Genomic DNA, 56,386 nt, shown 5'->3' on the forward strand with positions numbered 1-56,386 from the left:
CAATATTGCGGACACGCATATGGCGATAGTGGACGCGATAGCGGCGCGTGACAGCCTTTCCGCTCATAAGGCGATGGAATTTGTGATCATCGATGGGCGTCAGCATGTCCTCGAAGCTTTCGAGGCTCTCGCCGAGGCCTAAAGGTCGCCTTGAATTTCGCCGTAGTTCATCGCTCGACTTGTTGATATGAGGGGAGTCGCTCGGCCTGTGCCGACGCCTGACCGTATATCTCGGAGCCTGAAATGGAACGCAGCTGCCTCGCCATCATCCTCGCCGCCGGTGACAGTACCCGCATGAAGTCATCGATGTCGAAGGTCCTGCATCCGATTGCCGGGCGCCCGATGATTGCCCATGTCATGGATGCGATCTCCAAGACCGGGATTTCGGCGGCGGCGCTGGTTGTCGGGCGCAATGCGGATGAGGTCAGCGCGGCAGCGTCGATCGGCGGCATCACCATCGAATCTTATCTTCAGAAGGAACGTCTCGGCACGGGTCATGCCGTGCTGGCGGCGCGCGAGGCGATTGCCCGTGGATATGACGACATTATTGTTGCCTACGGAGACGTCCCTCTGCTGACCGATGTGCCGCTCCGTGCCGCCCGCGAGGGACTGGCCGATGGTAACGACATCGTCGTCATCGGATTTCATACGGAACATCCCAACGCCTATGGCCGGTTGCTGGTCAAGGATGGCGAGCTGATTGCCATTCGAGAAGCCAAGGATGCAACCGATGCCGAACTGGCGATAAAATGGTGCAATAGCGGACTGATGGCGATCAACGGCCGCAAGGCGCTGGAGCTTCTCGACCGCATCGGCAACAACAATGCCAACGGCGAATATTACCTCACCGATCTCGTCGAGATCGCCCGCTCGCTTGGCGGACGCGCCGTTGCCGTCGATGCGCCCGAAGTCGAGATGACCGGCTGCAACAACCGCGCCGAACTTGCCTTCATCGAGCGCCTCTGGCAGGAGCGCCGCCGGCATGAGGTGATGCTGTCGGGCGTGACCATGATAGCGCCGGAAACCGTTTTCCTCGCCTATGACACCGTGATCGGCCAGGATGCGCTGATCGAGCCGAATGTTGTCTTCGGGCCGGGCGCGGTCATCGAGGGAGGCGCAGTCATTCATGCCTTCTCGCACATTGAGGGCGCCCATGTCAGCGCTGGAGCGACAGTCGGACCTTTTGCACGGCTGCGCCCGGGCGCCGATCTCGCCGGTGGCGCCAAGGTCGGCAATTTCTGCGAAGTCAAGAACGGCAAGATCGGCGAGGGCGCCAAGGTCAATCATCTGACCTATATCGGTGATGCGACGATCGGAGCCGGCAGCAATATCGGCGCGGGTACGATCACTTGCAATTATGATGGCGTCAACAAGCATGAAACGTATATCGGCGCCAATGCTTTCGTCGGTTCCAATTCGTCGCTGGTTGCGCCCATCCGCATCGGCGACGGCGCATATATTGCTTCCGGCAGTGTCATCACCGAGGATGTTCCGGCCGATGCGCTGGCCTTCGGCCGGGCTCGCCAGGAAATAAAGCCGGAGCGGGCCAAGGTGATCCGCGAGCGAGCCCTTGCCATCAAGGCAGCGAAAAAGGGCGGCCACTAAGACTCGTGCGTTGACGTAACGGTCCGAAATCGAAAGTGACCGTGGTTGCAATTGAGAAAATTGCAGGAATGATTAGGACTTGCCTTCATATCTGAGGCCAGACGGAGAGCTGTATGTGCGGTATTGTTGGGATCGTCGGAACGAAGCCTGTGGCGGAGCGTTTGGTGGACGCGCTGCGGCGGCTCGAGTACCGCGGCTATGATTCGGCTGGAGTCGCGACGATCCATGACGGCGTGATGGATCGCCGCCGCGCGGAAGGAAAGCTCTTCAATCTGGAGAAGCGGCTGGAGACGGATCCTCTGCCAGGCACGACGGGCATTGCACACACACGCTGGGCAACCCACGGTGTTCCGAATGAAACCAATGCCCACCCGCATTTCGTGGAAGGCGTTGCCGTCGTCCATAACGGGATCATCGAAAACTTCTCCGAGCTGCGCGAAGAGCTGAAGGCCGAAGGGCAGGAATTTGCCTCGCAGACGGATACGGAAGTCGTCGCCCATCTTCTGGCCAAATATGTCCGCGAGGGCTTGGACGCACGTACAGCCACGCTGAAAATGCTGAACCGCGTGACCGGCGCCTACGCATTGGCCGTGATGTTCCAGAATGATCCCGGCACGCTGATTGCGGCGCGTTCCGGTCCGCCGCTTGCCGTCGGTTACGGCAAGGGCGAAATGTTCCTCGGCTCGGATGCGATCGCGCTTGCGCCTTTCACCAACGAAATCACCTATCTTGTCGATGGTGACTGCGCCATCGTCACCCATGCCGGCGCGACCATTCTCGATTTCAGCGGCGAGGAAGTGAGCCGACCGCGGCAGATCTCACAGGCGACGGCTTATGTGGTGGACAAGGGTAATCACCGCCACTTCATGGAAAAGGAAATCTACGAGCAGCCGGAAGTCATTTCCCACGCGCTCAGTCACTATGTCGATTTCGCCAGCTATCGCGTGCGCCCGGATGTCTCTGCCATCGATTTCGGGGGGGGTTCCGGCCTTGCGATATCAGCCTGCGGCACCGCCTATCTCGCCGGCTTGGTGGGTAAATATTGGTTCGAGCGCTATGCGCGGCTGCCGGTCGAAATCGATGTTGCCTCCGAGTTCCGCTATCGCGAAATGCCACTGTCGCCGTCGCAGGCCGCGCTGTTTATCTCGCAGTCCGGCGAGACCGCGGATACCTTGGCTTCGCTGCGCTACTGCCGGGACAACGGCCTGAAAATCGGTGCTGTCGTCAATGTGAGGGAATCGACCATCGCGCGCGAATCCGATGCCGTGTTTCCGATCCTGGCTGGCCCGGAAATCGGTGTCGCCTCGACGAAGGCTTTCACCTGCCAGCTTGCCGTTCTCGCCTCGCTGGCGATTGGAGCAGGCGTCGCTCGAGGTACCATCAGTGCCGAAAATGAACAGGAAATGGTGCGCCATCTCGTCGAGATGCCGCGTATCATGGCGAATGTTCTGAATATCATCCAGCCGCAGATGGAAAGCCTGTCGCGCGAGATCTCGAAGTTCAAGGATGTGCTCTATCTCGGCCGCGGCACCAGCTTCCCGCTTGCCATGGAAGGCGCGCTGAAGCTCAAGGAGATTTCCTACATCCACGCAGAGGGCTATGCGGCCGGCGAATTGAAGCATGGGCCGATTGCGTTGATCGACGAGAACATGCCCGTTATCGTCATCGCCCCGCATGACCGCTTCTTCGATAAGACCGTTTCCAACATGCAGGAAGTTGCGGCTCGTGGCGGTCGAATCATCTTCATCACCGATGAAATTGGCGCTGCCGCATCGACATTGCCGACCATGGCGACCATTACCTTGCCCATCGTGGACGAGATCATCGCGCCGATCATCTTTTCGCTGCCGATTCAATTGCTTGCCTATCATACGGCCGTGTTCATGGGCACGGATGTCGATCAGCCCCGCAATCTCGCCAAGTCGGTCACCGTGGAATAGGATTCCTTCCGCCGCGCATTTGCCGTCACGTCCTCGTGAGTCGATCGCTTGTTCGGCTCGCAGACGCGGCTGCCGGGTTGTATGCCGCGCCAATTTCTGGCACGATTCGCCCACGGAGATGGTGGGGAGGGTTTGCCGGGAAGCGGTAGCGACGGGACGGAGTTTTCGAGCGGCGAATGACTGAAAAACTCATCAAAATGTCCGTGACGACGCGGATCAGAAACAATTTCCTGGCCGGCCTGATTATCTGTGCCCCGATCGCCATTACGCTATGGCTGACCTGGTCCGTCGTCCATTGGGCCGATAGCTGGGTTCGCCCCTATATTCCCGCGCGGTACGATCCCGAGAGCTATCTGAACTTCGCTGTGCCCGGTACGGGCCTAGTGATTGCGATGATCTTCATCACGATTGTCGGCTTTCTGGCCAAGAACCTGATCGGTCAGAGCATCGTCCGCTTCGGTGAGTCGATCGTCAATCGCGTGCCGCTGGTGCGAACCATTTACAAGAGCGTCAAGCAGATCTTCGAGACTGTGCTGAAGGAGCAGGGCACATCCTTCAAGAAGGTGGGGCTGATCGAATATCCAAGCCCCGGCCTCTGGTCCATGGTCTTCATATCGACGGATGCCAAGGGCGAGATCGCCTCGAAATTCAATGCCATGGGTCAGGACATGGTGGCGGTCTTCCTGCCGCCGACGCCGGTGCCGACGGCCGGCTTCCTTGTCTTCGTTCCGCGCGAGAAGATCACGGTGCTCGATATGAGCCCTGAAGATGGCGCCAAGCTGCTGATCTCAGGCGGCCTTGTGTCGCCGGAATACAAGGAACTGGTCGCAGCCAAGAAACTGCAGCAGCCGGTTCCGATGAACTCCTTGAGCTAGAATTGCTCATCTTCCAATGGTTGGATCAATAGCTTCGCGTTTTGCGCGAATTGTCATGCCTCTATCATATTGACACCTTAGATCGTCAGTCGGGGCAGATAATCGCATGTATCTCAGCATCGAATGTTCGGGGCACCGGCGCCGGACTGCAGTTCTTAGCGCGGCCCGAAAACGCGCCGGAGATAAATGCCATTGTCTCCGCAAATGTTTTCATCAGGAGGATATTGTCTTGAGCTATATGCGTTCGAAGAGCTTGCCGCTGCTGTCGGCGGCGCTTGCCACATTTGTTTTCACGGCTCCGATGCCGGCGCTGGCGGATAATTCCGTCACGGTCGAAGGCGTGACGCTCGTCAACAAGGGCCGCGTCGCGGTCGGCCGCATCCCGGCCAATTTGCGCGATAAGTTCGGCGAGACCTTCGGTTCCGGTTCGGGCATGTCGATCGATACCAAGAGCTGGGTTCGCAATGCCGATGGCACCTACAACGGCTCGCTATGGCTGCTGCCGGACCGCGGCTATAATGTCGCCGGAACCACGGATTACCGCGGGCGTCTCAACACCATCGATATCAAGCTGACGCCGGTTGCCCCCGGTGCAACACCTCCAGCCGGCCAGGAACAGTCGGGCCTCGAAGCCAAGCTCGTGGATACGCTGCTGTTGAAAGACAACAAAGGCAACGAAACCACTGGCCTTGATCCAGCCAACAGCGTTCGCCAGGCGGAAGGCGGCATGCCGCTTTTGCCGCAGGCACCGAACGGCAAGATCTCGCTCGATAACGAAGCCATTGCCCGGCTGCCCGATGGTTCGATGTTCATCAGCGATGAATACGGTCCCTATATCTACCGCTTCTCGGCGGATGGGCTGATGATCTCGGCCACGGCACCGCCGGCCGCATTTCTGCCTATGCGCGAGGGCGTTGTGAATTTTTCCTCGAACAACCCAGGTCCCGGCGAAACCGCGCCCGATCCGAAGGATCCGACCAGCGGGCGCCAGAACAACCAAGGCTTCGAGGGCATGTCTCTGACCCCGGACGGCAAGTTCCTGATCGTGGTGCTCCAGTCCGCAACCCGCCAGGATGGCGGCGATTCCAGCTCCACGCGCCAGAATACCCGCGCGCTGGTTTATGATGCCGCCGACCCTGCAAATCTGAAGCTGGTGCACGAATATGTTGTGCCGCTGCCGGTCTTCACCAATGACAAGGGCAAGACGGCCGTTGCCGCCCAAAGCGAAATCGTGGCGCTCTCATCGACAAGCTTCCTGATGCTCGCGCGCGACAGCAACAATGGCTATGGCCAGAAGGGCGATAAATCGCTCTATCGCAGCGTTGTGGCTGTCGATGTTTCCGCTGCCACCGATATTGCCGGCGGCAAGTTCGACAGCGATACAGCGGTCGCGCCGAAGGGCGTTCTTGATCCTTCGGTAAAGCCGGCGGCAGTCAGCAATTTCATCGATATCAACGACAGCGCCGATCTAGCGCGCTTCGGTCTGCATAACGGCGCGCCGAACGACCGCAACAACCTCTCGGAAAAGTGGGAGGCCATGTCGATCGTCAGCGTTCAGGATCCAAAGCTGCCGGACGATTACTTCCTGTTCGTCGCCAACGACAACGACTTCATCACCCAGGATGGTTTCCAGGTCGGCGCTGCCTACAAGGATGATAGCGGCGCCGATGTCGACACCATGTTCCAGGTATTCCAGGTTACCATTCCCGGTCTCGCCGCAAAGTGATCTGATGAAACGCGGATGGATGCGGCTAACGCGTCCATCCGCCTACCCAGCTCGCAGGAAGCGGATCGCCTCATCGCGGCGGAAGAGATAGAGCAGGGTGCGTACCGCACTGCCACGCTCACTGGTCAGTTCCGGATCGCGCTCGATGAGATAGGCGGCATCCTTGCGAGCGATCTCGAGAAGATCGGCATGAGCCTCGAGGCTGGCGATACGGAAGCCCGGTGTGCCGGACTGGCGTGTCCCCAGAAGCTCACCTTCGCCACGCAGCTTCAAGTCCTCCTCGGCAATGCGGAAGCCATCTTCGGTCTCTCGCATGATCGACAGCCGGGCATGCCCGGTTTCGCCGAGCGGGCCTTTGTAGAGCAGGATGCAGGTCGAGGCTTCGTCGCCGCGACCGACGCGCCCGCGCAACTGGTGAAGCTGCGCCAGGCCGAAACGCTCGGCGTGTTCGATGACCATGATCGTCGCATCTGGCACGTCGACGCCCACTTCGACGACTGTCGTAGCCACCAACAGACGGATCTCGCCATTCTTGAACGCCATCATCACGGCATCTTTTTCGGGGCCGCTCATGCGGCCATGGATTAAGCCGATGCCGGGGCCGAGCGCCTTGGTCAGTGTCTCATGCCGCTCCTCCACCGACATTAAATCTGATTCTTCGGATTCCTCCACAAGTGGGCATATCCAATAGGCTTTTTTGCCTTCCGCTAGCGCACTCCTTAGGCGCGCGACGATGTCGCCGGTTCGTTCATTCGGAATGGTGATCGTCTGGATCGGCTTTCGGCCCGCCGGCTTCTCGGTGAGCTTGGAAACATCCATGTCGCCAAAGGCGGCCAGCACTAGCGTCCGTGGGATCGGCGTTGCGGTCATGACGAGCATGTGGGGAGAGATACCCTTTGCGGTCAGGCGCAGGCGCTGGTGGACGCCGAAGCGGTGCTGCTCGTCGACCACAGCCAGCATCAGATTGGCATAGGCGACGCTGTCCTGAAACAAAGCATGCGTGCCGATGATGATCTGCGCCTCGCCGGAAGCAATGCGCTCCAGGATTGCATCCCGTTCCCGGCCCTTCGTGCGGCCTGTGAGAACTTCGACAGAAAGGCTTGCACTTGCTGCGAATTTTGAAATCGTGGCGAAGTGCTGTCGGGCGAGGATTTCAGTCGGCGCCATGAGCACTGCCTGGCCACCGCTTTCGATCACGGCGGCAATCGCCATCAACGCCACCAGCGTCTTGCCCGCGCCGACATCGCCCTGCAGCAGCCGGAGCATGCGCTCGGTGCCTGCCATATCCTTGAGAATATCCGCAACCGCATCACGCTGGCTATTCGTCATAGAGAAAGGAAGAGATTCCAGTATCTTGCCGCTGATTTCTCCAGTAGCCTGCACAGGCTGCCCCGCAACCTTGCGCAGCCTTTGGCGCACCAGCGAAAGCGATAATTGCCCCGCCAGGAATTCGTCATAGGCCAGCCGGCGGCGCGCGGGAGATTGCGGATCGATATCGGCCGCATCCCTAGGCGCATGCAGCATGTGGAAGGCATCGGAGATCGAGGGAAAGCCATGCTTCTGCGTGAGAGCAATATCATCCCACTCGGGCAGCTGCGGGATGCGCGGCAATGCTGCCTCTATCGTCTTGCGCAGGAACTTCGGCGTAAGCCCGGCGGTTAGCGGATAGACCGGTTCGACCAGCGGCAGGTTTTCCGCCTCGCTCTCGCGCATAATATAATCCGGATGCACCATCGACGGTCGGCCGTTGAACCAGTCGACCTTGCCGCTGACGGTAACGGTTTCATCGATCGGCAGCTGCTTTTCGAGCCATTGCGCCTTGCCGCGAAAAAAGACCAGCGCTAGTTCGCCTGTTTCGTCGTGCAGATAGACGCGATAGGGCACGTTGCTGCGCGGGTTGGGCGGCGGCTGGTGGCGATCGACGCGGCCGGTGATGGTGACGATGGCGCCCTGCGGCGCTCGGGCGATGCCCGGTTGTTCTCGCCGGTCGATGATCGAATGCGGCGCGTGGAAAATCAGGTCGATGACGCGGCAATCGTCGATGGTTTCCCGATCCAGCAGCTTTACCAGCAACTCGGATACCTTCGGCCCGACGCCTGATAGCGAAGAAATAGAGGCAAATAGCGGGTCGAGGATAGCGGGACGCATGGCAGGCAAAATGCGACGGGCAGGGCGCATTTGGCAAGGGGCAGCGAAGAACTCGATCCGTTTGAGCTCCACACTCCCCGGAAAATTGCATCGCAGGTGCTTTTTTCTGAAAAACCGGTTCCCACCTTTGAGCGCTGGTTTTATAGAGACGCATCAACATAAAGGTATTTTTGATGACTGGGCTGACCCTCAGCAGTGCCGATCTCGATCCTCGCCGCCGGCGCATCCTTTTCCGTTGCTGGCATCGCGGCATCCGTGAGATGGATCTCGTCTTCGGCCAGTTTGCCGATAATGAACTGCCGGGCCTCCCTGAAGCCGATCTTGATGAGCTGGAGCGCATCATGGCCGAAGAGGACAACGATCTTCTTAAATGGATCCTCGGTAGTGAGCCAACGCCGCAGCATCTGCAGACGCCGCTCTTTGAGCGCCTGGCCTCCTATAAGCCCGATTTTGAAGAGATCGCCGAAAGGTTCGGATTAACGAAATGATCCCCGGTTTCGACGCGAAGAAGCTGCTCGCCGCAAGCGAGCCGATGACGATCGGTCATGTTCCGGCCGGTCTGGAGCCGTTCCTGATTGCCGAAATGGCAAAGGCCGGCCAGCCGGTTGCCTATGTCATGTCCGACGGCCAGCACATGGCCGATGTCGAACAGATGCTCGGCTTCATCGCGCCTGAAATTCCGGTACTCACCCTGCCGGCCTGGGATTGTCTTCCCTATGACCGTGTTTCCCCAAGCTCTGACACCTCGGCCCGGCGCCTTGCGGCTCTGTCCGGCCTGATCGCGCATCATCGCAAGCCGCATGCAGCCATTGTGCTGGTGACCGTCAACGCCATGCTGCAGAAGGTCGCCCCGCAGGATATCATCGAAAGCCTGGCGTTCTCGGCACGTCCCGGGAACCAGGTCCGGATGGACGATATCGCGGCTCGCCTCGAGCGCAACGGCTTCGAGCGCGTGGCGACCGTGCGCGAGGTCGGCGAATATGCCGTGCGCGGCGGCATTCTCGACGTCTTCGTTCCGGGCACGGAAGAGCCGGTGCGTCTGGACTTCTTCGGCGATACTCTGGAGAGCATCCGCAGCTTCGATCCGGCCAGCCAGCGCACGACTGGGCAGGTACGCTCGCTCGATCTCAATCCGATGAGCGAAGTGACGTTGACGCCGGATACGATCAGCCGCTTCCGCAAGAACTATCTCTCCGCCTTCGGCGCCGCCACGCGCGATGACGCTCTCTATCTCGCCGTGTCCGAAGGTCGGCGATACGCCGGCATGGAACATTGGCTGCCGCTCTTCTACGAGAAGCTCGAGACGGTTTTCGATTACCTTAAAGGCTTTCGCTTGGTCACGGATCACACCGTGCGCGAAGCGGCAGAGGAGCGCTCCAAGCTCGTCTTCGACTATTACGACGCCCGCCTTCAATCCGGCCAGCAGGCCAAGGGGCAGATGGCACAGGGCACGCCCTATAAGCCAGTAACGCCCGGCCAGCTCTATCTCGATGGCAAGGCATTCGGCAATGCGCTTGACGCCTTCGGCGCTATCCGTATTTCGCCCTTCAACGAGCATGAGGGCGAGGCGCGTCGCGTCATCGAGCTTGATGCCCGCCAGGGGCCGCGCTGGGCGCGGGCAGCGACCGACACAACCGATAGCGAGCGCGTCAACGTCTTCGATGCAGTCGTCAAGCATATCGCCGACAAGCGGGCTTCGGGCGGTAAGGTGCTGATTTCGGCCTGGACGGAAGGCTCGCTCGATCGCCTCCTGCAGGTGCTATCCGAACATGGGCTGGCGCGCGTCAAGACGATCGAGGCCTTCAAGGACCTTGGCGGCCTGGCGAAGGGCGAGGCTGCTGCCGCCGTGCTGAGCCTCGAAGCCGGTTTCGAAGCGGGCGATCTGATCGTTATCGGCGAGCAGGATATTCTCGGCGACCGGATGGTGCGCCGTTCCAAGCGGCGCAAGCGCGCCGCCGATTTCATCTCGGAAGTAGCAGGCCTCGATGAAGGCTCGATCGTCGTTCATGCCGAGCACGGTATCGGCCGTTTCGTCGGCCTCAGGACCATCGAGGCAGCCGGCGCACCGCACGCCTGCCTCGAGCTGCAATATGCCGACGATGCCAAGCTGTTCCTGCCGGTCGAAAACATCGATCTGCTCTCGCGCTATGGCGGCGAGGGCACCGAGGCGCAGCTGGATAAGCTCGGCGGCGGCGCCTGGCAGATGCGCAAGGCCAAGCTCAAGAAGCGCCTGCTCGATATGGCCGGCGCCTTGATCCGCGTCGCGGCCGAACGCCTGACGCGGCATGCGCCTGTACTCAGCACGCCGGACGGATTGTATGACGAATTTGCCGCGCGCTTCCCGTATGACGAGACCGACGACCAGATGAACGCCATTGAGGCGGTGCGCGAGGATCTCGGCGCCGGCCGGCCGATGGATCGCCTCGTGTGCGGCGATGTCGGCTTCGGCAAGACGGAAGTGGCGCTGCGCGCAGCCTTCGTCGCTGCCATGAATGGCGTGCAGGTCGCCGTCGTCGTGCCGACGACGCTGCTTTCGCGCCAGCATTTCAAGACCTTCTCCGAGCGCTTCCGTGGGTTGCCGATCCGCATACAGCAGGCATCTCGTCTGGTCGGTTCCAAGGAACTGGCGCTGACCAAGAAGGAAGTCGCCGAAGGCAAGACCGATATCGTTGTCGGCACCCACGCGCTGCTCGGCGCCGGCATCCAGTTCGCCAATCTCGGCCTGCTTGTCATCGACGAGGAGCAGCACTTCGGCGTCAAGCACAAGGAGCGCCTGAAGGAACTGAAGAGCGACGTGCATGTGCTGACGCTGTCGGCGACGCCGATCCCACGCACCTTGCAGCTCGCGATGACTGGTGTGCGTGAACTGTCGCTCATCACCACGCCGCCGGTCGACCGCATGGCGGTGCGCACCTTCATCTCGCCCTTCGATTCGCTGGTCATCCGCGAAACGCTGATGCGTGAGCATTATCGTGGCGGCCAGAGCTTCTATGTCTGTCCGCGCCTCGCCGATCTCGCCGATATCCATGCCTTCCTTCAATCGGATGTGCCGGAGCTGAAGGTGGCGGTCGCCCATGGCCAGATGCCCGCCGGTGAGCTGGAAGACATCATGAATGCCTTCTACGAGGGGCGTTATGACGTGCTGCTGTCGACGACCATCGTTGAATCCGGCCTCGATGTGCCGACGGCCAATACGCTCATCGTTCACCGCGCCGACATGTTCGGCCTTGCTCAGCTCTACCAGCTCCGTGGCCGCGTCGGCCGCTCCAAGGTGCGCGCCTTTGCGCTCTTCACGCTGCCCGTCAACAAGGTGCTGACCACGACGGCGGAGCGCCGGCTCAAGGTGCTGCAGTCGCTGGATACGCTCGGCGCCGGCTTCCAGCTGGCGAGCCACGATCTCGATATCCGCGGCGCCGGCAATCTGCTGGGCGAAGAACAGTCAGGCCATATCAAGGAAGTTGGCTTCGAGCTCTACCAGCAGATGCTCGAAGAGGCCGTCGCCGAGGTCAAGGGCGTCGACGAGATCCAGGATACCGGCTGGTCGCCGCAGATCTCCGTCGGCACGCCGGTCATGATCCCCGACGATTACGTGCCCGATCTGCATCTGCGCATGGCGCTCTACCGCCGCCTCGGCGAGATCACCGAGCTGAAGGAGATTGACAGCTTCGGAGCCGAGATGATCGATCGCTTCGGTCCCTTGCCGATTGAGGTGCAGCATCTCCTCAAGATCGTCTATATCAAGTCGCTCTGCCGCATCGCCAACGTCGAGAAGCTGGATGCTGGCCCGAAGGGTGTCGTCGTACAGTTCCGCAACAAGGAATTCCCGAACCCTGCCAACCTCGTCGGCTATATCGCCAAGCAGGGCACGATGGCCAAGATCCGCCCCGACCAGAGCGTGTTCCTGACGCGAGACCTGCCGACGCCGGAAAAGCGGCTGCAGGGGGCGGCTGTGGTCATGACGCAGCTGGCGGAGCTGGCAAGATAGAAGGTGGGCGCTCAGCCAGCGGCTTTGCGCCTGATGAAGAACCCGGTATCCGGCCCGCCGCAACCTATTTTCGGCGGCAGGCCGAGATCGGATATTTCCTCAAGCCGCCTGCGGCTCGCGCATCTCCGCAACATCCGGAATGCGCGCGATGACCTTGATTTCGAAATCGAAGCCCGCCAGCCAATTGACGCCGATCGCCGTCCAGTTCGGGTAGGGTTTTTCGGTGAAGATCCGGTTCTTGACGGTCATGATAGCGCCGAACTGCCGCTCGGGATCTGTGTGGAACGTGGTGACATCGATGATGTCATCGAAGGTGCAGCCTGCCGCTTCCAAAGTTGCCTGCAGATTGTCGAAGGCGAGCTGGACCTGCTTTTCGAAATCCGGCTCAGGGCTTCCATCCGCGCGGCTGCCGACCTGGCCGGAGACGAACAGCAGATCGCCGGAGCGGATTGCGGCGGAATAGCCGTGCTCCTCGTAAAGCGCATGCCTGTTCTTCGGGAAGATTGCGGTACGTGTCGTCATAATGTCTGGCTTTCGTTGATGTGAAAAGATCGGAAGGACGCAAGCTCACGCGAGACTTCCAAACTGCCGCTTCGTTTGATATACGGTGTGTATGTGAAATATGCATATGCGCGACGTATGTCAATATTTCAAATACGAAACGTATGTGAAATTTGAGAGTGATATGGCAAAGCGCCTGGAAACCATGGAAGAAAATCGGAGCAAGCTGATTGCCGCCGCGCGGAAAGCCTTCGCGGAGAAAGGATTTGCGGCGGCCTCAATGGATGAGTTGACGGCGGATGTCGGCCTGACTAGAGGCGCCCTCTATCATAATTTCGGCGACAAGCGCGGATTGCTCGCCGCCGTCGTCGATCAGATCGACAACGAACTGGCGCTACGGGCGAAGGAGATCGGCGCACAGGCGGATGGGGACTGGCAAGGTCTGCTTGCCGAGGGGGAGGCCTATATCAAAATGGCTCTCGATCCGGAGGTCCAGCGCATCGTCTTGCTCGACGGTCCGGCCGTTCTGGGCGACCCCTCGAAATGGCCCAGCCAAAACAGCTGTCTCGCCGGCACCCGGCAGACGGTTTCAAAGCTTCTGAAACAAGAGGTAGTCAAGCCGGTCGATCCCGAGGCTGCAGCCCGGCTCATTTCCGGCGCAGCGCTGAATGCTGCGCTCTGGGTTGCTGCCAGCGATAATCCGGCGGAAGTGCTGCCCAAGGCGATAGAGGCCTTCCGGGCGATGGCTTCGGGATTACTGGCAAAGACCTAATGCCGGTATGACGCGGCTACTTCCGCGAATCGCAGATCGCGGAAGCTCTTGCAGCTATGATCGAAAAAGCGGAATCCCGCTTAATTCATCCCCGCCCGTGCTTCCGCTTTCATCTTGGCGATGTCGCGCAAGGCCTCGGCGAGCACATCCGGCGTCTGCGCGCCGCTGACGGCATACTGCTGGTCGAAGATGAAGAAGGGAACGCCGTTGACGCCGATCTTCTGGGCGGCGTCGATCTCGCCGATGATGAGATCGCGGTCGGCGTCGGAGGCAAGCAGGGTTGCTATGACGGAGCGGTCGAGGCCGGCCTTTTCGGCAATATCGAGCAGTACGGCATGATCGCCGACATTGAGGCCCTCTTCGAAATTGGCCTTGAAGAGCGCATCGACCACCTTGTCCTGCTTTTCGCGGCTTTCGGTGACGGACCAGTGGATGAGGCGATGGGCATCGAGCGTGTTCGGGCCGATCTTGATGGCGTCAAAATCGAACTTGATTCCCACTTCGCGGCCGAGCTCGGTTAGCATCTTGTGCCCCTCGGCGACACGCTCCGCGCCGCCGAGCTTTTGCTCCAGCGCCTTTTTCTGGTCGACGCCTTCGGGCGGATAGTCGGGATTGAGCCGATAGGGTCGCCAGTTGAGGTCGACGCCTACTTCGTCCTGCACCTCGGCAATGGCGAGCTCCAGGCGGGCCTTGCCGAGATAGCACCATGGGCAGACGACATCCGAGACGATGTCGATCGTGATGCGTTCCATGGTTTCATCCTTTCGGTTTTTCGGGCTGTTCTCCTCCATCTAGGCCTTTGTGCCGATGGCTTCAACCGGTTACCGAAAGGGAACCGGCCGAGATTACTGCGCGGAAGCGTCCCACCACGCAGGTAGATAGTACCCGTAAAGCGGCAGAACGCCGGGATGATTGACACGGCTGCGCCGCGCCGCCCATTGCTGGTCGATATGGTAGAGCGGCACTAGATAATATCCAGAAATCAGCATCCGATCGAAAGAACGCACGGCGTCGCGGAAATCCTCGGCCGAACGCGCCATCAAAAAATGTGATATCAGCGTATCGACATCGGGGTCTGCGACGCCGACGAAATTAAGGCTGCCTTCGGTCTTGGCGGCAGAGGAGCTCCAGCGCCCCACTTGCTCGATGCCCGGCGATAGCGACGAAGGGTAGGACTTGATGATCATGTCGTAGTCGTAGTTGATCGTCCGGAGCTGATATTGCGAATCATCGACCGTGCGAATCGTTACGGCAATGCCGAGCAATTCCAGAGACCGGCGATAGGGGATCGCCATGCGTTCCTGATCTGCATTTTGGGTCAATATTTCGAAGCTGAGCTGTCGGCCGTTCTTATCGACCATCTTCTCGCCGCGGATTGCATAGCCACCCTCCTTGAGCAGGGCTACCGCCTCGCGCAGGATCTTGCGGTCACGCCCGGAACCGTCGCTGACGGGCAGCTTGTAGGTGCCATCGAGCACGTCCGGATCGATGCGGTCCTTGATCGGTCCCAGCATGGCGAGCTCGTGCGGATCCGCGGGAATGCCGAACGACGAAAGATCTGAATTTTGCCAATAGCTCTCCGTGCGCTTATAGGCGCCCGAATAGAGATTTCGGTTTAGCCATTCGAAGTCGAAGGCGAGGGTCAGTCCCTTGCGCACATTCTTGTCGGCAAACATCGGCCGCCGCGTATTGAAGACGAAACCGAGCATCCCGCTTGGTATTTTTGGCCTAAAGGTCTCCTTGATGATGGCGCCGGAAGTCACCGCAGGAAAATTGTAAGCCTGCTGCCAATGGCCTGGACTGCCGTCGGGGTAAATATCGACATCGCCTTTCTTGAAAGCTTCGAACAGCGTCGTGTCCTGCAGGAAGTAATTGACGGTGATTTCATCATAATTGTCGATGCCGACCTTCGACGGGAGGTTCTTGCCCCAGTAGTCAGAACGGCGCTCGAAGACGATGCGCTGGCCGGGGTCGATGCTCTTGATCCTGTAGGGGGCGGAACCGATCGGAATGCGCAGGGAGGTCTGATCGAAGCTATCCGTGTCGATCGCATGCTTCGGCAGAACCGGCAGCGAAGAGGCGATGATGAGCGGCGTTTCGCGATTGGCTTTCTCGTTGAAGCGGATCATCACGCTGTGCTCACCAACCTTCTCCATGCTGGCGATGGTCTCAAGCCACGATGAAAACGGGACGCGGCCTTTGTCGCGAAGAAGCTGGAACGTGAAGATCACATCTTCCGGCGTTACGGGCTGCCCGTCCGACCATTTGGCGTCGGGATTGAGGTTGAACTGAATATAGCTTCGGCTCTCGTCCCATTCGACCGTCTGCGCCAGAAGCCCATACAACGTAAAAGGCTCGTCGCGAGAGCGCACCATCAGCGGTTCATAAACGAGATTGCCGTATTCCGGGTCCCACATGCCCCGCGCCGTCGTGCGCATGCTCTTCAGAATGAAGGGGTTGAGATTGTCGAAAGTGCCGACGACGCCATAGCTGACGCGGCCGCCCTTTTTGACATCCGGATTAACGTAAGGGAAATGCTTGAAGTCCGCCGGCAGCGCCGGATCTCCATGCATGGCGATGCCGTAAAGCGGCTGAGCTGCCGCGGCATTGCACAAGGTTGCGAAGAACAGGAAGGCAGCGATCCGGAGCGCTTGCATGGCATCCTTTCCGGGAAGGGTATGATTCGGCCGAACATTATCATGAGCGTGCCGAATTCAACACGCGACTGCGGAAATCTTAGGACTTGGCAGAAAAGACCAAAGAAAAGCTGGATATCCGTGCCAGTGCGATGTAACAGGGGTGCCGGGTTTCTCGGGTCATGTATTTGCCTTATTCATTCGACAGGTGGACGACGGTTTGACCCGAATTGCATGGGACGGCGCGCTGTCGTCCCGCAGCGGATTTCAGGAGGCGGTTTCGCTATGATGTTCAAGACTGACAACAAAATGCGGGCAGGTCTTTCTGCTCTGGCTCTCATGATTGGCGCGGCCATGCCGGCTGCCGCTTTCGCGCAGGATGCGTCCAACGCAGCTCCGGCCGATGGCGGTGGTGATCCCAACCAGCCGCGTCTGGGCTGGTACAAGACCTGCACCAAACAGGACGATGCCGACATCTGCATCGTGCAGAACCTGATCATGGCAAACAACGGCCAGCTCGTTACGGCTGTTGGCCTCATCTCCGTCGACGGCAAGGTAAACCGCAAGATCCTGCAGATCTCCGTTCCGACGGCCCGCCTCATTCCGCCGGGCATCACCATGCAGGTCGATGGCGGCAAGGGTCAGAAGCTCGATTACGCCGTCTGCCTTCCGGACAAGTGCACCGCGGAAGTCCCCGTGACGGACGCGATGATTGCTTCGCTGAAGAAGGGCACCGACGTCACCTTCACGTCTGTGAATTTCCGTCGCGCTCCGAACCCGATCAAGATCTCGCTGACCGGCTTCGGCGCAGCTTTTGACGGCCCGGCGATCTCCGATAGCAAGCTTGCCGAAAGCCAGAAGAGCCTGCAGGACAGCATGCAGAAAAAGGCCGAGGAAGCTCGCAAGAAGCTCGAAGACGCGCAGAAGGCCGCCAAGCAGCAGTAAGCTGACGACAGGTCTCCTTTCATGAGAAAAAGCCCGGAGCGATCCGGGCTTTTTCTTTGCGCAGAGGACGGCATGCGATGCTCGGAAGCCAAATAAAAAGGGAAGGCGTTGGGAGCGCCTTCCCTTTGGAATAGGATATATTTTACCCGCGCTTAATGGGCGAAGCTCATCTTGGGCTTGAGCTGCCCGGTCGGGGCTTGGTCGAAGATCTGAGCGACTTGCGGATTGCGCAAGGGAAGCCCGCTCTCATCGTTGATGAGGTTCTGTTCCGATACGTATGCGACATATTCCGTCTCGTCGTTTTCGGCGAGAAGGTGATAGAAGGGCTGGTCCTTATCGGGACGCACTTCCGCGGGAATGGAATTCCACCATTCCTCTGTATTTGCGAATTCCGGATCGACATCGAAGATGACACCGCGGAAGGGGAACATCCGGTGTCGAACCACGTCGCCAATATTGAATTTTGCGTTTCGTTGTTTCATGGCACGACTTCCTTTCAAGCAATCATGTGGTGACTTTCACCACTGATATCAAGGATTTTGCCCCCATTCCTTCATTGAACTGTCACATTCGGCTCGGGTCTGCTCCGAGCAGCAGCTCAATGTGAAGACGATATTTGGAGGGACGCCCGCCACCGGCTTCCTCATAATGAGGAAAGCCCCGGCAAGGCCGGGGCTTTCGCAATTTTTTATTAGACCGAATAGTACATGTCGTATTCGACCGGATGCGGGGTCATTTCGAAGCGCATGACTTCCTGCATCTTCAGTTCGATGAAGGCATCGATCTGATCATCGTCGAAAACGCCACCGGCGGTCAGGAACTTGCGGTCCTTGTCCAGGCTTTCCAGAGCTTCACGTAGCGAGCCGGAGACCGTCGGGATCTTCTTCAGTTCCTTCGGCGGCAGGTCGTAGAGATCCTTGTCCATGGCCTTGCCGGGATGGATCTTGTTCTTGATGCCGTCGAGGCCGGCCATCAGCATGGCGGCGAAACCGAGATAGGGATTGGCCGTCGGGTCAGGGAAGCGAACTTCGACGCGCTTTGCCTTCGGGTTCGAGCCGAACGGGATACGGCAGGAAGCCGAACGGTTGCGAGCCGAATAGGCGAGCAGAACCGGAGCTTCGTAACCCGGAACGAGACGCTTGTAGGAGTTCGTCGACGGGTTGGTGAAGGCATTGATCGCCTTGGCATGCTTGATGATGCCGCCGATGTAATAGAGGCAGGTTTCGGAAAGGCCTGCATATTCGTCGCCGGCAAACGTCGGCTTACCACCCTTCCAGACCGACTGGTGAACGTGCATGCCCGAACCGTTGTCGCCGAAGATCGGCTTCGGCATGAAGGTTGCCGTCTTACCATAAGCATTGGCGACCTGGTGGACGACATACTTGTAGATCTGCATGCCGTCGGCGCTGCGTACCAGCGTGTCGAACTTGATGCCGAGTTCGTGCTGGGCGGCTGCGACTTCATGGTGATGCTTTTCGACGGTAACGCCCATTTCGGTCAGAACCGTCAGCATCTCCGAACGCATGTCCTGGCAGCTGTCGATCGGCGGGACCGGGAAGTAACCGCCCTTGACGCGCGGACGGTGGCCGAGATTGCCGGTTTCATAATCGGTGTCGTCGTTGGACGGCAGTTCGCTCGAATCGAGCTTGAAACCGGTATTGTAGGGATCGGCCTTGTACTTGACGTCATCGAAGACGAAGAATTCGGCTTCCGGGCCGAAGAAGGCGGTGTCGCCGATACCCGAGGCCTTGAGATAGGCTTCGGCTTTCTTGGCAGTGCCGCGCGGATCGCGGTTATAGGATTCGCCAGAGATCGGGTCGAGGATGTCGCAGAGAATGACCATCGTCGACTGCGCGAAGAATGGATCCATGTGGACCGTATCCGGATCGGGCATCAGCACCATGTCGGATTCGTTGATGGCCTTCCAGCCCGCAATCGAGGAGCCGTCGAACATGACACCATCGGCGAACATATCTTCGTCGACACAGACCACATCCATGGTGAGATGCTGCAGCTTGCCCTTCGGATCGGTGAAGCGCAGGTCGACGAACTTGACGTCGTTGTCCTTGATTTGCTTCAAAATTTCGCTTGCAGTCGTCATGAAATTACTTCCCTTGACATAGATGACGATTGAACGAGCCGCGGCCCGAAGGGCCGGGCGGATTAGATGGCGTCGATGCCCGTTTCGCCGGTACGAATTCGGATGACTTCTTCCACGTTGGAAACGAAAATCTTTCCGTCGCCGATGCGCCCTGTTTGCGCGGCCTTGCGGATGGCCTCGATCACCGCCTCCGCATTTTCGTCCGCCAATACAACTTCGACCTTCACCTTCGGCAGGAAGTCGACGACGTATTCGGCGCCACGGTAAAGCTCCGTGTGGCCCTTCTGACGACCGAAGCCCTTCGCTTCCGTGACGGTGATGCCCTGCAGGCCGACTTCCTGAAGGGCTTCCTTCACTTCGTCGAGTTTGAAGGGCTTAATGATCGCTTCGATCTTTTTCATGAGAAAATGTCTCTCCGCTTCTCCTGTTACAGCAGGCCTATTTCCCGCTCGGCCAACGTGATGCACTTATCATGCCAATTGAAAACAAGCCGCCGTAAAAATTCCCGGCGATTTCGCACCGAGACGATGAATTGATGAGGATTTTTCGGGAAAATGGAAGCGATTTCGCGTCGAAATGCGTTGGATAAGCAAAATTTCGCAAAAAAGTGCCGTGCCCGTCATGTTTGTGCTTCAGCAAGGCCTTGAATGTTATCGGCTAATTGTTGTGCAAATGCATATTTATAAACCAAGATGGCCCCCGCAATAGCGGTTGTTTTTGAGGCAGATTTCGCATCTATAATATCCGCCATGATGTTGCCGCTCGCCGATCTGCTTCTCACCCCTGACGCCATGTCTCGCGTTGACCGCGCTGCGGCCGCATCTGGCATTAGCTCTTATGGGCTTATGGAGAAGGCAGGGCAGGCGGTTGCTGCCGCGGCACTTCGGCACTTTCCCGGAGCGCTGCGTTATGTCGTCCTTTGCGGGCCTGGCAATAATGGCGGGGACGGGTACGTGGCGGCGCTGGCACTGCAACAGGCCGGAGCCGACGTACAGCTCTTTCATCTGGGCGATCCGCAGCGGCTCAAGGGGGATGCCGCCCGCGCTTTCGCCGAGTGTTCCATCGATGGCGCCGCAGTCAGTGGTTACGTCCCGATGACTGGAGATGTGGTGATCGACGCAATCTTTGGCGCTGGACTCTCCCGTCCCGTTTCGGATGATGTGGCGGCCATTATTGCACGGGTCAATGAGACCGGCATTCCGGTGATTGCCGTTGACCTGCCCTCAGGCCTCGATGGGCGCAGCGGCCAGATTCTCGGCGCTGCCTTCCGCGCTGTGCGAACGGTGACCTTCATGACGCGCAAGCCGGGACATCTTCTCCTTCCCGGTCGTGACCTTTGCGGCGAGCTTGAGGTTTTCGACATCGGCATTCCCGACCGTATCGTCCGCGCCAATGCCGACCACTCGCTCGCCGAAAACAAGCCGGCACAGTGGCAGGCGGCCATACCCTCGGCAGGCGTCGAGACGCACAAATACAAGCGAGGTCATCTCGTCGTTTTCTCGGGCGGGCCGAACGCGACAGGTGCCGCGCGCATGTCGGCAATGGCGGGCCTGAGGGCTGGGGCAGGGCTCGTCACTATCGCATCGCCCTCGGAGGCTCTGGGGGTTAACGCCAGTTTGTTGACCTCAATCATGCTGCGTGCAGTCGACGACGAAGCTGCTTTACGGAAATGGCTTACCGATCAGCGTCTTTCGACCTTTATTCTCGGGCCGGGCTTCGGCGCCGGCGAGAAGGCACGGCAATTCTGCCTCGCACTTGCGGATCGCCATCTGGTATTGGACGCAGACGGCATCACCTCGTTTCGCGACGAGCCGCAGCGATTGTTCGATGCTTTTGCCGAAGGGCCGACCCGATTGGTGCTGACGCCGCATGAGGGGGAGTTTGGCCGCCTCTTTCCCGATATTGCCGCCGACGAGACATTGAGCAAGATCGACAAGGCGAGGGCAGCAGCAGAGAAAGCCCATGCCGCGATCATCTATAAGGGCGCCGATAGCGTGATCGCCGCCCCCGATGGCAGGGCCTTGATAAATGCGAACGCGCCGCCCTGGCTGGCGACCGCGGGTTCGGGCGATGTGCTTGCCGGCATTGTCGGCGGCCTCATAGCGCGGGGAGCGCCTGCATTCGAAGCCGCCGCGGCCGGCGTCTGGCTGCATGGTCTGGCAGGCCAGCATGCCGGAAAAGGACTGACGGCTGAAGATCTCGTAGCGGTCATCAAGCCGCTATAGAAGCTATTTTGCCACTTCTCGCTGCAATGCGATTGCGCCCGGAGGGGCGTTCACCTTGCCCTCATGGATCATGAAGGCAAAGACATCACGCGGCTCGGCTTTGATTTTGCGCTTAGCATCGATCAGCGGCAGGTCATCCGGCACCTTGCCCGTGGCCCAGGTTTTCAGGCGATCCGCCCAGGCTTTCAGGTCCTTCGGCGGATAGCAGGTCTTGATGTCATCCGAGCCTTTCTGCAGTCGGGCATATACGAAGTCCGCTGTCACGTCGGCGATCATCGGATATTCGAAATGCTCGGCACAGACTGGCGCCACATTATACTTCTCAAGCAGTGCAATGAATTCCGGCACTTTGAAGGAATCGTGCCTGACTTCGACCACATGCCTGAGAGCAAGCCCATCCTGCTTGGCCGGCAGCAGCTTCAGGAAAGCCTCGAAATCATCCGGATCGAATTTCTTCGTCGGTGCGAACTGCCACAGCAGCGGGCCGAGGTGATCGCCGAGCTCGCTGATGCCGGATTCCAGAAACTTCTGCATGGATTCGCCGGATTCGGAGAGGACACGGCGGTTGGTGACGAAACGGGTCGCCTTCAGGGAGAAAATAAAGCCGTCGGGGACATCGGCGGCCCATTTGGCAAACACTTCAGGCTTCTGCGTGCTGTAATAGGTGCCGTTGACCTCGATCACCCTAAGCTGGCGGCTGGCGTAGTTCAGCTCGTCCTTCTGCTTCAGCGTGTCGGGATAGAAAGTCCCGCGCCACGGTTCGAAGGTCCATCCGCCGATACCTGTGCGGATTTCTCCCGCTTTAGTCATTCTCTCCTCCTTGGCCATTCGGCCGGGTCAATCTCACTCCGCCGCCGCAACCTTCTTCACCGGCCGCCGCTCCAGCAACTCTTTCAGGAATTGCCCCGTATAGGAGCGTTTCTCCTTCACGATCGCCTCCGGCGTGCCGACAGCCACGATCTCGCCGCCGCCATCACCGCCTTCAGGACCGAAATCGAGGATCCAGTCGGCAGTCTTGATGACTTCGAGATTGTGCTCGATGACCACGACGGAATTGCCCTGATTGACCAGTTCGTGCAGCATTTCCAGAAGCTTGGCGACATCGTGGAAGTGCAATCCGGTTGTGGGTTCGTCGAGAATGTAGAGCGTGCGGCCCGTCGATCGCTTCGACAATTCCTTGGCTAGCTTGACGCGCTGTGCCTCGCCACCCGATAGCGTATTTGCCTGCTGTCCCACCTTGATATAGCCGAGGCCGACATCCTTCAGGCTCTGCAGCTTGTCTCGCACGGCGGGAACGGCCGCAAAGAAATCGACGCCCTCCTCGACCGTCATGTCGAGCACGTCGGCGATCGACTTGGTCTTGAATGTGACATCGAGCGTCTCGCGATTGTAACGCTTGCCGTGGCAGACGTCGCAGGTGACGTAGACGTCGGGTAGGAAGTGCATCTCGATCTTGATGACGCCATCGCCCTGGCACGCCTCGCAGCGACCGCCCTTGACGTTGAAGGAGAAGCGGCCCGGCTGATAGCCGCGTGCCTTGGCTTCCGGTAAGCCAGCGAACCAGTCGCGGATCGGTGTGAAGGCGCCGGTATAGGTCGCCGGGTTCGAGCGCGGCGTGCGGCCGATCGGTGACTGGTCGATGTCGATCACCTTGTCGATATGCTCGAAACCGTCGATGCGGTCATGATCGGCGGGGATTTCACGGGCGCCCATGACACGCCGCGCCGCCGATTTATACAGCGTCTCGATCAGGAAAGTAGACTTGCCGCCGCCGGACACGCCAGTCACTGCAGTGAAGACACCGAGCGGAATGGACGCCGTGACGTTCTTGAGATTGTTGCCCCTTGCGCCGACGACCTTGATTTCCTTGCCCTTCTTAGGCTTGCGTCGCTCGTCCGGAACCGGCACGCCGAGCTCGCCGGAAAGATATTTACCGGTCAGTGACTTCGGGTTCGCCATGATCTCCTGCGGCGTGCCATGCGCCACCACCTGGCCGCCATGCACGCCGGCCGCGGGGCCGATATCGACAACATCGTCGGCTGTGAGGATCGCGTCCTCGTCGTGCTCGACGACGATGACGGTGTTGCCGATATCCCGCAGATGCTTCAGCGTCTCCAGAAGGCGTGCATTGTCGCGCTGATGCAGGCCGATCGAGGGCTCGTCAAGGACATAGAGAACGCCGGTCAGGCCCGACCCGATCTGTGACGCGAGCCGGATGCGCTGGCTTTCGCCGCCGGACAGCGTGCCGGAATTACGCGACAGGCTCAAATATTCGAGGCCGACATCATTGAGGAAGCGGAGGCGATCGCGGATCTCCTTGAGGATGCGCACCGCGATTTCGTTCTGCTTGTCGGTGAACGTGCCCGGCAGCGCATCGAACCAGTCGCGAGCAACGCGGATCGACATCTCCGCCACCTGGCTGATGTGCAGCTTGTCGATCTTGACCGCCAGAGCCTCCGGCTTCAGGCGATAGCCGTTGCAGGCCGGGCAGGGGGCGGCCGACATGAAGCGTTCGATCTCCTCGCGTGCCCAGGCGGAATCCGTTTCCTTCCAGCGGCGCTCGAGGTTCGGCACGATGCCTTCGAAATTCTTATGCGTGGTGTAGGAACGCGCCCCATCGGCATAGTGGAATTCGATCTTGTCTTCCGTGCCGTTCAGGATCACGTCCTTGGCCTTGTCGGACAGCTCGTTCCAGCGATTGCCGAGCTTGAAGCCGTAATGCTTGCCGAGCGCTTCCAGCGTCTGGTTGTAATAAGGCGAGGTCGACTTGGCCCAGGGAGCGATCGCGCCATCGCGTAGCGTACGTTCCGGCTCCGGCACGATCAGTTCCGGATCGATCTTCTGCTGCGAGCCCAGGCCGTCGCAGGACGGGCAGGCGCCGAAGGGATTGTTGAAGGAGAACAGGCGTGGTTCGATTTCCGGAATGGTGAAGCCGGAAACCGGACAGGCGAACTTCTCCGAGAAGAGCACGCGCTCATGCGTCTCGTTCAGCGACTTATTGGCGGAACCGCCGGCAGCAGTCTCCTCCGGCGGCAGCGGCTTGTCGGCAAATTCCGCGACCGCGAGCCCGTCGGCAAGACGCAGCGATGTCTCGAAGCTGTCGGCGAGACGCGCCGCCATGTCCGGACGCACGACGATACGGTCGACGACCACGTCGATGTCGTGCTTGTATTTCTTGTCGAGCGCCGGCACATCGGCGATCTCGTAGAACTGGCCATCGACCTTGACGCGCTGGAAGCCCTTTTTCATGAGCTCCGCCAGTTCCTTCTTGTATTCGCCCTTACGCCCGCGCACGAGCGGCGCGAGAATATAGAGCCTCGTGCCTTCCTCATAGGCGAGCACGCGGTCGACCATCTGGCTGACGGTTTGGCTCTCGATCGGCAGGCCCGTGACTGGCGAATAGGGAACGCCGACGCGGGCAAACAGCAGACGCATATAGTCGTAGATTTCCGTGACCGTGCCGACCGTCGAGCGCGGATTGCGCGAGGTCGTCTTCTGCTCGATCGAAATCGCCGGCGAGAGGCCGTCGATCTGGTCGACATCAGGCTTCTGCATCATTTCGAGGAACTGCCGCGCATAGGCCGAAAGGCTTTCGACATAGCGGCGCTGGCCCTCGGCATAGATGGTGTCGAAGGCGAGCGACGACTTGCCGGAGCCGGAAAGGCCGGTCATGACGATCAGCTTGTTGCGTGGCAGATCAAGATCGATGCCCTTGAGATTGTGCTCGCGCGCACCACGTATCGAAATAGTCTTCAGTTCGCTCATCGTCGTATGCAGGTCCTTTGGAGTCTGCCTTTATTTAGTGATGTCAGCCCGCGAGTCGAGGCTGAAATGAAGGGATGGAGCCGGGTTTTCGATTCCGTTGACATCATCATAGGGATAAATTAGAACAAATAAAGAACAAAATTATCGCGGCGATTTCTTTGTGGATGAACGGAACCGAGGAGGCCGCATAAATAGCACCTGACGCCTGCTATGGGTTAAGGTGCTCCCCATAGAATTTCAAAGCCGTCGATGGGCGGCAAGCAGGGTGGTATCATGGCCGGTAGTGTGAACAAGGTAATTCTGGTTGGAAATCTCGGGGCGGACCCGGAAATCCGCCGCACGCAGGACGGCCGCCCGATCGCCAACCTCAATATTGCCACGTCGGAAACCTGGCGCGACCGCAATTCCGGCGAGCGCAAGGAAAAGACCGAATGGCACCGCGTCGTCATCTTCAATGAAGGCCTCTGCAAGGTGGCTGAGCAATATCTGAAGAAGGGTGCCAAGGTTTACATCGAGGGCGCGCTGCAAACGCGCAAATGGCAGGATCAGAACGGTCAGGACCGCTACTCGACCGAAGTCGTGCTGCAGGGCTTCAATTCGACCCTGACCATGCTCGATGGCCGCGGCGAGGGCGGCGGTTCCATCGAAGGTGGAAGTCGTGGTGGCCGCGGCGGCGGTGATTTTGGCGGCGACTACGGTGGCGACGACTACGGCCAGTCCCCATCGCAAGGCTCCTCCCGTGGCGGCGGCGGTGGCAACCGTGGTGGCAGCAGCCAGGGCGGCGGCGGCAACTTCTCGCGCGATCTGGATGATGACATCCCGTTCTGAGATAGGCGCAGCTGCTTGATCTTTAAAAGCCCGCTCGTTTGCGGGCTTTTTCATGAAAGCGTGAGCGCTGCCTTTGCCCCATCCACGACGAACTGCGCGGCAAGCGCGGCAAGAATAACCCCGAGCAGCCGGGTGAGAATGGCGCGGCCGGTAGCGCCGAGCATTCGATCGAGCCGGTCTGAAATGGCAAGGGCTGCAAAGACCAGGGCCAGATTGATGGCGATGACGCCGATCAGCTGCGCGCGGTCGAGTGTCGTCTGCAGCGAGCCGGCCAACAGAATGGTGGCCGAGATGGCGCCGGGACCGGCGATCAGGGGCAGGGCGAGGGGAAAGACCGCAATATTGCGGATGTGATCCTTGGTAATGGCGACTTCCGTCGTCTTCTCTTTCCGGTCCTGCCGCCGCTCGAACACCATTTCGAAGGCGATCCAGAACAGCAGCAAGCCGCCGGCAATGCGGAACGCACCGATGGAGATGCCAAGCACACCAAGCACGCTCGCGCCGAACAAAGCGAAGGCCGCCAGGATGAAGAAGGCGATCAGCGAGCCGCGCAGCGCCACCTGCTTGCGCTCCGAACGATTCATGCCTGCCGTAAGTCCGATGAAAAGCGGCGCGAGCCCCGGCGGATCGACAGTGACGAGCAGCGTCGTGAAGGCATTGATCAGCGTATCCGCGCTCGCCATATAGTCCCCGAAGCTTGTTTTATCGCTGTTAGCGAGCATTGTTATGCGAGGAACGGGCTTTCGCAAAGGGTCATGCGCTGGTGTTGATCAGTTTCGCCATGGAAATGTTCGATTCCATGGCTTAAAGGGGCAAAACCTGTTCAAAAACACCGGCCAAAATTGGCGCTCGCCAGGCCTTTCGGCTATAAATTTCGCAGTGATTCTAAAAGAGATCGTGATCTGTTTTGACTGAGCAAACACCACCCGGCGGCGGGAAGCTCCCGCCAGGCATCGAGCCGATTTCCATCATCGAGGAAATGCAGCGGTCGTATCTCGATTACGCCATGAGCGTTATCGTCAGCCGCGCGCTTCCCGACGTTCGCGATGGTTTGAAGCCCGTTCATCGGCGCATTCTCTATGCGGCGCATCAGAGCGGCTATCACTGGAACCGCAAATATGTGAAGTCGGCCCGTCCCGTCGCCGACGTCATGGGTAGCTATCACCCACACGGCGACGCTTCGATCTATGACGCCTTGGTCCGCATGGCGCAGGATTGGTCGATGCGTGTGCCGCTTATCGACGGGCAGGGCAATTTCGGTTCGATTGACGGCGATCCGCCGGCGGCGATGCGCTACACGGAATCCCGCCTGACGAAGGTCGCCCACGAGCTTCTTGAGGATATCGACAAGGAAACGGTCGATTTCCAGGAAAACTATGACGCGACGACGGAAGAACCCAAGGTTCTGCCGGCACGCTTCCCGAACCTGCTCGTCAACGGCTCCGGCGGCATCGCCGTCGGTATGGCGACGAACATTCCGCCGCACAACCTCTCCGAAGTCATCAACGGCTGTATTGCGCTGATCGACAATCCGGCGATCGAGCTGCCTGAGATGATGGAGATCATCCCCGGTCCGGATTTCCCGACCGGCGCGAAGATCCTCGGCCGCGCCGGCATCCGTTCCGCTTATGAGACGGGCCGCGGCTCCGTCGTCATGCGCGGTGTCGCGACCATCGAGCCGATGCGCGGCGATCGCGAGCAGATCATCATCACCGAGGTTCCCTATCAGGTGAACAAGGCGTCGATGATCGAAAAGATGGCCGAACTGGTGCGCGAGAAGCGCATCGAGGGCATCTCGGACCTGCGCGATGAGTCCGACCGCCAGGGCTATCGCGTCGTCGTAGAGCTGAAGCGCGACGCCAATGCCGACGTCATCCTGAACCAGCTTTACCGCTATACGCCGCTGCAGACCTCCTTCGGCTGCAATATGGTGGCGCTGAACGGCGGCAAGCCCGAGCTGATGAACCTGATGGACATGCTGCGCGCTTTCGTGGCTTTCCGCGAGGAAGTCATCAGCCGCCGCACGAAGTATCTGCTGCGCAAGGCGCGCGATCGCGCTCACGTCTTGGTCGGTCTGGCGATTGCCGTCGCCAATATCGATGAAGTCATCCGCGTCATTCGCCAGGCGCCGGATCCGCAATCGGCCCGAGAAGAGCTGATGACGCGCCGCTGGAATGCGGCGGACGTCGAATCTCTTATCCGGCTAATCGACGACCCCCGCCATCGCATCAACGAAGACGGCACCTACAACCTCTCCGAAGAGCAGGCGCGCGCCATTCTCGAACTGCGTCTGGCACGCCTGACCGCTCTCGGCCGTGACGAAATCGATGAAGAGCTCAATCAGATCGGTGCGGAAATCAAGGACTATCTTGATATTCTCTCGTCACGTGCCCGCATCCAAACCATTGTAAAAGAAGAGCTTGCCGCGGTTCGCGACGAGTTCGGAACGCCGCGCCGCACCGAGATCGTCGATGGCGGTCTCGAGATGGACGATGAGGATCTCATCGCCCGCGAGGATATGGTCGTCACCGTTTCTCATCTCGGCTACATCAAGCGCGTGCCGCTGACCACCTACCGTGCGCAGCGCCGCGGCGGCAAGGGCCGCTCGGGAATGACCACCCGTGATGAGGATTTCGTTACCCGGCTATTCGTTCTCAATACACATACGCCGGTCCTGTTCTTCTCGTCTCGCGGTATCGTCTACAAGGAAAAGGTCTGGCGTCTCCCGATCGGCACTCCGACATCGCGCGGCAAGGCACTGATCAACATGCTGCCGCTGGAGCCCGGCGAACGCATCACCACGATCATGCCGTTGCCGGAAGACGAGAGCACCTGGGACAATCTCGACGTCATGTTCACGACGACGCGCGGAACCGTGCGCCGCAACAAGCTGTCGGATTTCGTGCAGGTGAACCGCAACGGCAAGATCGCCATGAAGCTGGAGGAGGAGGGCGATGAAATCCTCTCCGTCGAGACCTGCACCGAACATGACGACGTGCTGATGACGACGGCGCTCGGCCAGTGCATCCGCTTCTCCGTATCGGATGTGCGTGTCTTTGCCGGCCGCAATTCGATCGGCGTTCGCGGTATCACGCTTGCACCAGGGGATCGCATCATTTCGATGACGATCGTCCGGCATGTGGATGCCGAGCCGTGGGAGCGCGCAGCCTATCTCAAGCGCTCCGTCAGCGAGCGCCGCTCCGCGACGGGTGACGACGAGGAGATTGCACTGGTCGGTGAAGAAGTCACCGAAGAGGGACAGCTCGGCGACGAGCGCTACGAAGAACTCAAGGCGCTCGAGCAGTTCATCCTGACGGTTTCGGAAAAGGGCTTCGGCAAGCGGTCGTCCTCTTACGATTTCCGCATCTCCGGCCGCGGCGGCAAGGGTATCCGCGCCACCGACACGTCGAAGACGGGCGAGATCGGCGAACTCGTGGCCGCCTTCCCGGTCGAGGATGGCGATCAGATCATGCTCGTCTCGGATGGCGGTCAGCTGATCCGTGTGCCAGTCGGCGGCATCCGCGTCGCCAGCCGCGCCACTAAGGGCGTCACCATCTTCTCTACTGCAAAGGACGAGAAAGTCGTATCCGTCGAGCGTATCAGCGAGCCGGAAGGCGACGAGGATGATGCTTCGGCAGCCGAAGACGATGCTGTTGGCGGTGATGCCGGAGATGCCGGCAACGAGGGTGGCAGCGAAGAATAGTCTTCGCTGTGCCCGCTTGGAGAGCAGTGGGGCTGGGCTGGCCTATCTGCACGCTGAAGGTTTTCGATCGCCTGAGCTTGGCAACAAGCTCAGGCGATTGTCATTTGGAGCAGAGCGCACAGGATCTGGCGGCCGCTTCCTAACCCTTTATTCCGGGCGTTCGTTATTTTGCGAAAAAGCCGGAAGAACCTCCAGGCTTTCCCGCTCAAGCTGTGCGAAAACCTCGTCATAACCAAAGCGGAAATGCCAGCCGAGGACCGCGCCAGCAGATTTCGATGCGTAGATGCGATCGATTCTGTCAGGCAGCGGCCAGTTTCGTTGTGCAAATTTCGCGGCAAGGGCGGGGGCGCGCAGTTGGATGATGGAGGCGGCATCGGTCGCGAGCGCTTCGCAGTCTTCTGGTTTAAATAGCGTGCCGGCGGAAACGATATGTCGTTGAAAATCTTTGCCGCCGTTGGTCAGCGCTGCGACATGGGCATCCGCAGCATCGCGGATATCGACGCCGCGATGCAGGCGATGAACAGCCATCACATTGGCTGCTTCTGGAAAACTTCGAGACATGCGTAAAACGCGGACCTGCAAATCCGGGCCAGTCATGCCTTTAAGGAGCTGTTCGGCTTCCAGTTTCGTGCGGTGATAGATGCTTTTCGGTTGCGGTGCGGCGTCTTCATCGACCCATGTGCAATGACCGGGAACGACCGCCCGACCATAAAGTGCGGTCGTACTGGTAAACACCAGTCGTTTCACGCCGGCAGCCAGCGCCGCTTCCGCCAGCCGCCGTGTCCCGTCCACATTGATGCGGCGAAATTCGTCCTCGGAAACCGCGCCGACATGAGGTGCGTGCAGGGCCGCGCAATGAATGACCGCATCCGCGCCCGTCAGCGCCTGGCGTAGCAACGCCGCATCGGTAAAATCTCCGAGGAGATGCGTCGTCGAAAACGGCGAACGATCGATGCCTATCACCCTATGGCTTGGCGCCAGCGCATTAAAGATCGCCCGGCCAAGTCGCCCGGAGCTGCCTGTCAGGACAATGCGCATCTTGATCCCTCGATGAACCACGATCACCATAGCATGATTGAAGCAGCTGGCGCGCTTCCTCTTCCAAAATCATGCTTTTGCGTCTTGGCAGCAGGGCCTAGGGGAAGCGCCGGGACCATAAGGGCAATAAAAAAACCGGACGCTGGCGGGGAAAGCGTCCGGTTCAGGGTCCATCCGAGCATATGTGGCGGGGAGGCGCTCGGTACGCGGAGATCAGAGCGTCTTGTGACGCTTATGCAGCCTCTTGCTCTCTTCGCTTTCGCGATGAAGCGCCGAAATGGTGGATGCGACTGACACGACAAACATGATGCTGATGAAAATTGTAAGCAGCGTCAAAATTGTGAACATGATCGCTCCCTCCTTAGGTGGGACTAGCGTTCAGATCCCTTAGTACTGGCTCGAGGCAACGAAGGGACGAGCCGAAGCAAAGGGACCGTAGATCTTCGACTGGTCGGGTTTCTGATCGTAAAGTGCAACGGTTGCTGCAAGCATTCCCGAAATCATGGCCATCCAAACAACGTTAATAAGGGTGATCTTGTCGGGCATACTCTTCTTCCTTCTTGCCGCAATGTGCAATCTGAGTTTCGGACTGTTAACGCGGCGTTTTCCAAATGGTTCCGCCGATATTGAGAGCTATCTAGCAATGCGTGCCTGAAGCGACCTTGAATGCCTTGTTCATCTGGCGTTCAGATTCGCGATGCGTCTTGCGCATGGCAGTGGCGATTTCTTGGGCAAAATTGATATCTTTGCCGTTTTCCGAGGCGGAATCCCATTCGATCTCATAATTGTCGGAGAAAACATGAACGAGGTATTCGACGAAAAATGAACCGATGATGGCGCCTGCGATGATGAAGACGAGCATGGCATGATGTCCCTGAAACCGAGATCGGCGAGCCGTTGAACCAGGCCCGTTTCGATGTTGATGCCAGTAAATCATTGTCGAGCTGAAACAGGCTTGAACGGCGTATTCATCTGCAGTTCAGAGGCTGCCGCCGGGTTGCAAATCACTTGCGATACGGCCTCATCCATGACAAAAGGCGTCGAAACAACGAGCCGGCTTGATAATGACGACAGCCTTCTATCCAGGGTCCTTCGACCCGATGACCAACGGACATCTGGATGTCCTCGTGCAGGCGTTGAATGTCGCCGCCAAGGTGATCGTCGCGATCGGCATTCATCCGGGCAAGAAGCCGCTTTTCTCTTTCGAGGAGCGGGCGGAGCTGATCCGCAGATCGCTCGGTGAGGCTCTGCCGCAGAAGGCAGGCGATATTTCCATCGTCGCTTTCGACAATCTGGTCGTCGATGCCGCCCGCGCCCATGGCGCCACCTTGCTGGTGCGTGGCCTGCGCGACGGCACCGATCTTGACTATGAAATGCAGATGGCCGGCATGAACAGGCAGATGGCGCCGGATATCCAGACGCTGTTTCTGCCCGCCGGCACAGCCTCGCGGCCTATAACCGCCACATTGGTGCGGCAGATCGCATCCATGGGCGGCGATGTCAGCGCCTTCGTGCCGTCGGCGGTTCTGGAAGCGCTGAACGGCAAACTCAAAAATAAGGCCAGCGGCAACAGCTGAGCCGAAATCCAATCCCGAACGGAGCATCCATGAAACTCTTTCATATTGCATTGGCAGGATTCCTGAGCCTTGCCGCCTTCGCAGGCAGCGCGTTCTCGGCCGCAGCCGCAGATCTTTTGACCATCCAGCTCAAGGACGGCCCGGTGGTTATCCAGCTGATGCCGGAAGTTGCTCCGAAGCACGTCGCGCAGATCGAAGCGCTGGCGAAGAAGGGCGCTTACGACAACGTCGTGTTCCATCGCGTCATCGATGGCTTCATGGCTCAGACGGGCGACGTTCAGTATGGTAACGCCTCTAAGGGCTTTGATCCGAACAAGGCCGGCACCGGCGGTTCCGATCTGCCGAACCTTCCGGCCGAATTCTCCAAGGTTCCGTTCACGCGCGGCGTTGTCGGTATGGCGCGTGCCCAAGACCCGAACTCCGCCAACTCGCAGTTCTTCATCATGTTCGCCGACGGCGCTTTCCTGAACGGCCAGTACACGGTCGTCGGCAAGGTCATCTCGGGCATGGAGCTCGTCGACAAGATCAAACGTGGCGAAGGCCAGAACGGCGAAGTGAGCAATCCAGACAAGATGGTCAAGGTTACCGTCACAAAGAAATAATTCCAAAGCAAACAGAGAGAACAAGGAAACGAACATGGCTGAGATCAAGGATCCAGAAAACACCCTCATCCTGGAAACCACCAAGGGCCAGGTTGTCATTCAGCTTCTGCCGCAGGTCGCTCCGGAGCATGTTGCCCGCATCAAGGAATTGGCGCGCGAAAAGGCTTATGACAACGTTGTTTTCCATCGCGTCATCGACGGGTTCATGGCTCAGACCGGTGATGTCGAGCATGGCAAGGTTGGCGGCAACACCGCCCGCGCCGGCACCGGCGGCTCGTCCAAGCCTGACCTGAAGGCTGAGTTCTCCGCAACTCCGCACGTTCGCGGTACGTGCTCGATGGCTCGTTCGCAGAACCCGAACTCGGCCAACTCGCAGTTCTTCATCTGCTTCACCGATGCACCTTGGCTGAACAAGCAGTACTCCGTTTGGGGTCAGGTCATCTCAGGCATGGAATTTGTTGACCAGATCAAGCGCGGCGAGCCGGTAAAGGATCCGGATTCGATCGTCTCCGCGCGGGTTGCCGCCGACGTCTGATCGTGATTATTCCTGAAACCCGCCTCTTGCGCCTTTGGCGTGAGGGGCGGGTTTCGCTTTGCCTGGATGAGCTGCCTGGACCAATTGAATGCGTGTTGACCTTTTCGATTTCGATCTGCCGGAGGAGCGTATCGCGCTCAGGCCTGCCGAGCCGCGCGACAGCGCGCGTCTGCTTGTCGTCGATCCGAACAATGGCTCGCATACGCTGAGCGACTATCAGATACGGGATCTGCCATCCTTCCTGCGCCCAGGCGACGCTGTGGTCTTCAACGATACCAAGGTGATCCCGGCACAGCTGGAAGGCATTCGTCACCGCGAAGGTGCGCCCGGCCAGCAGGTCTCAGCGACCTTGCATATGCGCGCGGCGCCCGATCGCTGGAAGGCGTTTGCCAAGCCCGGCAAGCGTATCAAGATCGGCGATCGCATCCAGTTCGGTCACGGCGAAAATGTCTGCGCGCTCGGTTCGCTCGACGCCACTGTCGAGGAAAAGGGCGAGGGCGGCGAGATTACCCTGCGGTTCGATCTATCCGGTCCCGCTCTCGATGAGGCGATTGCCAGCGTTGGGCATATTCCGCTGCCACCTTACATCGCGGCGAAGCGCCCCGAAGACGAGCGTGATCGCGCCGACTATCAGACGATTTATGCGCGTGAAGAGGGCGCGGTCGCAGCGCCCACCGCCGGCCTGCACTTCACGCCATCCTTATTTGCCGCGCTCGATGCCATGGGCGTCGAGCGGCATTTTGTGACGCTGCATGTCGGCGCCGGCACCTTCCTGCCGGTCAAGGCCGACGATACCGATGACCACAAGATGCATTTCGAGATCGGCTATGTCGATGCCGCCACCGCCGAGAAGCTCAACGCCGTCAAGGCGAGGGGTGGGCGCATCGTCTGCGTCGGCACCACCTCGCTGCGACTGATCGAAAGCGCCGCCGCTGACGACGGCATCATCCAGCCCTGGCAAGGCGCTACCGGCATTTTCATTACGCCCGGCTACCGCTTCAAGGCCGTTGATATGCTGATGACCAATTTCCACTTGCCGCGCTCGACCCTGTTCATGCTCGTATCGGCCTTTGCCGGCCTCGATACGATGCGCGCGGCCTATACCCATGCTATCGAGACGGGCTATCGCTTCTATTCCTATGGCGATGGCAGCCTGCTCCACCGGAAAGACTAGGACGAAATGAGCGAGAGCTTTCAGTTTCAATTGAAGAAGACCGATGGCGGCGCCCGCCTCGGCGAAGTTTCCATGCCGCGCGGGACCATCCGCACGCCGGCCTTCATGCCCGTCGGCACGGTCGGCACGGTCAAGGCGATGTATCTCGACCAGGTGCGCGAGACGGGCGCCGACATCATCCTCGGCAATACTTATCACCTGATGCTGCGCCCGACGGCCGAGCGCGTCGCCCGCCTCGGCGGTCTGCATCAGTTGATCCGCTGGCCGCATCCGATCCTGACCGATTCCGGCGGCTTCCAGGTGATGTCGCTATCCGGTCTGCGTAAACTCGATGAGCAGGGCGTCACCTTCAAATCGCATGTCGACGGCAGCTTGCATCACATGTCGCCGGAGCGATCGATCGAGATCCAGGGATTGCTCGGCTCCGATATCCAGATGCAGCTCGACGAATGCGTCGCTCTGCCGGCAACGCCGAAAGAAATCGAGCGCGCCATGGAAATGTCGCTGCGTTGGGCGGAGCGTTGCAAGGTTGCCTTCGGCAACCAGCCCGGGAAGGCGATGTTCGGCATCGTCCAGGGTGGCGACGTGCCGGAGCTGCGCGTCCGCTCCGCACAGGCGTTGAGCGGTATGGACCTGAAGGGCTATGCGGTCGGCGGCCTTGCCGTCGGCGAGCCGCAGGAAGTCATGCTGCGCATGCTTGAGATCACCTTGCCGGAACTGCCGACGGAGAAGCCACGCTACCTGATGGGCGTCGGCACGCCCGACGACATCCTGAAGTCCGTCGCCCGCGGCATCGACATGTTCGATTGCGTGATGCCGACCCGTTCGGGTCGTCATGGATTGGCCTTTACGCGCCGCGGCAAGGTGAATATCCGCAATGCCCGCCACGCTGAAGACATGCGGCCGCTGGACGAACAGTCCAATTGCCCGGCTTCGCGCGATTATTCCCGCGCCTATCTGCATCACCTCGTCCGTGCTAACGAAGCGCTCGGCGGCATGCTGCTCTCCTGGCACAATCTTGCCTACTATCAGGAATTGATGCAGGGCATTCGCCAGGCGATCGCCGAAGGCCGCTTTGCCGATTTCATGGCCGAGACGCAGGAAAACTGGGCGAGGGGTGATCTCGAGCCCGTTTGATTCAGCGACGACGAGGATGCGCCACGCGATCTTGCTCCAGTGGCGGTTTCGCGCTAACAGAAGCGTGTCGAAAAAGGCAGGGTTGGTTTCGGTAGGCCCAACCCCTTCCGGTTTGGAAGTTCTGCTCCTAGCCATTGGCGATGAGAGCCCGCGACGCGGAACTTGACCATTGTGGTCGAGTGTCTCGCGTTGGCGTGGGCCGGGATCGACCGACATGTCTCCGCGGGAATGCCTTTTGGAGCTGTCATGAGACTGAACCACCTAGATCTGCATGTTCCCGATGTCGCCGCGACTCGGGAATTTTTTGTTTCGGTATTCGGCCTGACGGAGGTGGAAACGCGGGGCGCAAATGGCCTTGCCATCCTTCGCGACGACGCCGGACTTGAACTTGTCATCAGCCGGCCTGTCGAGAAATTCGGTGGTGCCGATAGCGTCTCCATCGGTCGCAACACCTATCACATCGGCTTCATGCAGCCGTCTCGAGAGGCGGTCGATCTTCTGTTCGAGCGAGCAAAGTCGAGCGGCTGCGAGATTTGGAAGCCACCGTCGGCCATACGTGGCAATTGGTCGTTTTATTGTTTCGCACCGGGGCGAATCCTCGTCGAAGTCGGCTGGCGCATGGACCTTGCGCTGTTGGTAAATCATTTATTATCGATTGATTGCTATCCTTAACGAACATCATTTTGAGCCGGCTGGAACGGGCTTGCCTTGGGCAATTTCCGTTTCCAGTCGTGTTTCAGAATGAGCTTGGCAACAATAAAGCATTGGGAAAAATAGCGAATCGGAATAAACGGTCCATCCGCCTTTGAAAAACGTCATTGGCAGATTTGATTGCGTGGCCGCTTGGAATTTTGAAAAAATCCGGCTAAAACGCATTCTCTTAATCGATAAGGGCTGTACTACCGAAAATAGGAGGCACTTGCCGTTGAGGGCGCAACGCAAATTCGGGGCATGTCTTTCGGGACTATTGGTTGTCGGTTTGGCCGCTACGAGCTGCACGACGACGCAGAAGACAACCCCCACCCCCAGCAATACCACCAAGCCCATTCGTGGCGCTAAAGTAACGTACAATTACACGACGAAGGACAAGGACTGTCTTGAACGTGCAATGTACTTCGAATCAGAGCGTTCCGACCCGAGCGGTTACATGGCTGTCGGTACGGTCGTAATGAACCGGCTGACCTCCGGTGCTTATCCGCCCACGATCTGCGGCGTCGTTGCCCAGGAAAAGCAGTTCGCTCCGGGCGTGATGACCAGGGAAGTCAAGGATCAGGCAAAGCCAGATCTCGAAGTTGCTGCCGCGAAGATCCTGCGCGGCGAACGGCATCCCCAGGTGAAGGACGCGATGTTCTTTCATACCGAAGGCCTGAGATTTCCATACGATAATATGCACTACGTCGCTTATGCCGGTGGCAACGCGTTCTATGAGAAGCGTGGTCGCGATGGCGAATTGCAGACGCCTGCACCGCTTCCGGCCTATGAGGTTGCGATGAATTACGTGCCTGCGCAGGGCGCGCCGCAATCTCCGTTCGTCCTGCCGGAAACGCAGCCTGCGTCCATGACGTCTGCCGTAGCGGCTTTCACGCCGGTCTCGAATCCGACGGTGACCATGCCGCAGAGTGCCATCGTCATCCCGACTGCGGTTCCGATCCCGACGCCCGCACCTACGGACATGGCAATTTCAGGACCGCTCTCGAGCGGCGAGACCACATACACGAATACGCCTATGCCGGCTTCGACAGTTGTGATTCCGCAGCCTCGGCCGGAATTCGAAGGCAACGCGCCCGCAGGAAATTCGCTTAGAGTTCGCGGTTAATAAGATCGGACTCATGCTTTATGACAGCGCGTCTCTTGTTTAGAGATGCGCTGTTTGCATTTTGTAGCCAGCGATCACTTAGAGCGGTTCCAGCAAAAGTGCGAAGCGGTTTTGCGTCCGGAACTGCGTAAAAACAAGAAGATAGAGCATTTTCGCGATTCGAAGAAAAGCGGAAATGCTTTAAATGCCCTCACTTGCCGTTTTTGCAAGAATCTGCACACCGTTGATCTTATAACTGCCGTCCGGCTGACGAGTTATCTGGTAGATCGCCGTCCAGTCCTTGTCATCGGTCCCTGTGATCAATACCTCCTGATAGACGACTGCGCCATTGTCGATCGCGCGACTTTTGCCGAAGGCATAGTTGCCGGGATGATAGACCGGCAGGTAGTTCTTCCTCACCATGGCGAAGAAGCTGTCCTTGTCGGGAAAGAGCGCCTTGATGCCAGGTGCGGCGAAGGAATAGGCCGTCGCCGCATCATCATGCAGGAAAGCTTCGATCTGCTGCTCAATAAGGCTCTGTGCCGTTTGCACCGGATCTTCCGCGTAAGCGACCGGTGCAGAGGCAACGCAGCAGAGAAAAACGGCGAAAGAAAAAGCGCGCATGTCGTCCCCAGCCATATGGAGAAAGCTTAGCGCGCTTTGATTGCAAGCAGAAGCGATTACTGCCAGCGGCGGAAGAGGGCGCTGGCGTTGACGCCGCCGAAACCGAAACCATTGGAGATTGCGTAGTCCATGGCCATCGGTCGCGCCGTGCCACCGACAATATCGATGCCCTCGGCCGCCGGATCCGGATCCTGCAGATTGCGCGTCGGCGGCGCGATCTGGTCCCGCAGCGCCATGATGGTGAAGATCGCTTCCATGCCGCCGGCCGCGCCGAGAAGGTGGCCAGTCGCCGCCTTCGTGCCACTGACGGCGATCGCGCCGTCGCGGCCGAAGACAGTCTTGATCGCTTCCATCTCGCCGCGGTCACCGACTTGGGTGGATGTTGCATGCGCATTCAGGTGCTTGACCTCGGCCGGCGAAATCCGTGCCTGGGCGAGGGCGGCGAGCATAGCGCGCCGCGCGCCGTCTCCATCTTCCGGCCCTGCCGTCATGTGATAGGCATCGGCGGCAGTGCCATAGCCGACAAGCTCGGCAAGCGGCGCGGCACCACGCGCAAGTGCATGCTCCAACGTCTCGATGACAAGCATGCCGGCGCCTTCACCCATGACGAAGCCGTCACGGCCACTGTCGAAGGGACGGGAGGCCTCCTCGGGACGATTGCTGAAGCCTGTCGAAAGCGCACGCGCCGCAGCAAAGCCGCCAAGGCTGACCTTGTCGATGCAGGCCTCCGCTCCGCCGCAGATGGCAACATCGGCCTCTCCGGACCGGATCAGCCGCGCCGCATCGCCGATTGCCTGCACGCTAGCCGCACAGGCGGTGACCGGTGCGCCGAGTGGCCCCTTGTATCCGTAACGAATACTCACCTGGCCGGCGGCGAGGTTGACGAGGAAGGAGGGGATGGTGAAGGGCGACAAACGCCGCACGCCCTTCGTTTCGGCTGTGCGCACAGCGTCGGCGATGGCGGGAAAGCCACCGACGCCCGATGCAATGATCGTGGCCGTCCGCTCCAGAGCGCCGACGTCAGTCGGTTGCCAGCCGGCCTGCAGGATCGCTTCCTCGGCGGCAGCCATGGCGAAGAGGATGAAGCGATCCATCTTCTTCTGGTCTTTGACGGGCACATAGCGATCGGCATCGAAGCCCGCCTCGGGATCTTCGGCGCTATCGGGAACGACGCCGCCGATCTTCGCCCCGAGATCGCCCACCATCTCCTCGGGCAACAGCCTCAGGCCTGAGCGCCCCTCGACAAGCCTCTTCCAGCTTGCATTGACACCTACGCCCAGGGGCGAAACCAGCCCCATGCCGGTGACGACGATACGATCCATCTTTTGCTCCTATTGTGTCAGGCGTCGAAGCCCAGAAACCATGCTTTCATCTGGGCGATGCGTTCGTGAACCGCGTCGTCGGCGGCCGGTCCCGGCACGAGGATCGTGTCTTCGGGCTGAAAGGCGCGGCCGGTGACGCGGTCGATGAGAAGCGGGTCGCGATCTTCACCGGTGCTAGCGTCGGCTAGCCGCACGGCGACTTCTTCGGCAGGCAAGTGCCGATTGCCCCAAGTGAAGAGCGCCATCAGCACAGGGAAGAAATCTCGGCCCTTGTCAGTCAAGACATATTCGTAGCGTGGCGGTCGCTCTTGATAGAGCCGTCGCTCAAACAGGCCTTCATCGGTCAGATGCTTGAGCCGGCGCGTCAGAATATTGGGTGCAATTCCAAGGCTTTTCTGGAATTCATCAAACCGCCTCAACCCCTGAAGGGCATCACGCAGGATCAAGATACTCCACCAGTCGCCGACACTTTCGAGCGCACGGGCGGCTGGGCATTTGAAACTGCTGAAGTTGGTTCTCTGCATGTGGAGGCAGATAGCACGAGTAACTATCATAATGCAAGTTACTAAACTGGCGCAGCATCTGTGGGGATTTGCATCAGGGTATCAGCAATAAAATGGAGCGAACCGGAATCCGTTTGCGATAATTTCAATCCAGGTGTTCAGCTTCTTATAGGATTGATATTCAGAGAGAATCCCACTGGCGTAGCGATATGATAACAACCCCATATTTCATCACGGAGCGGTTACACCTACGCGAAATTCTTACCTCCGACGTCTCGTTCATCGGAGAGTTGATCAGCCATGACGAGGTGCGGCGCTTTCTCGGCGGCCCTGTTCCGACTGTTCAGCGCGAAGCGGCGATATCTGATTATCTCTCGTTCGCCGAGGGGAAGTTGGTTTGGCTGGTGGAAACCAGAGGAGTGCGACATCGTCTTGGCTTGATTAGCATTTCACGCCACACAGACGGCGAGGATTATGAACTATCTTATCAGCTTCATCCTGAGGCGTGGGGCTTCGGTTATGCAACCGAAGCAGCAATGCGTGTCACCGAATTTGCTCTGAATGATCTACGGCTCAAGCGGCTGATAGCGGAAACCCAGTCTGCCAACACCGCGTCCCGCCGTCTGCTCGAAAGGCTAGGAATGAAGGAGTTACGACGATTGCAGCGGTTTGGAGCCGAACAAGTCATCTATACGAGCTAGTTGTTCATCGCAAAGAGGTTTCAATAGGGAGGTGGCTTGCGGGCACGCTGCTGTTTTGCTGCCTCGGTCCACCAGGCGAGGTCCTCGGCAAAGCGGGGAAACGCCTTCGCAAGGGCATCGCCTCCGTTCCCGATAGGTTTGCCGTCAGCGTCCAAGGCGGCCGAGATATTGGCGACTGCGAGGGTGCTTGAGATGACCACCATTCCCATCTCGGAAAGGGTGCCATGCCAGGAGACCGCCGCGTGGGCGCCGGAAAGGCGGCCGCCGGAATAGCTGGCAATGGCCGCCGGTCGCCAAAACCACTCCTCAAGGTAATGGTCGGCCAGGTTTTTCAGGCCGGGTTGCATGCCCCAATTATATTCGCCTGTGACGAAGACGAAGGCATCGGCAGTCCGAATTTTCTCGGCAAGCTGCTCCATGGCCGAGGGAGCGGAGCCTCTGGGATATTCCTTATACATCCGGTCCAGCATCGGCAGGCCAACTGTCTTGGCGTCGATGAGCTCCACATCGTTTCCGCGCTGACGCAGGCTGGTTACGAGATAATTCGCGAGACGGATGCCGAGGCGATCCGAGCGGTAGGAACCGTAGAGAACCAGAATACTGTCGGTCATTGTTGATTATGCCCCCACAGTTTTTTGTGACCTTACTCTAGGTCTGCGACTCCGCAGGCACTGAAGCAGACGCCTCTTCCTCCGGAATGTCGTCGAAGGACGCATAATTGAGGTTATAGAGCTTTGAGTAAAGCTTGCCGTTTGCCATCAGCTGATTGTGGTTGCCGCTTTCAAGCAGTTGACCGTTTTGTAGCACGATGATGCGATCGGCTTCGCGGATGGTAGCAAGCCGATGGGCAATGACGAGACCCGTGCGGCCTTCGAGCAGCTTCACCAATGCTTTCTGGATCAGCATTTCGGTGTAGCTGTCGATATTCGCCGTCGCTTCGTCGAGTACGAGGATCTTGGCATCGGCCACGAGAGCGCGGGCGAAGCTGACGAGCTGGCGCTGGCCAAGCGAAAGACCGCCGCCGCGCTCGCCGAGAACGGAATCGTAGCCATCCGGAAGGCGCATGATGAACTCATGCGCGCCGACTGCCTTGGCGGCCTCGATGACCTCTTCGCGCGTCGCTTCCGCCTTGTTATAGCGGATATTCTCCAGCACCGTGCCGGTGAAGAGGAACGGCTCCTGCAGCACCATGGCGATCTGGCGGCCGAGCGAATCCTGGGTGAGGGAGCGCACGTCGTGACCGCCGACCAGTACCTGGCCCTGCTGCACGTCATAGAAGCGATGGATAAGCGCCATCGAACTGGATTTGCCCGAGCCCGTCGGCCCGATCAGCGCCACCGTTTCTCCTGGATTGACCCTGAAGCTGACATTCTTCAGCACAGGGTGCTTTGGATCATAGCCGAAGATCACATCGCGAAATTCCACCGAGCCGTCCATGTCCGGCGACAGCTCGATCGCATCCGGCGCATCTTTGATGTCGACCGGAACGTCGAGCACTTCGGTCAACCGCTGGCCGGAGGCCATGGCGCGCTGCATGACCGAATATTGCATGGTGAGCGAGCGGATCGGATCGAAGAAGCGCTGGATGTAGAACAGGAAGGCGACCATGATGCCGACATCGAGCCTGTGGTTCAGAACCATCGAGCCGCCAACAATGATGACGATCGCCATCGCCATACCGGTTAGCGTATCGACGATCGGCACCATGATCTGCGCATAGCGTGCCGCCGTCAGATGCGACTGAAGATTCGTATGTGCCTTGTCGTCGAAAAGAGCGAAATTGACGGATTGCCGATGCATGCCCTGGACAGCGCGTACGCCATGGATGGCCTCCGCCAGCGCCCCATTGGTGACGGAGTTGGTCTCATGCGCGTTCATGAAGGCGACACGCGCCTTCGGCAGCCAGAACAGCCGCACGATGAAGAGGATCGGCATGACGGAAAGCGTAAGCAGGCCGAGCCGGAAATCGAGCGATAGCATGACGATGACGATGCCGAAAAGCAGGGCTATATCGCCGACGGAAAGCACTGAAGTTTCAAGGAATTCCTGCATCGAGTTCACGTCGCCCTGCAGGCGCGACATCAAGCGTCCGACTTCCGTCTTGTCCATGAAGGACAGAGAGACGCGCTGCAGATGCGCGAACATCGCCCGGCGTATGTCGAACAAGACTTCTTCGGCGACTTGGCCAACAAAGGTTTCCTGCACGTAGCTCGCCCCGTAATTGACGAGGATGGCTACAGCAAAAATCGCCAGGGACAGCCAGAGCGCGGAGTAATCGATGGCGCCGGGTGCCATCGCATTGTCGATCGCATGCCGGATCACGAGCGGGATAACGATCTGCGATCCCGTGAAAAGCAGAACGGCGACGACCGAAATATAGACCCGCCGGCGGTAGGGGCTGACGAAGGCCCAGATGCGGCGGATGATCTTGCTGTCGAAGACCTTGCCAAAGATCTCTTCTTCGACGCGGTGCGAGCCGACAACTGCGCGGGGAGGGCGGCGACCGTCGTCGCGCACATCGTTGCGCTCGGTTTCGGTGATTTCCGACATCGTCATACCTCCCTTTTTGCTCTTTCGAGCATGTCGCCCGACGTCCTGACGACATCGTCCTCCGGGCGAACCTGGAGATCGTAAAGCGCCTTGTAACGGCCAGCTGCGGCCAAAAGCTGCTCATGCGTGCCGCGCTCGACGATCTCGCCATCCTCGATGAAAAGGATCTGGTCCGCATGCATCAGCGAGCTCAGTCGATGGGCGACGATCAGGGTCACGCGGTCGCGGGCAAAACGCTTCATGGCGCTGCGGATGCGCTGCTCCGTGGCTGCGTCGATCGCGGCGGTGGAATCGTCGAAGACCATAACGGCGGGCTTCAGCATCAATGTGCGAGCGATCGTCAGACGCTGGCGCTGACCACCTGAAAGAGACACACCGCGCTCGCCGACGACCGTGGTGTAGCCGGCGGGTAGACCGAGAATATAATTGTGCAGCTGCGCCGACTCTGCGGCGCGCTCGATGCGGGTTTCCTTTGCCCAAGGATCGCCATAGGCAATGTTGTTCTCGATGCTTGTGGTGAACAGGAAGGAATCCTGCTGCACGACGGCAACGTTCTGTCGCAGCGATTGCAGTGTCGCCTTGCGGATATCCTGACCGTCAAGGGTGATTCCTCCGGCCGTGACATCGTAGAAGCGTGGAATGAGATGCGCGATGGTGGACTTGCCGCTACCGGGCGGGCCGACAATGCCGATCGTTTCACCGCGTCTTGCCTCGAAACAGATATTCTTGAGCACAGGGCGCTCCTCAGCGCCTGGATAGCTGAAGTCGACATTCTCGAACCGCAGCGTGCCATTGGTGACGACGAGCGGTTTGGCGTCCGGGGCATCCTTGATGGCGATATCGAGATCGAGCAGCGCAAACAGGCGCGAGCCGCAAGTCGATGCGCGGGCGAAGGCATTCACCATCAGGCCAAGCTGGCGCACCGGCATCTGCAGGATGGTCATGAAGGTCAGGAACGAGGCCAGCGTGCCGACGCTGATCTCACCCGCAATGACCTTGAGACCACCCAGCCAAAGCACGAGCCCCATAGACGCGAAAAAGGAGAAGTTCATGGCGCTGGTATTAACCACGCGGATGCCGACGCGCTTGTGGGCCAGCGAAAGCGCATTGTGGGAGGCACGATCGAACTTCAGGATTTCATGCGCCTGTGCGGCAAAAGCCCGGACGACACGAATGCCGCCGAGATTTTCCTCCATGACGCGCGTCAGTACCGAGAGCCGTTCCTGCAGTTCCAGCCATGTCGAACGCAGCCGCAGCTGCGTGACGGAGGAGCGCCAGGCGACGAAGGGCACGAAACTCAGGGCCAGGAGGCCGAGTGCCACATCCGTCGTAAGCAGCATATAGGCGCCGACACCGATCAGCATGGTGAGCAGCACCATGCGCACCAGCGCGGTGGAGAAATACATGCGCACGCCTTCGAGATCGAGCAGGCCGACGGTGATAAGATCACCGGAATGGACCTTATCGTGGAAGCTGAAGGAGAGCTGCTGGATCTTCTCGTAGCAGGCAAGCCGGAGCTCATAGCCCATATGGTGGCCGACGGATTCGCTGTAATAGTTCTGCACCATCGTGAACAGGCCGCGCAGAATGCTGACGACGAGCAGCAGCAAAGCGGTCTTCATCAAAGCATTTTCGGCGATCTGGCCAGCGGTGCCGCCAGCGACCGCTGTCTGTGTCTGATCGACCGCGCGACCGAGCAGGCGCGGGATTGTCAGCTGCAACGTTGCAGCTACGAATGTTGCTCCTATGGCGAAGCTCGTCTGCCATGGGTGGCGCAGCGTCATATGGGTGATCCGGACGATCGTCGACAGGCCTTGGCCCCAACCGACCGCATTGATATGCGCGCGCGAGGCCAATGGCTTCGCCGCGCTTCTTGATGAATCGCTGCTCACGCTTTTATCCAGGCATAATTGAACGAGGCGGGCCCGCTGACGGGTTCGTATCTCAGGGAAAGTATTGATAGGATGAATTTTGCCGATTCCATGGCGACGTTCAAGAGTCAATCGGTCACAAGTGCCACGCGAACGTTAGATTGCGTGTTCAAAAATTGCCGATGAGATGTCGGGATGGAGTTTGATGAGGCGTCCTTGGGGCACCATGCCAGAAAAGGAGAGCACCATGCGCAAGATTATCGCAGCGACATTTATCAGCCTCGACGGCGTCATGCAGGCACCTGGCGGTCCGGACGAGGATCCGACCGGCGGCTTCAAGTATGGCGGCTGGGTCTTCCCGCACTCTGACGAAGAAACGGGCAAGACGCTCTTCGAACTGTTCGAAAAGCCGTTCGATCTGCTGCTCGGCCGCAAGACATATGACATTTTCGCAGCCTATTGGCCCTATATCGACAATGACAACCCGATTGCCAATAAATTCAACAGCGTCACCAAATATGTCGCGACGCGCGGCGACGCCGAATTGAAATGGAACAAGAGCCGATCGCTCGGCAAGGATGTCGCTGCTGCAATCAAGGAACTGAAGGCGGGCGAGGGGCCGGATCTGCTGATCCAGGGCAGTGGCGATTTCATTCAGACCCTGCTCCGCCACGGGCTGATCGACGAATACCATCTGGTGATCTTTCCGCTGGTGCTGGGCGGCGGCAAGAAGCTGTTTGCCAGCGGGGCAGTGCCTTGCGCAATGAAGCTGCTGCGCAGCAAGATCTCTCCGACTGGCGTCATCTTCGCGACCTACGAACCCGATGGGCCGGTGAAGACGGGCTCCTTCGTTGGTCAGAATCCCTCTGAAGAGGAGATGGAGCGCCGCAGGCGGCTCGAATAGGCAGCCAAAGGCCGGCGGCGGGACACCGTCTAGATGTCCCGCCAAGGCTTACATCGCCTATTCCGATGTTTGAAAATCACGCAGCGCTTTCATGACTTCGCGAAGACCTCTTGTGAGATGCTTGTCCCGGCGCAACACCATGCCGAGTTGCCGAACGAGCCTCGGTTTGAGCGGCGAGGTAACCAGCTGGTCCGACCTATCCCGTCTCAGAGCCATGTCGGGAAGGATGGACCATCCGAGGCCGGCGGCGACCAGTTCCTTGATCGCCTCGACGCTGCCAAACTCCATGGCCGGCTCGGGGTGAACCCCACCGGCCTCAAACCATTCATTCGTGGCGCGACGCGTGTTACCGCCTTCGTAAAGCAGCATCGTCTTGGTTTTCATGAACTCTACATCCGGCCCGCCCTCCGGCATCGCGCTTCCCTTGGGGGCCACGGCCAAAAGCTCGTCCTCATGGAATGGCTCGACTTCCAGCGAACGGCCGGAGGCGGGCAGGGCAACGACCGCGAGATCCAGCGCATTGGCTTCGAGATCACGCAGGATCTCCTCGATATTGCCGACACGGACGATGATCTCGAGATCGGGCATGCGCTTCTTTGCCATGGCGATGGCGCGCGGCAGCAGATGAATCGAAGCGGTGCCGCCGCTGCCGATCCGCACGCGTCCGACCGATCCCTCCCGAAAAGGCGTCATCGCCTCCTCTGCGATCGAGCAGGCTTCGATGATGCGGCGGGCATGCGGAAGCAAATCAAGCCCGGCGGGCGAGGGCTGCGCCCGCCTGCCGACGCGCTCGATCAGCTTTACGCCGAGACGCTGCTCCAGCAGTTTCACCTGCAGGCTGACAGCCGGTTGTGTGAGCCCGACTTTATCGGCAGCGGCTGTAAAGCTTCCGAGATCGACAACACTGACAAAGGCGGCTAGCTGATCCAGGTTGAGCAAAAAAGAATTCCTTATGGTTTGTATAAATATCATAAGCTTCATTCATTGTCAGCGCCAGTGCATCCTGAGCCCATGTTCATATGAGCCTGAGGAGCAGGAAAATGACGACCGATATCGACAAACCGATACGAGCAGCGGCCGCCGTTGCAGGTAGAGGTCGGCGAAAGCGGGGATTGTGGCGAAAAGCGCTGGAGAAATTCCTGACCTATCTTGAAAAGCGCGAGACAAGATGGAGCCTGCGCGAGCTGACCGATGACCAGCTTCTAGACATCGGCATGACGCGCGCCGAAGCCAGGACCGAAGTCAATAAGTCGTGGTTCTGGGGATAGGGTGCTTGAAGGCGTTCAAACCATCGGCGCGGGTTTGAATAGCGGTATCTTGCAGCGACTGCCGGCGGAAAGCGGTTGAAAGCTTGGCATTTGGGCAAGGGCGGGCAAAATGGTCTGGGGAGTATTTTCCGATCGTCCTTTTTTCATCCCATTGTTCTTTTTTCCGCCACAGATTTGCCCGATCCATTCCGCTCGAAAGCAGGCCGCCGGTTTCCTCGGTGATCTGCTGTTTCGCCTGGAACATCAAAGTACGAGACCGCAAAATCCATGCTCAATACAAAATCCCTGCTCCTCGCCGCGACGATTTCGACCCTATCGCTTCTCGGCGCAGCTTCGGCAGCGGAGGCCGGGCAGGCGAGTTATCTCGTGGATGCGCATAGCGGTCAGGTGCTGGAAGCATCCAACGAGAACGAGCTGAATTATCCGGCCTCGCTCACCAAGATGATGACGCTTTATCTCGCCTTCGAAGCGCTGCATGACGGTCGCCTGAAATGGGATCAGAAGCTGACCATGTCGGAGAATGCCGAGAGCAAGGAGCCCTTCAAATTCGCGATCGGTGCAGGCCGCAAGGTCACGACGCGCGAGGCTGTTGAAGGCATCGTCGTCCTGTCGGCCAATGATGCGGCTGTCGCGATTGCCGAGCAGCTTGGTGGCTCGGAGGAGAGCTTCGGCAAGATCATGACCGCGAAGGCGCACCAGCTTGGTATGAGCAAGACCGTCTTCAAGAATCCGTCAGGTTTGCCGGATCCGGAACAGGTCACGACCGCACACGATATGGCAACGCTGGGTGTCGCGCTCATGCGCGACTTTCCCGAGGAGTTCAAACTTTTCTCGCTGCGCGGCATGAAGTTCCGCGGCATGAAGCTGCGGGGCCACAACAATCTGATGTATCGTTACGCAGGCGCCGACGGCATCAAGACCGGCTATACCGATGCCTCCGGCTACAATCTCGTGACGTCAGCCTCGAAAAACGGCCGCCGCGTCGTCGGCGTGGTCATGGGGGAGAAGACGGCGCAAATTCGCGATGACAAGATGGCGAGCCTTCTGGACACCTATCTGGCCCCCGTGGCATCAACGACCACGGTATTGACCGGCGCTCCCAAGCAAAGCTCGGCGAACTGATTTCTGCTTGATTTCAGCGTCCGGCCGACCATTGATCTTTGGGCGGCTGACGAGGGGTGGCTCGGTTTCCGAAGTCGCTCCGTGGGGAAGCTAACCTGCCGCATTACAGGGTGAGGCGGCGGGTTTCTTCGTGCAAAAGTGCGATGACCCTGACTGCCACCTTCACGCAAGGCTTTTTCATGGTTGATCAGTGAGAGGGCTCTCTGACGATGAATAGTCGAACAGTGATTGCCGAACTGGCGGACTGCCCTATGTCTACTGTTGCTCGTTCGCTGCGCTTGTCGTGATTTGGTAGAAATCAGCGCCGAACTGCGAATTCGCGTAGGCGGAGATATCTGGTTTCAGTTTGTATTCTCCGAAATGAAGGATCCATCATTGGCCGCGACCGGTCTGATGCTCCTGTAAAATCTCGCAAAGCAAATATTTCAGCGCATTAGGGTCAAGTTTGGAGGACCGGAATGACGTATGATGATGCACGTTTGACGCGTGAGCGTGACTTTCACAATGAACGCTTCGGTGCAGTGGAGGAGCGCAAGGAGGATTCGTTTTATTTCGCCGTTAGAGCTGCTGTGGTCACCTATTGGCGGCTGGTGAGGGCGGCTTGTCCCGAAAGGGATGTGCTCGAATACGGATGCTCGAACGGCATGAGCAGCATTGGTCTTGCGCACTCCGCCAAGCGGATCACCGGTATCGACATTTCTGATGTCGCTATTCAACAGGCTACGGATACGGCGGCTGGCCGTGGAATCAACAACGTGGCCTTCCAGGTCGACAATGCGGAAGACATGACGTTGCCCTCGGCGGGTTTTGACGTCGTCTTCGGCAGCGGCATCCTGCACCATCTGGTTCTGGAGAAATCGCTTAGCGAGATCCGGCGTGTGCTGCGACCCGGCGGCAAGGCTTTCTTCTTCGAGCCACTCGGCCACAACCCCGTGATCAATCTCTATCGCAACCGGACGCCCGCCGCCCGCACGGTTGACGAGCATCCGCTCTTGAAATCAGACTTCGACATCGTGCGCAAATATTTCTCGAAGTGCGATCTGGAATTCTTCGGGCTCGCTACGCTTGCCTCGATCCCGTTTCGCAGGAGCCCGTTCGGCACCGCGGTCCGAGGCACCGGCGAACAGATTGACAATCTTCTGCTCAAAATCCCTGGCGTCAGATGGCAGGCCTGGATCGTTGTCATGACCCTCGAGGCGTGAGGGGCAGGCCTGTTCAATCGCGCAAAAGAGCAGGCCATGCCGTGCTCAAGAAATCATAGCTGATGCTGTGTGTTTGTTGCATTTAAAAATGGAACCCACCCGGTTACGAATATGTCAAAGCTGATTAGAGACGCGACGTTGCCAGCCAGTTAGAAACGCGACACTGGCACTGATGATCAGCCCCCGATCCGACCGGCAGTCCGGGTTGCAAGGAGAAGCGGGGGCGAGTGAGAGATCGCCCCTTCTGCTTTAGCTTTAAGACCATGCATACCATCGCTTATTCCGCTGCCTCCATCCGAGCCAGGGCCTTCTGCCTTCTCGCAATGACTTCCGGATCGTTCATGAAATCCGTCCGCCGACCGGGCTTGCGACCGCGCTTCTGATAACCATTGCTCTTGCTGCCATCCGAGATCCCAAACATATGATCCGTCTGGGCAGTGCGGCGAGGGCCGCTCTTGCTGCGCTGCTGTTCCCGCCCAACCTGCAATTCGGCCACGATCGACAGCATGTCGTCCAGCCGCTTGTTCTCAACGACCGCCGAGCGATGCACCGATCGCAGCTTGTCGAAGGTTCTGTAGGGCAGGGTATAATTCTCATGCATGATCTCGAGGCGACCGTCCGGATAGTCACAGACGATGACCTTCTGTCCCGCCAATGGTCTGGAAATCTCGGTCGGATCGAGAATGAACAGCACCTTGTCATAGCGCAGCGTCAGGGCCTGCGACAGCGTGCGGACTTCCTTGTGGCACATGGCCCCATCAAGGTTCTCATGATCGGCCAGTGACCGATGCATATCTTTCGGATTGCGCGGCGGTTTGCCGAACCGCCTATTGAAATCTGCCATGAATTCCGGCGCATAAGCGTTGGCTGCCGCGATTGTGTCGATGCCACGCAGCCGCAATTCCTTCACCAACCGGTCCTGCAGCGTCTGGTTGGCCCGCTCCACCCGGCCTTTGGCCTGCGGGGTGTTGGCGCAGATGATGTCGATGTTCAGCTCATAGAGCGCCCGGCCGAATTGCGTCAGGCCGCTTGTCCGGTCTTTCTCCGACGCATGGGTCGAGTGGAAAACGCCATGCTTGTCGCTGTAGAACGCCAGCGGTTTGCCCCATTGCTGCAGATAGGCCTTCGTCGCATGCAGATAGTCGAACGTATTCTCCGATCCGGCAAAGCGCAGATGCAAAAGCTTGCCGGTGGCGTCATCGATATAGACGAGCAGGGCGCATTTGGGGCCACGGTTCTCGAACCACCAGTGATGTGAGCCATCGATCTGCACGAGCTCACCAAAGCAGTCGCGCCGGCCGCGTGGCTGGAAAACCCGCTTCTTGCGCTCGCGACGCGAGATCCAGATGCCGGCCTCGGTCATCCATTGCCGCAGCGTTTCCTTGGCCACCGAGATCCGGTGCAACTCGATCAGCTTCTCGCGTGCCAGCGTCGGACCGAAATCCAGATAGCGTTCGCGGATGAGATCCAGCGCCGCATTGCGAAACTCCTCGCTGTGGCGTCGATTGCTGGGTCGCGATCGCTTCTTCGAAACCAGGCCGGCCGCACCTGAATGGTCATAGGCCAGCAGCAGCCTGTGAACCTGACTTCGACTGAGCCCGAGCAGTTCGGCAGCCTGGACGACGCTCAGGCGCTGATCACGGATCTTCTGAATGACTTCGAGACGATGCAATTCTTTCTGCGACATGGTGATCGTAAAGGACATGACGACTCCGACCGCTCCTGGTCTCGACCAGGCTGAAGATCGTCATCCTTGCTCCCAATGTTGGCATTGACCAGAGCGTCGAGAGGCGAGACTGTCGCATCTCTAACTGGCCCAACTGTCGCATTACTAAATAGCCCCTACAAATAAACATCAGATAAGATAGATTATGGAACTAAATCAAATATGGCGGTTGGAAAGAGATAGCCATTTTCTGATTTTATTTCAGATGGTTGGCGAGATTTTCGAGAGTCGCTTTCAAGCCTTCGTCATGGTCTTTCTTGCTGATACCATATGGCACATTCTCGCAAACTATGGTGACCTTCGTACCGGATGGCACCTCCACAAAGGACCACGTAATGATCATCGTGCCAGCGAACGCCGGGTCGTCGGATTCGAAATCCACCGCCTGAACGATGCGCTTATCAGGAACGATTTCGAGGAACCGGCCGGAAACGATATCGGTGTGCTCTGAGGATTTTCCGGGTGTCGAATGATCCGCTGCATCATAGGACAGCGCCAGCCGATAATTGCCGCCTTGATGTGGCTTGAAGACGTGAACGTGCCCCGTCATGCCATTGGGCGGAAGCCAGGCGATCAATGCATCGGGATTGATGAATGCGTCGAAGATCGTGTGCGGCGTGGCGCGGATTATTCTGGAAGCAGTGTCGGTTCTTTTCGCGCCTGTTGCCTCGCTCATCACATCCTCCTCGTCGTGCGCATTGCAGCGCTTCGTACGGTTCGGCCGATTCAATGCCGACGGCGTTTGCCTCTTCAGCCTGCCTTGATGCGGATCACCTTGGCCGCAATCTTCTCGGCCAGCGTCGTTGGATTGCAGGAGAAAATGCTGTCCGGACGCCCGGCCGCGCACCAGACCTGATCATAAGCCAAAAGGCTCTCGTCCATAAAGACAGGCAGATCGACCAGATGGCCGATGGGTGCGACGCCGCCGATGGCAAAGCCGGTTTCGTCGCGAACGCGATCGATATCCGCGCGCTTCAGCCGAACGCCATAAGCCGTTGCAATATAAGCGGTGTCGGCATTGTGGGCGCCGGAAACAAGAAGCAGCGTCAGCGCCTGCGTATCGGCATTGACGAAAACCAGCGATTTCACGATCTGGCCGACGGCGCATCCTGCGGCCTTGGCAGCTTCTTCGGCGGTCCGCGTCGATTGCTCCATGCGCTTGATCGAGATGTCGAGCCCCAGCGTGCGCGCCGCAAGTTCGACGCGCTCCAGGCTGGAAAGCTTCCTGATATCTTCGCTCATAGCTCATCATCCTCCACGTCGAGTTCGATCTGCATCTGATCGTAGGCTGGCTCGACATGATCGGGCGTTTCAGCCAGTACGGTTTCATAATCGAGCGGCGTATGCATGTGGGTCAAGATGGCGTGTTTCGGCGCCAGGCGTTCGATCCATTCGAGCGATTGCTCCAACGACAGATGGCTTGGATGCGGCCGATACTGCAGGGCGTCGATGATCAGAATGTCGAGGTTTTGAACTCTTTCTATCGATTCCGGTGGGAAGTCACTGATATCGCTGCAATAAGCGAGTTTGCCGATACGGAAGCCCAACGAATGGATATCGCCGTGGACCTGCTTGTGCGGCCAGAAGCGGATCGGACCGCCTGCCCCATCGATCACGAAACTTTTCTCGAGATTTTCGATCAGCACCGGCCGCACGATCGGCGGATAGCTGCTGCCGGCAGGCGTTTCCAGGCAGTAGCGAAAGCCTTCGCGAATGCGATCCATCGTCGGCGGATCGGCATAGATCGGGATGCGCTCGTTCGAGATGTGGAAATAGCCGCGTAGATCATCGATGCCGTGAATATGGTCGGCATGGGCGTGGGTATAGAGAACGGCGTCGATGAAGCTGACGCCGGCATGGATCATCTGTTCGCGGAAATCCGGACCTGTATCGATGACGACGGTGGTAATGCCGCCATCCGGTGCGATCTGCTCGATGAGAAAGGCAGCGCGCGTGCGGCGGTTTTTTGCGTTTTTCGGATCGCAGGCGCCCCAATCGCCGGTAATACGCGGAACACCCGGCGACGATGAACAGCCCAAAATGGTGAAGCGTCGCCGGTATGTCACGACGTCAGACCCTCGTCATTTTGGAGAAGCAGCGGAAGGCGTTTTCGGTCGTGATGTCGGCGATCTCGTCCATACTGACCCCGATTGTATCGGCCAGCACTTCGGCAGTGTTGATGACATAGGACGGCTCGTTGCGTTTTCCCCGCCAGCGTTTCGGCGCGAGATATGGCGCATCCGTTTCGACCAGCAGACGATCATGTGGGACAGTCTTGGCGATCTCGCGCAGCTCTTCCGATTTCGGAAAGGTCAGGATGCCGGAAAAGGAAATATAGCCGCCGAGCTCGACGCCGGTCTGGGCAAGGGCAGGGCCGGCAGAAAAGCAATGGAGGATAAAGGGGAAAGCCCCCTTCCCTGTTTCCTCAGTCAGGATCGCGGCCATGTCTTCGTCGGCACTGCGGCTATGGATAACCAGCGGTAGCTGCGTTTCGCGCGCGGCCGCTATATGGCGCAGGAAACCGGTCTTCTGATCTTCCGGCTTTACGGTATCGTAGAAGTAATCGAGACCCGCCTCGCCGATCGCGACGATCTTCTCGTGCTGGTTTGCCAGCCTCACGAGATCTTCCGTCTGGATATCAAGCTCCTGATCGGCGCTGTTCGGATGGGTGCCGACCGAGCAGAAAACCGACGGATAACGCTCGGTAAGAGCAAGCAATCCGTCGAGCTTCCTGACCTTTGTCGAAATGGTGACCATCTGCTTGACGCCCATCTCGTGAGCGCGAGCGACGATCGCGTCGCGCTCCTCTTCGAAGTCGGCAAAATCCAGATGGCAGTGCGTGTCGATCAGCATGGAAACCCTTATTCGGCAGTCGGCGCGACATAGCGCGGGAAGACCGGCTTTGGGGCCTCCAGCGGCGTTCCGGCAACGAGGCGGCCGGCCTCGCCGAGGGCTGCGAAATCACGCTTGTCGGCTGGGATGGCGATGAGATCCAAGAGCTTACCCGAGGATTCCGGCATGAAGGGCTGCAGGAGAATGCCGATCTGACGCACGACATCAGCCGTGACATAGAGCACGGTTGCCATGCGCGCCGGATCGGTCTTCTTCAGCGCCCAGGGCTCCTGGCTCGCGAAATAGCGGTCGGTTTCGGAAACCACCGCAATGATGGAAGCGAGAGCGCGATGGATAAGCTGCTTGCCCATGTCTTCGCGGGTCGAGGCAAGCAACGCGTCGGCCTGAGCCAAAAGCGCCTTGTCTTCGTCGGTCAGCGGACCGCATTCAGGAATCTGGCCGTCGCAGTTCTTTACGATCATTGACAGCGAGCGGCTGGCGAGATTGCCAATACCATTGGCGAGGTCGGAATTGATGCGCGTGCCGATCGCTTCTTCGCTGTAGCTGCCGTCCTGGCCGAAGGAGACTTCACGCAGAAAGAAGTAGCGCACCTGGTCGAGGCCGAAATGGTTCACCAGATTGACCGGATCGACGACGTTGCCGAGCGACTTCGACATCTTCTCGCCCTTGTTGAGCAGGAAGCCGTGGGCATAGACCCGCTTCGGCAGCGGCAGCTTCGCTGACATCAGGAAGGCTGGCCAGTAGACGGCGTGGAAGCGAATGATGTCCTTGCCGATGATATGAAGATCGGCAGGCCAGTATTTCGCCCTCGGATTGTTCTTATCCTCGATGTAGCCGGTCGCCGTGATGTAGTTCGTCAGAGCGTCGACCCAGACATACATGACGTGCGACGGATCGTTAGGTACCTTGATACCCCAATCGAAAGTCGTGCGGGAAATCGACAGATCCTTCAGGCCGGACTTGACGAAGGAAATGACTTCGTTGCGGCGTTCGGCCGGACCAATGAAATCCGGGTTCTCTTCGTAAAGCTTCAGCAGCCGGTCCTGGTATTCGGAGAGCTTGAAGAAGTAGCTTGCCTCCTCCACCCACTCGACCGGCGTGCCTTGCGGCCCGTAGCGCACGCCATCGGCGCGCAGCTCGGTTTCGTTTTCCTGGTAATAGGCTTCGTCACGCACGGAATACCAGCCGGCATAGGAATCCTTGTAGATGTCACCGGCATCGGCCATCAGGTTCCAGATGTTCTGCGAGGTCTCGTGGTGGCGCGCCTGCGTCGTGCGGATGAAATCGTCATTCGACGCATTCAGCAGCTTGCCCATCGCCTGGAATTCATCGGAATTGCGATTGGCGAGCTGCTGCGGTTCCATGCCTTCTGCTCGCGCCGTCTGCTGCATCTTCTGGCCATGCTCGTCCGTACCCGTCAGAAAGAAGACATCGCGGCCATCGAGGCGCTGGAAACGTGCCAGCGCATCGGTGGCGATCAGCTCATAGGCATGGCCGATATGCGGCTTGCCGTTGGGATAGGCGATCGCGGTGGTGATGTAGAACGGAGTTTTTTCGGTCATGTGAGGCAGTGGCCCGCTTTTACTGTTACGTCGCTGTTATTCTTGCTCCGCTCGCTTTAGCGCATGTTTGCCATGAGCGAAACACCAAGTTTCGCGCGCGCAGCATTCGGAACTTCAGGATGGCGCTTTGCTTGACTCGACTCCGCCTCGCCTTTACCCCTTCGGGAGAGTGGAACGCAGGACAGACGTCGCCGTGGATTTCATCATTTTATGTATTGGTCTGCCAAACGGCTTCAAGAGGCCGTGAGTTTGAGTTTGATCGATTCCTTTCAGCCGCTTTATTCCTTCTCCGGCTTTTTCGTCGGCATGCTCGTGGGCATTACAGGGGTTGGCGGCGGTTCGCTGATGACCCCCCTGCTCGTACTTCTCTTCGGTGTCCATCCGGCAACGGCCGTTGGCACGGATCTGCTCTATGCCGCCATCACCAAGACGGCGGGAACGGCTGTGCACGGCATGCACGGACGCGTCAATTGGAAGGTTGTGAGCCTCTTGGCGTCAGGCAGCGTTCCGGCGGCGCTCGCCATGCTCTGGATCATGGCCGGCGTCAATCGCGAGAGCCCCGCCG

General features: G+C 59.0%; 54 protein-coding genes (2 of these 54 cut by a window edge). 25 read left to right on the forward strand and 29 right to left on the reverse strand.

Annotated elements, in window-relative coordinates; genetic code table 11:
- The 5 genes from AC13QE_RS19930 to AC13QE_RS19950 all read left to right on the forward strand — a co-directional run.
- Window positions 1-142 carry the end of a FadR/GntR family transcriptional regulator gene (locus tag AC13QE_RS19930; protein WP_488484948.1) on the forward strand. It extends 593 nt beyond the left edge of the window, so 142 of the gene's 735 nt are visible here — the last part of the coding sequence; the start codon falls outside the window, past its left edge; its stop codon occupies window positions 140-142.
- Between the two features lie 101 nt (window positions 143-243).
- Window positions 244-1,605 carry a bifunctional UDP-N-acetylglucosamine diphosphorylase/glucosamine-1-phosphate N-acetyltransferase GlmU gene (gene glmU, locus AC13QE_RS19935; protein ID WP_488484949.1) on the forward strand — a complete coding sequence of 454 codons (1,362 nt, stop codon included), beginning with the start codon at window positions 244-246 and terminating at the stop codon, window positions 1,603-1,605.
- Between the two features lie 113 nt (window positions 1,606-1,718).
- Complete coding sequence (gene glmS / locus AC13QE_RS19940; RefSeq protein WP_488484950.1) at window positions 1,719-3,545, forward strand: glutamine--fructose-6-phosphate transaminase (isomerizing); 1,827 nt, start codon at window positions 1,719-1,721, stop codon at window positions 3,543-3,545.
- Between the two features lie 176 nt (window positions 3,546-3,721).
- Window positions 3,722-4,420 (forward strand): DUF502 domain-containing protein, encoded by a 699-nt coding sequence (locus AC13QE_RS19945; protein WP_488484951.1) that lies wholly within the window; start codon window positions 3,722-3,724, stop codon window positions 4,418-4,420.
- Between the two features lie 238 nt (window positions 4,421-4,658).
- Window positions 4,659-6,146 carry an esterase-like activity of phytase family protein gene (locus tag AC13QE_RS19950; RefSeq protein ID WP_488485012.1) on the forward strand — a complete coding sequence of 496 codons (1,488 nt, stop codon included), beginning with the start codon at window positions 4,659-4,661 and terminating at the stop codon, window positions 6,144-6,146.
- 42 nt (window positions 6,147-6,188) lie between these two features.
- Here AC13QE_RS19950 and recG read toward each other — a convergent pair whose 3' ends face one another.
- Complete coding sequence (gene recG / locus AC13QE_RS19955; RefSeq protein ID WP_488484952.1) at window positions 6,189-8,294, reverse strand: ATP-dependent DNA helicase RecG; 2,106 nt, start codon at window positions 8,292-8,294, stop codon at window positions 6,189-6,191.
- A 173-nt stretch (window positions 8,295-8,467) separates the two neighbouring features.
- On the opposite strand from recG, the gene AC13QE_RS19960 reads away from it, so the two are divergent.
- Window positions 8,468-8,782, forward strand: coding sequence for an FAD assembly factor SdhE (locus tag AC13QE_RS19960; RefSeq protein WP_168806214.1), 315 nt, complete (start codon window positions 8,468-8,470; stop codon window positions 8,780-8,782).
- On the forward strand, window positions 8,779-12,279 hold the full coding sequence (gene mfd / locus AC13QE_RS19965; RefSeq protein WP_488484953.1) for a transcription-repair coupling factor: 3,501 nt from the start codon (window positions 8,779-8,781) through the stop codon (window positions 12,277-12,279). The genes AC13QE_RS19960 and mfd overlap by 4 nt, the downstream gene beginning before the upstream one ends.
- 99 nt (window positions 12,280-12,378) lie before the next feature.
- Here the strand turns inward: mfd and AC13QE_RS19970 are convergent, their stop codons facing one another.
- On the reverse strand, window positions 12,379-12,801 hold the full coding sequence (locus tag AC13QE_RS19970) for a RidA family protein (RefSeq protein WP_488484954.1): 423 nt from the start codon (window positions 12,799-12,801) through the stop codon (window positions 12,379-12,381).
- Between the two features lie 163 nt (window positions 12,802-12,964).
- Between AC13QE_RS19970 and AC13QE_RS19975 the strand changes: the two genes are divergently transcribed.
- Window positions 12,965-13,552, forward strand: a complete 588-nt coding sequence (locus AC13QE_RS19975) for a TetR/AcrR family transcriptional regulator (RefSeq protein WP_488484955.1) — start codon at window positions 12,965-12,967, stop codon at window positions 13,550-13,552.
- An 80-nt stretch (window positions 13,553-13,632) separates the two neighbouring features.
- Here AC13QE_RS19975 and AC13QE_RS19980 read toward each other — a convergent pair whose 3' ends face one another.
- Window positions 13,633-14,304: a DsbA family oxidoreductase gene (locus tag AC13QE_RS19980; protein WP_488484956.1), complete on the reverse strand. Its 672-nt coding sequence runs from the start codon at window positions 14,302-14,304 to the stop codon at window positions 13,633-13,635.
- Between the two features lie 93 nt (window positions 14,305-14,397).
- Window positions 14,398-16,209 carry an extracellular solute-binding protein gene (locus tag AC13QE_RS19985; protein WP_488484957.1) on the reverse strand — a complete coding sequence of 604 codons (1,812 nt, stop codon included), beginning with the start codon at window positions 16,207-16,209 and terminating at the stop codon, window positions 14,398-14,400.
- A gap of 264 nt (window positions 16,210-16,473) precedes the next feature.
- Between AC13QE_RS19985 and AC13QE_RS19990 the strand changes: the two genes are divergently transcribed.
- Window positions 16,474-17,133 (forward strand): invasion associated locus B family protein, encoded by a 660-nt coding sequence (locus tag AC13QE_RS19990; RefSeq protein ID WP_047633354.1) that lies wholly within the window; start codon window positions 16,474-16,476, stop codon window positions 17,131-17,133.
- Window positions 17,134-17,285: 152 nt separating this feature from the next.
- Here the strand turns inward: AC13QE_RS19990 and hspQ are convergent, their stop codons facing one another.
- From hspQ to AC13QE_RS20010, 4 genes are all read right to left on the reverse strand, one after another.
- Window positions 17,286-17,615 (reverse strand): heat shock protein HspQ, encoded by a 330-nt coding sequence (gene hspQ / locus AC13QE_RS19995; protein WP_015339875.1) that lies wholly within the window; start codon window positions 17,613-17,615, stop codon window positions 17,286-17,288.
- A gap of 209 nt (window positions 17,616-17,824) precedes the next feature.
- Complete coding sequence (gene glnA, locus AC13QE_RS20000; RefSeq protein ID WP_132716564.1) at window positions 17,825-19,234, reverse strand: type I glutamate--ammonia ligase; 1,410 nt, start codon at window positions 19,232-19,234, stop codon at window positions 17,825-17,827.
- A gap of 62 nt (window positions 19,235-19,296) precedes the next feature.
- On the reverse strand, window positions 19,297-19,635 hold the full coding sequence (locus tag AC13QE_RS20005) for a P-II family nitrogen regulator (protein ID WP_015339877.1): 339 nt from the start codon (window positions 19,633-19,635) through the stop codon (window positions 19,297-19,299).
- A gap of 218 nt (window positions 19,636-19,853) precedes the next feature.
- Window positions 19,854-19,985 (reverse strand): hypothetical protein, encoded by a 132-nt coding sequence (locus AC13QE_RS20010; RefSeq protein ID WP_488484958.1) that lies wholly within the window; start codon window positions 19,983-19,985, stop codon window positions 19,854-19,856.
- On the opposite strand from AC13QE_RS20010, the gene AC13QE_RS20015 reads away from it, so the two are divergent.
- Entirely contained in the window at window positions 19,984-21,459 is a 1,476-nt protein-coding gene (locus AC13QE_RS20015; RefSeq protein WP_488484959.1) for an NAD(P)H-hydrate dehydratase, read from the forward strand. The two genes, AC13QE_RS20010 and AC13QE_RS20015, sit on opposite strands and share 2 nt — an antisense overlap.
- A 3-nt stretch (window positions 21,460-21,462) precedes the next feature.
- Here AC13QE_RS20015 and AC13QE_RS20020 read toward each other — a convergent pair whose 3' ends face one another.
- Window positions 21,463-22,269 carry a DUF72 domain-containing protein gene (locus AC13QE_RS20020; RefSeq protein WP_488484960.1) on the reverse strand — a complete coding sequence of 269 codons (807 nt, stop codon included), beginning with the start codon at window positions 22,267-22,269 and terminating at the stop codon, window positions 21,463-21,465.
- 33 nt (window positions 22,270-22,302) lie between these two features.
- A complete protein-coding gene (uvrA, locus tag AC13QE_RS20025) occupies window positions 22,303-25,224 on the reverse strand; it encodes an excinuclease ABC subunit UvrA (protein ID WP_112610291.1) in 2,922 nt (973 codons plus the stop codon).
- A gap of 273 nt (window positions 25,225-25,497) precedes the next feature.
- Here uvrA and AC13QE_RS20030 point away from each other — a divergent pair, with 273 nt between their 5' ends.
- Entirely contained in the window at window positions 25,498-26,052 is a 555-nt protein-coding gene (locus AC13QE_RS20030; protein WP_488484961.1) for a single-stranded DNA-binding protein, read from the forward strand.
- Between the two features lie 50 nt (window positions 26,053-26,102).
- Here AC13QE_RS20030 and AC13QE_RS20035 read toward each other — a convergent pair whose 3' ends face one another.
- Window positions 26,103-26,735, reverse strand: coding sequence for a MarC family protein (locus AC13QE_RS20035; RefSeq protein WP_041677886.1), 633 nt, complete (start codon window positions 26,733-26,735; stop codon window positions 26,103-26,105).
- A gap of 224 nt (window positions 26,736-26,959) precedes the next feature.
- Between AC13QE_RS20035 and gyrA the strand changes: the two genes are divergently transcribed.
- The gene (gyrA, locus tag AC13QE_RS20040) at window positions 26,960-29,755 is read left to right on the forward strand and encodes a DNA gyrase subunit A (protein ID WP_488484962.1); all 2,796 of its coding nucleotides are present in this window, start codon (window positions 26,960-26,962) and stop codon (window positions 29,753-29,755) included.
- A gap of 147 nt (window positions 29,756-29,902) precedes the next feature.
- Here the strand turns inward: gyrA and AC13QE_RS20045 are convergent, their stop codons facing one another.
- The 4 genes from AC13QE_RS20045 to AC13QE_RS20060 form a co-directional block, all read right to left on the reverse strand.
- Window positions 29,903-30,793 carry an NAD-dependent epimerase/dehydratase family protein gene (locus AC13QE_RS20045; RefSeq protein WP_488484963.1) on the reverse strand — a complete coding sequence of 297 codons (891 nt, stop codon included), beginning with the start codon at window positions 30,791-30,793 and terminating at the stop codon, window positions 29,903-29,905.
- A gap of 213 nt (window positions 30,794-31,006) precedes the next feature.
- A complete protein-coding gene (locus tag AC13QE_RS20050; protein WP_015339885.1) occupies window positions 31,007-31,141 on the reverse strand; it encodes a hypothetical protein in 135 nt (44 codons plus the stop codon).
- A gap of 39 nt (window positions 31,142-31,180) precedes the next feature.
- Window positions 31,181-31,339 (reverse strand): hypothetical protein, encoded by a 159-nt coding sequence (locus AC13QE_RS20055; protein ID WP_015339886.1) that lies wholly within the window; start codon window positions 31,337-31,339, stop codon window positions 31,181-31,183.
- Window positions 31,340-31,430: 91 nt separating this feature from the next.
- On the reverse strand, window positions 31,431-31,655 hold the full coding sequence (locus AC13QE_RS20060) for a hypothetical protein (protein WP_488484964.1): 225 nt from the start codon (window positions 31,653-31,655) through the stop codon (window positions 31,431-31,433).
- 202 nt (window positions 31,656-31,857) lie between these two features.
- Here AC13QE_RS20060 and coaD point away from each other — a divergent pair, with 202 nt between their 5' ends.
- The 7 genes from coaD to AC13QE_RS20095 all read left to right on the forward strand — a co-directional run bounded on the left by coaD (window position 31,858) and on the right by AC13QE_RS20095 (window position 37,634).
- Window positions 31,858-32,370: a pantetheine-phosphate adenylyltransferase gene (coaD, locus tag AC13QE_RS20065; RefSeq protein ID WP_132716571.1), complete on the forward strand. Its 513-nt coding sequence runs from the start codon at window positions 31,858-31,860 to the stop codon at window positions 32,368-32,370.
- 29 nt (window positions 32,371-32,399) lie between these two features.
- The gene (locus AC13QE_RS20070) at window positions 32,400-32,972 is read left to right on the forward strand and encodes a peptidylprolyl isomerase (protein WP_015339889.1); all 573 of its coding nucleotides are present in this window, start codon (window positions 32,400-32,402) and stop codon (window positions 32,970-32,972) included.
- A gap of 34 nt (window positions 32,973-33,006) precedes the next feature.
- Window positions 33,007-33,507 (forward strand): peptidylprolyl isomerase, encoded by a 501-nt coding sequence (locus AC13QE_RS20075; RefSeq protein ID WP_015339890.1) that lies wholly within the window; start codon window positions 33,007-33,009, stop codon window positions 33,505-33,507.
- Between the two features lie 88 nt (window positions 33,508-33,595).
- Window positions 33,596-34,681: a tRNA preQ1(34) S-adenosylmethionine ribosyltransferase-isomerase QueA gene (queA, locus tag AC13QE_RS20080; protein WP_488484965.1), complete on the forward strand. Its 1,086-nt coding sequence runs from the start codon at window positions 33,596-33,598 to the stop codon at window positions 34,679-34,681.
- Window positions 34,682-34,687: 6 nt separating this feature from the next.
- Window positions 34,688-35,818, forward strand: coding sequence for a tRNA guanosine(34) transglycosylase Tgt (gene tgt, locus AC13QE_RS20085; protein ID WP_112400629.1), 1,131 nt, complete (start codon window positions 34,688-34,690; stop codon window positions 35,816-35,818).
- 246 nt (window positions 35,819-36,064) lie between these two features.
- Window positions 36,065-36,490, forward strand: coding sequence for a VOC family protein (locus AC13QE_RS20090; RefSeq protein ID WP_488485013.1), 426 nt, complete (start codon window positions 36,065-36,067; stop codon window positions 36,488-36,490).
- Window positions 36,491-36,743: 253 nt separating this feature from the next.
- Window positions 36,744-37,634, forward strand: coding sequence for a cell wall hydrolase (locus tag AC13QE_RS20095; RefSeq protein ID WP_488484966.1), 891 nt, complete (start codon window positions 36,744-36,746; stop codon window positions 37,632-37,634).
- A gap of 180 nt (window positions 37,635-37,814) precedes the next feature.
- On the opposite strand, the gene AC13QE_RS20100 is transcribed toward AC13QE_RS20095, so the two are convergent.
- From AC13QE_RS20100 to AC13QE_RS20110, 3 genes are read right to left on the reverse strand one after another with little or no spacing between them, the layout of a single operon-like run.
- Complete coding sequence (locus AC13QE_RS20100) at window positions 37,815-38,237, reverse strand: DUF4864 domain-containing protein (protein ID WP_488484967.1); 423 nt, start codon at window positions 38,235-38,237, stop codon at window positions 37,815-37,817.
- A 56-nt stretch (window positions 38,238-38,293) separates the two neighbouring features.
- A complete protein-coding gene (gene fabF, locus AC13QE_RS20105; RefSeq protein WP_488484968.1) occupies window positions 38,294-39,559 on the reverse strand; it encodes a beta-ketoacyl-ACP synthase II in 1,266 nt (421 codons plus the stop codon).
- Window positions 39,560-39,576: 17 nt separating this feature from the next.
- Complete coding sequence (locus AC13QE_RS20110; RefSeq protein ID WP_488484969.1) at window positions 39,577-40,083, reverse strand: winged helix-turn-helix transcriptional regulator; 507 nt, start codon at window positions 40,081-40,083, stop codon at window positions 39,577-39,579.
- A gap of 188 nt (window positions 40,084-40,271) precedes the next feature.
- Here AC13QE_RS20110 and AC13QE_RS20115 point away from each other — a divergent pair, with 188 nt between their 5' ends.
- On the forward strand, window positions 40,272-40,763 hold the full coding sequence (locus tag AC13QE_RS20115) for a GNAT family N-acetyltransferase (RefSeq protein WP_132716577.1): 492 nt from the start codon (window positions 40,272-40,274) through the stop codon (window positions 40,761-40,763).
- Between the two features lie 20 nt (window positions 40,764-40,783).
- On the opposite strand, the gene AC13QE_RS20120 is transcribed toward AC13QE_RS20115, so the two are convergent.
- The 3 genes from AC13QE_RS20120 to AC13QE_RS20130 are packed head-to-tail and all read right to left on the reverse strand — an operon-like array spanning window position 40,784 to window position 45,205.
- Window positions 40,784-41,374, reverse strand: a complete 591-nt coding sequence (locus tag AC13QE_RS20120) for an NADPH-dependent FMN reductase (protein WP_488484970.1) — start codon at window positions 41,372-41,374, stop codon at window positions 40,784-40,786.
- A 37-nt stretch (window positions 41,375-41,411) separates the two neighbouring features.
- Window positions 41,412-43,313 (reverse strand): ABC transporter ATP-binding protein, encoded by a 1,902-nt coding sequence (locus AC13QE_RS20125; protein ID WP_488484971.1) that lies wholly within the window; start codon window positions 43,311-43,313, stop codon window positions 41,412-41,414.
- A gap of 2 nt (window positions 43,314-43,315) precedes the next feature.
- Window positions 43,316-45,205, reverse strand: a complete 1,890-nt coding sequence (locus tag AC13QE_RS20130) for an ABC transporter ATP-binding protein (protein WP_488484972.1) — start codon at window positions 45,203-45,205, stop codon at window positions 43,316-43,318.
- Window positions 45,206-45,431: 226 nt separating this feature from the next.
- Here AC13QE_RS20130 and AC13QE_RS20135 point away from each other — a divergent pair, with 226 nt between their 5' ends.
- Complete coding sequence (locus AC13QE_RS20135) at window positions 45,432-46,088, forward strand: dihydrofolate reductase family protein (protein ID WP_488484973.1); 657 nt, start codon at window positions 45,432-45,434, stop codon at window positions 46,086-46,088.
- Between the two features lie 57 nt (window positions 46,089-46,145).
- On the opposite strand, the gene AC13QE_RS20140 is transcribed toward AC13QE_RS20135, so the two are convergent.
- The gene (locus AC13QE_RS20140) at window positions 46,146-47,027 is read right to left on the reverse strand and encodes a LysR family transcriptional regulator (protein ID WP_488484974.1); all 882 of its coding nucleotides are present in this window, start codon (window positions 47,025-47,027) and stop codon (window positions 46,146-46,148) included.
- Between the two features lie 101 nt (window positions 47,028-47,128).
- Here AC13QE_RS20140 and AC13QE_RS20145 point away from each other — a divergent pair, with 101 nt between their 5' ends.
- Complete coding sequence (locus AC13QE_RS20145) at window positions 47,129-47,356, forward strand: DUF1127 domain-containing protein (protein WP_488484975.1); 228 nt, start codon at window positions 47,129-47,131, stop codon at window positions 47,354-47,356.
- Here the strand turns inward: AC13QE_RS20145 and AC13QE_RS20150 are convergent.
- Complete coding sequence (locus AC13QE_RS20150; protein ID WP_488484976.1) at window positions 47,331-47,600, reverse strand: hypothetical protein; 270 nt, start codon at window positions 47,598-47,600, stop codon at window positions 47,331-47,333. The two genes, AC13QE_RS20145 and AC13QE_RS20150, sit on opposite strands and share 26 nt — an antisense overlap.
- Before the next feature lie 23 nt (window positions 47,601-47,623).
- Between AC13QE_RS20150 and AC13QE_RS20155 the strand changes: the two genes are divergently transcribed.
- The gene (locus AC13QE_RS20155) at window positions 47,624-48,478 is read left to right on the forward strand and encodes a D-alanyl-D-alanine carboxypeptidase family protein (protein ID WP_488484977.1); all 855 of its coding nucleotides are present in this window, start codon (window positions 47,624-47,626) and stop codon (window positions 48,476-48,478) included.
- 458 nt (window positions 48,479-48,936) lie between these two features.
- Window positions 48,937-49,680: a class I SAM-dependent methyltransferase gene (locus tag AC13QE_RS20160; RefSeq protein WP_488484978.1), complete on the forward strand. Its 744-nt coding sequence runs from the start codon at window positions 48,937-48,939 to the stop codon at window positions 49,678-49,680.
- Between the two features lie 277 nt (window positions 49,681-49,957).
- On the opposite strand, the gene AC13QE_RS20165 is transcribed toward AC13QE_RS20160, so the two are convergent.
- The 6 genes from AC13QE_RS20165 to metG form a co-directional block, all read right to left on the reverse strand.
- A complete protein-coding gene (locus tag AC13QE_RS20165) occupies window positions 49,958-51,385 on the reverse strand; it encodes an ISNCY family transposase (protein ID WP_488484979.1) in 1,428 nt (475 codons plus the stop codon).
- Window positions 51,386-51,602: 217 nt separating this feature from the next.
- Window positions 51,603-52,082 (reverse strand): SRPBCC domain-containing protein, encoded by a 480-nt coding sequence (locus AC13QE_RS20170; protein ID WP_488484980.1) that lies wholly within the window; start codon window positions 52,080-52,082, stop codon window positions 51,603-51,605.
- A 74-nt stretch (window positions 52,083-52,156) separates the two neighbouring features.
- Window positions 52,157-52,648 (reverse strand): YbaK/EbsC family protein, encoded by a 492-nt coding sequence (locus tag AC13QE_RS20175; RefSeq protein ID WP_132716587.1) that lies wholly within the window; start codon window positions 52,646-52,648, stop codon window positions 52,157-52,159.
- Window positions 52,645-53,472, reverse strand: a complete 828-nt coding sequence (locus AC13QE_RS20180) for an MBL fold metallo-hydrolase (protein ID WP_112413779.1) — start codon at window positions 53,470-53,472, stop codon at window positions 52,645-52,647. Before AC13QE_RS20180 ends, AC13QE_RS20175 begins: the two co-directional genes overlap by 4 nt.
- Before the next feature lie 4 nt (window positions 53,473-53,476).
- The gene (locus AC13QE_RS20185) at window positions 53,477-54,259 is read right to left on the reverse strand and encodes a TatD family hydrolase (RefSeq protein ID WP_132716588.1); all 783 of its coding nucleotides are present in this window, start codon (window positions 54,257-54,259) and stop codon (window positions 53,477-53,479) included.
- Window positions 54,260-54,267: 8 nt separating this feature from the next.
- Entirely contained in the window at window positions 54,268-55,821 is a 1,554-nt protein-coding gene (gene metG, locus AC13QE_RS20190) for a methionine--tRNA ligase (protein WP_132716589.1), read from the reverse strand.
- A gap of 210 nt (window positions 55,822-56,031) precedes the next feature.
- Between metG and AC13QE_RS20195 the strand changes: the two genes are divergently transcribed.
- Window positions 56,032-56,386, forward strand: partial view of a sulfite exporter TauE/SafE family protein gene (locus AC13QE_RS20195; RefSeq protein ID WP_488484981.1) — the start only. Its footprint extends 485 nt past the window's final position; the window shows 355 of its 840 coding nt (coding positions 1-355); its start codon is at window positions 56,032-56,034; the stop codon falls past the right edge of the window.

This window comes from Martinezella sp. CNPSo 3957, from assembly GCF_057784395.1.

What these genes read in the sequence shown, in the direction of transcription:
- glmU (WP_488484949.1), top strand. Translation starts at nt 244, where the DNA reads ATGGAACGCAGCTGCCTCGCCATCATCCTCGCCGCCGGTGACAGTACC.
- glmS (WP_488484950.1), top strand. Translation starts at nt 1,719, where the DNA reads ATGTGCGGTATTGTTGGGATCGTCGGAACGAAGCCTGTGGCGGAGCGT.
- AC13QE_RS19945 (WP_488484951.1), top strand. Translation starts at nt 3,722, where the DNA reads ATGACTGAAAAACTCATCAAAATGTCCGTGACGACGCGGATCAGAAAC.
- AC13QE_RS19950 (WP_488485012.1), top strand. Translation starts at nt 4,659, where the DNA reads ATGCGTTCGAAGAGCTTGCCGCTGCTGTCGGCGGCGCTTGCCACATTT.
- recG (WP_488484952.1), bottom strand. Translation starts at nt 8,294, where the DNA reads ATGCGTCCCGCTATCCTCGACCCGCTATTTGCCTCTATTTCTTCGCTA.
- AC13QE_RS19960 (WP_168806214.1), top strand. Translation starts at nt 8,468, where the DNA reads ATGACTGGGCTGACCCTCAGCAGTGCCGATCTCGATCCTCGCCGCCGG.
- mfd (WP_488484953.1), top strand. Translation starts at nt 8,779, where the DNA reads ATGATCCCCGGTTTCGACGCGAAGAAGCTGCTCGCCGCAAGCGAGCCG.
- AC13QE_RS19970 (WP_488484954.1), bottom strand. Translation starts at nt 12,801, where the DNA reads ATGACGACACGTACCGCAATCTTCCCGAAGAACAGGCATGCGCTTTAC.
- AC13QE_RS19975 (WP_488484955.1), top strand. Translation starts at nt 12,965, where the DNA reads ATGGCAAAGCGCCTGGAAACCATGGAAGAAAATCGGAGCAAGCTGATT.
- AC13QE_RS19980 (WP_488484956.1), bottom strand. Translation starts at nt 14,304, where the DNA reads ATGGAACGCATCACGATCGACATCGTCTCGGATGTCGTCTGCCCATGG.
- AC13QE_RS19985 (WP_488484957.1), bottom strand. Translation starts at nt 16,209, where the DNA reads ATGCAAGCGCTCCGGATCGCTGCCTTCCTGTTCTTCGCAACCTTGTGC.
- AC13QE_RS19990 (WP_047633354.1), top strand. Translation starts at nt 16,474, where the DNA reads ATGATGTTCAAGACTGACAACAAAATGCGGGCAGGTCTTTCTGCTCTG.
- hspQ (WP_015339875.1), bottom strand. Translation starts at nt 17,615, where the DNA reads ATGAAACAACGAAACGCAAAATTCAATATTGGCGACGTGGTTCGACAC.
- glnA (WP_132716564.1), bottom strand. Translation starts at nt 19,234, where the DNA reads ATGACGACTGCAAGCGAAATTTTGAAGCAAATCAAGGACAACGACGTC.
- AC13QE_RS20005 (WP_015339877.1), bottom strand. Translation starts at nt 19,635, where the DNA reads ATGAAAAAGATCGAAGCGATCATTAAGCCCTTCAAACTCGACGAAGTG.
- AC13QE_RS20015 (WP_488484959.1), top strand. Translation starts at nt 19,984, where the DNA reads ATGATGTTGCCGCTCGCCGATCTGCTTCTCACCCCTGACGCCATGTCT.
- AC13QE_RS20010 (WP_488484958.1), bottom strand. Translation starts at nt 19,985, where the DNA reads ATGGCGGATATTATAGATGCGAAATCTGCCTCAAAAACAACCGCTATT.
- AC13QE_RS20020 (WP_488484960.1), bottom strand. Translation starts at nt 22,269, where the DNA reads ATGACTAAAGCGGGAGAAATCCGCACAGGTATCGGCGGATGGACCTTC.
- uvrA (WP_112610291.1), bottom strand. Translation starts at nt 25,224, where the DNA reads ATGAGCGAACTGAAGACTATTTCGATACGTGGTGCGCGCGAGCACAAT.
- AC13QE_RS20030 (WP_488484961.1), top strand. Translation starts at nt 25,498, where the DNA reads ATGGCCGGTAGTGTGAACAAGGTAATTCTGGTTGGAAATCTCGGGGCG.
- AC13QE_RS20035 (WP_041677886.1), bottom strand. Translation starts at nt 26,735, where the DNA reads ATGGCGAGCGCGGATACGCTGATCAATGCCTTCACGACGCTGCTCGTC.
- AC13QE_RS20045 (WP_488484963.1), bottom strand. Translation starts at nt 30,793, where the DNA reads ATGCGCATTGTCCTGACAGGCAGCTCCGGGCGACTTGGCCGGGCGATC.
- AC13QE_RS20050 (WP_015339885.1), bottom strand. Translation starts at nt 31,141, where the DNA reads ATGTTCACAATTTTGACGCTGCTTACAATTTTCATCAGCATCATGTTT.
- AC13QE_RS20055 (WP_015339886.1), bottom strand. Translation starts at nt 31,339, where the DNA reads ATGCCCGACAAGATCACCCTTATTAACGTTGTTTGGATGGCCATGATT.
- AC13QE_RS20060 (WP_488484964.1), bottom strand. Translation starts at nt 31,655, where the DNA reads ATGCTCGTCTTCATCATCGCAGGCGCCATCATCGGTTCATTTTTCGTC.
- coaD (WP_132716571.1), top strand. Translation starts at nt 31,858, where the DNA reads ATGACGACAGCCTTCTATCCAGGGTCCTTCGACCCGATGACCAACGGA.
- AC13QE_RS20070 (WP_015339889.1), top strand. Translation starts at nt 32,400, where the DNA reads ATGAAACTCTTTCATATTGCATTGGCAGGATTCCTGAGCCTTGCCGCC.
- AC13QE_RS20075 (WP_015339890.1), top strand. Translation starts at nt 33,007, where the DNA reads ATGGCTGAGATCAAGGATCCAGAAAACACCCTCATCCTGGAAACCACC.
- queA (WP_488484965.1), top strand. Translation starts at nt 33,596, where the DNA reads ATGCGTGTTGACCTTTTCGATTTCGATCTGCCGGAGGAGCGTATCGCG.
- tgt (WP_112400629.1), top strand. Translation starts at nt 34,688, where the DNA reads ATGAGCGAGAGCTTTCAGTTTCAATTGAAGAAGACCGATGGCGGCGCC.
- AC13QE_RS20090 (WP_488485013.1), top strand. Translation starts at nt 36,065, where the DNA reads ATGAGACTGAACCACCTAGATCTGCATGTTCCCGATGTCGCCGCGACT.
- AC13QE_RS20100 (WP_488484967.1), bottom strand. Translation starts at nt 38,237, where the DNA reads ATGCGCGCTTTTTCTTTCGCCGTTTTTCTCTGCTGCGTTGCCTCTGCA.
- fabF (WP_488484968.1), bottom strand. Translation starts at nt 39,559, where the DNA reads ATGGATCGTATCGTCGTCACCGGCATGGGGCTGGTTTCGCCCCTGGGC.
- AC13QE_RS20110 (WP_488484969.1), bottom strand. Translation starts at nt 40,083, where the DNA reads ATGCAGAGAACCAACTTCAGCAGTTTCAAATGCCCAGCCGCCCGTGCG.
- AC13QE_RS20115 (WP_132716577.1), top strand. Translation starts at nt 40,272, where the DNA reads ATGATAACAACCCCATATTTCATCACGGAGCGGTTACACCTACGCGAA.
- AC13QE_RS20120 (WP_488484970.1), bottom strand. Translation starts at nt 41,374, where the DNA reads ATGACCGACAGTATTCTGGTTCTCTACGGTTCCTACCGCTCGGATCGC.
- AC13QE_RS20125 (WP_488484971.1), bottom strand. Translation starts at nt 43,313, where the DNA reads ATGTCGGAAATCACCGAAACCGAGCGCAACGATGTGCGCGACGACGGT.
- AC13QE_RS20135 (WP_488484973.1), top strand. Translation starts at nt 45,432, where the DNA reads ATGCGCAAGATTATCGCAGCGACATTTATCAGCCTCGACGGCGTCATG.
- AC13QE_RS20145 (WP_488484975.1), top strand. Translation starts at nt 47,129, where the DNA reads ATGACGACCGATATCGACAAACCGATACGAGCAGCGGCCGCCGTTGCA.
- AC13QE_RS20150 (WP_488484976.1), bottom strand. Translation starts at nt 47,600, where the DNA reads ATGTTCCAGGCGAAACAGCAGATCACCGAGGAAACCGGCGGCCTGCTT.
- AC13QE_RS20155 (WP_488484977.1), top strand. Translation starts at nt 47,624, where the DNA reads ATGCTCAATACAAAATCCCTGCTCCTCGCCGCGACGATTTCGACCCTA.
- AC13QE_RS20160 (WP_488484978.1), top strand. Translation starts at nt 48,937, where the DNA reads ATGACGTATGATGATGCACGTTTGACGCGTGAGCGTGACTTTCACAAT.
- AC13QE_RS20165 (WP_488484979.1), bottom strand. Translation starts at nt 51,385, where the DNA reads ATGTCCTTTACGATCACCATGTCGCAGAAAGAATTGCATCGTCTCGAA.
- AC13QE_RS20170 (WP_488484980.1), bottom strand. Translation starts at nt 52,082, where the DNA reads ATGAGCGAGGCAACAGGCGCGAAAAGAACCGACACTGCTTCCAGAATA.
- AC13QE_RS20175 (WP_132716587.1), bottom strand. Translation starts at nt 52,648, where the DNA reads ATGAGCGAAGATATCAGGAAGCTTTCCAGCCTGGAGCGCGTCGAACTT.
- AC13QE_RS20185 (WP_132716588.1), bottom strand. Translation starts at nt 54,259, where the DNA reads ATGCTGATCGACACGCACTGCCATCTGGATTTTGCCGACTTCGAAGAG.
- metG (WP_132716589.1), bottom strand. Translation starts at nt 55,821, where the DNA reads ATGACCGAAAAAACTCCGTTCTACATCACCACCGCGATCGCCTATCCC.